This is a genomic window from Nitrosopumilus sp. S4 (assembly GCF_054515835.1).
Genome location: NZ_CM137258.1, coordinates 346,028 through 401,189, shown reverse-complemented (window position 1 = coordinate 401,189; position 55,162 = coordinate 346,028). Strand labels below are relative to the sequence as shown.

The 55,162-nt window shown below is 32.4% G+C and carries 77 protein-coding genes and 1 tRNA gene (2 of these 78 cut by a window edge); 40 read left to right on the top strand and 38 right to left on the bottom strand.

Translation table 11 applies throughout. The annotated features are described in order from the left end of the window. From ACX119_RS02170 to ACX119_RS02155, 4 genes are all read left to right on the top strand, one after another. Positions 1–2 carry a 2-nt sliver of an AAA family ATPase gene (locus tag ACX119_RS02170; protein ID WP_459351510.1) on the top strand. Its footprint begins 2,092 nt before the window's first position, so just 2 of its 2,094 coding nucleotides fall inside the window; its start codon lies off the left edge, out of view; only part of the stop codon is in view: it crosses the left edge, with 2 bases visible at positions 1–2. A gap of 97 nt (positions 3–99) precedes the next feature. Next, positions 100–2,241: a biofilm-associated protein gene (locus tag ACX119_RS02165; protein WP_459351509.1), complete on the top strand. Its 2,142-nt coding sequence runs from the start codon at positions 100–102 to the stop codon at positions 2,239–2,241. Between the two features lie 39 nt (positions 2,242–2,280). Next, positions 2,281–2,793, top strand: coding sequence for an adenine phosphoribosyltransferase (locus ACX119_RS02160; protein ID WP_459351508.1), 513 nt, complete (start codon positions 2,281–2,283; stop codon positions 2,791–2,793). After that, entirely contained in the window at positions 2,793–3,584 is a 792-nt protein-coding gene (locus ACX119_RS02155; protein ID WP_459351507.1) for an S-methyl-5'-thioadenosine phosphorylase, read from the top strand. Before ACX119_RS02160 ends, ACX119_RS02155 begins: the two co-directional genes overlap by 1 nt. Here the strand turns inward: ACX119_RS02155 and ACX119_RS02150 are convergent. From ACX119_RS02150 to ACX119_RS02130, 5 genes are all read right to left on the bottom strand, one after another. Continuing rightward, positions 3,581–3,865, bottom strand: coding sequence for a hypothetical protein (locus tag ACX119_RS02150; RefSeq protein WP_459351506.1), 285 nt, complete (start codon positions 3,863–3,865; stop codon positions 3,581–3,583). The two genes, ACX119_RS02155 and ACX119_RS02150, sit on opposite strands and share 4 nt — an antisense overlap. A gap of 8 nt (positions 3,866–3,873) precedes the next feature. Then, positions 3,874–4,272, bottom strand: coding sequence for a hypothetical protein (locus tag ACX119_RS02145; protein WP_459351505.1), 399 nt, complete (start codon positions 4,270–4,272; stop codon positions 3,874–3,876). Between the two features lie 22 nt (positions 4,273–4,294). After that, positions 4,295–4,648 (bottom strand): hypothetical protein, encoded by a 354-nt coding sequence (locus ACX119_RS02140; RefSeq protein WP_459351504.1) that lies wholly within the window; start codon positions 4,646–4,648, stop codon positions 4,295–4,297. 44 nt (positions 4,649–4,692) lie between these two features. Next, entirely contained in the window at positions 4,693–4,911 is a 219-nt protein-coding gene (locus ACX119_RS02135; protein ID WP_459351503.1) for a hypothetical protein, read from the bottom strand. Positions 4,912–5,159: 248 nt separating this feature from the next. Next, positions 5,160–6,059 carry a sensor histidine kinase gene (locus ACX119_RS02130; protein WP_459351502.1) on the bottom strand — a complete coding sequence of 300 codons (900 nt, stop codon included), beginning with the start codon at positions 6,057–6,059 and terminating at the stop codon, positions 5,160–5,162. A gap of 282 nt (positions 6,060–6,341) precedes the next feature. Here ACX119_RS02130 and ACX119_RS02125 point away from each other — a divergent pair, with 282 nt between their 5' ends. Genes ACX119_RS02125 through ACX119_RS02115 form a run of 3 tightly spaced genes read left to right on the top strand, consistent with a single transcriptional unit; the run spans position 6,342 to position 9,823 of the window. Further along, positions 6,342–8,369, top strand: coding sequence for a PAS domain-containing sensor histidine kinase (locus ACX119_RS02125; protein WP_459351501.1), 2,028 nt, complete (start codon positions 6,342–6,344; stop codon positions 8,367–8,369). Between the two features lie 49 nt (positions 8,370–8,418). Continuing rightward, positions 8,419–8,784 (top strand): response regulator, encoded by a 366-nt coding sequence (locus ACX119_RS02120; RefSeq protein WP_459351500.1) that lies wholly within the window; start codon positions 8,419–8,421, stop codon positions 8,782–8,784. A gap of 34 nt (positions 8,785–8,818) precedes the next feature. Beyond that, positions 8,819–9,823 carry a matrixin family metalloprotease gene (locus ACX119_RS02115; protein ID WP_459351499.1) on the top strand — a complete coding sequence of 335 codons (1,005 nt, stop codon included), beginning with the start codon at positions 8,819–8,821 and terminating at the stop codon, positions 9,821–9,823. Between the two features lie 63 nt (positions 9,824–9,886). On the opposite strand, the gene ACX119_RS02110 is transcribed toward ACX119_RS02115, so the two are convergent. The 3 genes from ACX119_RS02110 to ACX119_RS02100 all read right to left on the bottom strand — a co-directional run bounded on the left by ACX119_RS02110 (position 9,887) and on the right by ACX119_RS02100 (position 11,086). Beyond that, positions 9,887–10,060, bottom strand: a complete 174-nt coding sequence (locus ACX119_RS02110; protein WP_459351982.1) for a hypothetical protein — start codon at positions 10,058–10,060, stop codon at positions 9,887–9,889. A gap of 299 nt (positions 10,061–10,359) precedes the next feature. Next, positions 10,360–10,503 (bottom strand): hypothetical protein, encoded by a 144-nt coding sequence (locus ACX119_RS02105; RefSeq protein ID WP_459351498.1) that lies wholly within the window; start codon positions 10,501–10,503, stop codon positions 10,360–10,362. Positions 10,504–10,567: 64 nt separating this feature from the next. After that, positions 10,568–11,086 (bottom strand): hypothetical protein, encoded by a 519-nt coding sequence (locus ACX119_RS02100; RefSeq protein WP_459351497.1) that lies wholly within the window; start codon positions 11,084–11,086, stop codon positions 10,568–10,570. A 679-nt stretch (positions 11,087–11,765) separates the two neighbouring features. Here ACX119_RS02100 and ACX119_RS02095 point away from each other — a divergent pair. Further along, positions 11,766–12,068: a hypothetical protein gene (locus ACX119_RS02095; RefSeq protein ID WP_459351496.1), complete on the top strand. Its 303-nt coding sequence runs from the start codon at positions 11,766–11,768 to the stop codon at positions 12,066–12,068. Between the two features lie 13 nt (positions 12,069–12,081). Here the strand turns inward: ACX119_RS02095 and ACX119_RS02090 are convergent, their stop codons facing one another. Further along, a complete protein-coding gene (locus ACX119_RS02090; protein WP_459351495.1) occupies positions 12,082–12,240 on the bottom strand; it encodes a hypothetical protein in 159 nt (52 codons plus the stop codon). Positions 12,241–12,349: 109 nt separating this feature from the next. After that, the gene (locus tag ACX119_RS02085) at positions 12,350–12,694 is read right to left on the bottom strand and encodes a hypothetical protein (RefSeq protein WP_459351494.1); all 345 of its coding nucleotides are present in this window, start codon (positions 12,692–12,694) and stop codon (positions 12,350–12,352) included. Between the two features lie 187 nt (positions 12,695–12,881). Between ACX119_RS02085 and ACX119_RS02080 the strand changes: the two genes are divergently transcribed. Together ACX119_RS02080 and ACX119_RS02075 are read left to right on the top strand one after the other, a co-directional pair. Then, the gene (locus tag ACX119_RS02080; protein WP_459351493.1) at positions 12,882–13,859 is read left to right on the top strand and encodes a phosphate/phosphite/phosphonate ABC transporter substrate-binding protein; all 978 of its coding nucleotides are present in this window, start codon (positions 12,882–12,884) and stop codon (positions 13,857–13,859) included. A gap of 449 nt (positions 13,860–14,308) precedes the next feature. Continuing rightward, entirely contained in the window at positions 14,309–14,842 is a 534-nt protein-coding gene (locus tag ACX119_RS02075) for a hypothetical protein (protein ID WP_459351492.1), read from the top strand. On the opposite strand, the gene ACX119_RS02070 is transcribed toward ACX119_RS02075, so the two are convergent. The 3 genes from ACX119_RS02070 to ACX119_RS02060 all read right to left on the bottom strand — a co-directional run bounded on the left by ACX119_RS02070 (position 14,843) and on the right by ACX119_RS02060 (position 19,330). Continuing rightward, positions 14,843–16,192, bottom strand: coding sequence for a multicopper oxidase domain-containing protein (locus ACX119_RS02070; RefSeq protein WP_459351491.1), 1,350 nt, complete (start codon positions 16,190–16,192; stop codon positions 14,843–14,845). A gap of 359 nt (positions 16,193–16,551) precedes the next feature. Then, complete coding sequence (locus ACX119_RS02065; RefSeq protein ID WP_459351490.1) at positions 16,552–17,898, bottom strand: hypothetical protein; 1,347 nt, start codon at positions 17,896–17,898, stop codon at positions 16,552–16,554. Next, positions 17,888–19,330 carry a hypothetical protein gene (locus ACX119_RS02060; protein ID WP_459351489.1) on the bottom strand — a complete coding sequence of 481 codons (1,443 nt, stop codon included), beginning with the start codon at positions 19,328–19,330 and terminating at the stop codon, positions 17,888–17,890. The genes ACX119_RS02065 and ACX119_RS02060 overlap by 11 nt, the downstream gene beginning before the upstream one ends. A 597-nt stretch (positions 19,331–19,927) precedes the next feature. On the opposite strand from ACX119_RS02060, the gene ACX119_RS02055 reads away from it, so the two are divergent. Genes ACX119_RS02055 through ACX119_RS02035 form a run of 5 tightly spaced genes read left to right on the top strand, consistent with a single transcriptional unit; the run spans position 19,928 to position 22,050 of the window. Further along, positions 19,928–20,197 carry a hypothetical protein gene (locus ACX119_RS02055; protein WP_459351488.1) on the top strand — a complete coding sequence of 90 codons (270 nt, stop codon included), beginning with the start codon at positions 19,928–19,930 and terminating at the stop codon, positions 20,195–20,197. A 58-nt stretch (positions 20,198–20,255) separates the two neighbouring features. Then, positions 20,256–20,564 (top strand): hypothetical protein, encoded by a 309-nt coding sequence (locus ACX119_RS02050; protein WP_459351487.1) that lies wholly within the window; start codon positions 20,256–20,258, stop codon positions 20,562–20,564. Beyond that, positions 20,565–20,900 (top strand): hypothetical protein, encoded by a 336-nt coding sequence (locus ACX119_RS02045; RefSeq protein ID WP_459351486.1) that lies wholly within the window; start codon positions 20,565–20,567, stop codon positions 20,898–20,900. It abuts the gene before it with no gap. Positions 20,901–20,902: 2 nt separating this feature from the next. Then, the gene (locus ACX119_RS02040; protein WP_459351485.1) at positions 20,903–21,226 is read left to right on the top strand and encodes a hypothetical protein; all 324 of its coding nucleotides are present in this window, start codon (positions 20,903–20,905) and stop codon (positions 21,224–21,226) included. Positions 21,227–21,234: 8 nt separating this feature from the next. Continuing rightward, on the top strand, positions 21,235–22,050 hold the full coding sequence (locus tag ACX119_RS02035) for a hypothetical protein (RefSeq protein WP_459351484.1): 816 nt from the start codon (positions 21,235–21,237) through the stop codon (positions 22,048–22,050). A gap of 555 nt (positions 22,051–22,605) precedes the next feature. Here ACX119_RS02035 and ACX119_RS02030 read toward each other — a convergent pair. After that, entirely contained in the window at positions 22,606–23,997 is a 1,392-nt protein-coding gene (locus ACX119_RS02030) for an integrase (RefSeq protein WP_459351483.1), read from the bottom strand. 91 nt (positions 23,998–24,088) lie between these two features. Between ACX119_RS02030 and ACX119_RS02025 the strand changes: the two genes are divergently transcribed. Beyond that, positions 24,089–24,547: an Hsp20/alpha crystallin family protein gene (locus ACX119_RS02025; protein WP_459351482.1), complete on the top strand. Its 459-nt coding sequence runs from the start codon at positions 24,089–24,091 to the stop codon at positions 24,545–24,547. Here ACX119_RS02025 and ACX119_RS02020 read toward each other — a convergent pair whose 3' ends face one another. The 7 genes from ACX119_RS02020 to ACX119_RS01990 all read right to left on the bottom strand — a co-directional run bounded on the left by ACX119_RS02020 (position 24,548) and on the right by ACX119_RS01990 (position 29,867). After that, positions 24,548–25,654, bottom strand: coding sequence for a DNA topoisomerase IV subunit A (locus tag ACX119_RS02020; protein WP_459351481.1), 1,107 nt, complete (start codon positions 25,652–25,654; stop codon positions 24,548–24,550). Continuing rightward, positions 25,641–27,512 carry a DNA topoisomerase VI subunit B gene (locus ACX119_RS02015; protein ID WP_459351480.1) on the bottom strand — a complete coding sequence of 624 codons (1,872 nt, stop codon included), beginning with the start codon at positions 27,510–27,512 and terminating at the stop codon, positions 25,641–25,643. Before ACX119_RS02015 ends, ACX119_RS02020 begins: the two co-directional genes overlap by 14 nt. Further along, positions 27,499–28,071, bottom strand: coding sequence for a KH domain-containing protein (locus ACX119_RS02010; protein WP_459351479.1), 573 nt, complete (start codon positions 28,069–28,071; stop codon positions 27,499–27,501). Before ACX119_RS02010 ends, ACX119_RS02015 begins: the two co-directional genes overlap by 14 nt. Then, positions 28,068–28,847, bottom strand: coding sequence for a serine protein kinase RIO (locus ACX119_RS02005; RefSeq protein ID WP_459351478.1), 780 nt, complete (start codon positions 28,845–28,847; stop codon positions 28,068–28,070). Before ACX119_RS02005 ends, ACX119_RS02010 begins: the two co-directional genes overlap by 4 nt. 84 nt (positions 28,848–28,931) lie before the next feature. After that, entirely contained in the window at positions 28,932–29,228 is a 297-nt protein-coding gene (locus ACX119_RS02000) for a DUF424 domain-containing protein (RefSeq protein WP_459351477.1), read from the bottom strand. After that, positions 29,228–29,650 carry a translation initiation factor IF-2 gene (locus ACX119_RS01995; protein ID WP_459351476.1) on the bottom strand — a complete coding sequence of 141 codons (423 nt, stop codon included), beginning with the start codon at positions 29,648–29,650 and terminating at the stop codon, positions 29,228–29,230. Before ACX119_RS01995 ends, ACX119_RS02000 begins: the two co-directional genes overlap by 1 nt. A gap of 70 nt (positions 29,651–29,720) precedes the next feature. Further along, positions 29,721–29,867 (bottom strand): DUF5679 domain-containing protein, encoded by a 147-nt coding sequence (locus ACX119_RS01990; RefSeq protein ID WP_297593533.1) that lies wholly within the window; start codon positions 29,865–29,867, stop codon positions 29,721–29,723. Positions 29,868–30,117: 250 nt separating this feature from the next. Here ACX119_RS01990 and ACX119_RS01985 point away from each other — a divergent pair, with 250 nt between their 5' ends. The 4 genes from ACX119_RS01985 to ACX119_RS01970 all read left to right on the top strand — a co-directional run bounded on the left by ACX119_RS01985 (position 30,118) and on the right by ACX119_RS01970 (position 33,125). Beyond that, entirely contained in the window at positions 30,118–30,615 is a 498-nt protein-coding gene (locus ACX119_RS01985; protein WP_459351475.1) for a hypothetical protein, read from the top strand. Positions 30,616–30,686: 71 nt separating this feature from the next. Beyond that, positions 30,687–31,832: a DUF373 family protein gene (locus ACX119_RS01980; RefSeq protein WP_459351474.1), complete on the top strand. Its 1,146-nt coding sequence runs from the start codon at positions 30,687–30,689 to the stop codon at positions 31,830–31,832. 148 nt (positions 31,833–31,980) lie between these two features. Then, on the top strand, positions 31,981–32,709 hold the full coding sequence (gene uppS, locus ACX119_RS01975; protein ID WP_459351473.1) for a polyprenyl diphosphate synthase: 729 nt from the start codon (positions 31,981–31,983) through the stop codon (positions 32,707–32,709). Further along, on the top strand, positions 32,706–33,125 hold the full coding sequence (locus ACX119_RS01970) for a bis(5'-nucleosyl)-tetraphosphatase (protein ID WP_459351472.1): 420 nt from the start codon (positions 32,706–32,708) through the stop codon (positions 33,123–33,125). Before uppS ends, ACX119_RS01970 begins: the two co-directional genes overlap by 4 nt. Here ACX119_RS01970 and ACX119_RS01965 read toward each other — a convergent pair. Genes ACX119_RS01965 through ACX119_RS01955 form a run of 3 tightly spaced genes read right to left on the bottom strand, consistent with a single transcriptional unit; the run spans position 33,105 to position 35,563 of the window. Then, positions 33,105–33,845 carry an orotidine 5'-phosphate decarboxylase gene (locus ACX119_RS01965; protein ID WP_459351471.1) on the bottom strand — a complete coding sequence of 247 codons (741 nt, stop codon included), beginning with the start codon at positions 33,843–33,845 and terminating at the stop codon, positions 33,105–33,107. The genes ACX119_RS01970 and ACX119_RS01965 overlap by 21 nt on opposite strands. Beyond that, complete coding sequence (locus ACX119_RS01960) at positions 33,826–34,512, bottom strand: hypothetical protein (RefSeq protein ID WP_459351470.1); 687 nt, start codon at positions 34,510–34,512, stop codon at positions 33,826–33,828. The genes ACX119_RS01965 and ACX119_RS01960 overlap by 20 nt, the downstream gene beginning before the upstream one ends. 49 nt (positions 34,513–34,561) lie before the next feature. Continuing rightward, a complete protein-coding gene (locus tag ACX119_RS01955; protein ID WP_459351469.1) occupies positions 34,562–35,563 on the bottom strand; it encodes an adenylosuccinate synthetase in 1,002 nt (333 codons plus the stop codon). Positions 35,564–35,643: 80 nt separating this feature from the next. On the opposite strand from ACX119_RS01955, the gene ACX119_RS01950 reads away from it, so the two are divergent. After that, positions 35,644–36,105 (top strand): hypothetical protein, encoded by a 462-nt coding sequence (locus ACX119_RS01950; RefSeq protein WP_459351468.1) that lies wholly within the window; start codon positions 35,644–35,646, stop codon positions 36,103–36,105. Here the strand turns inward: ACX119_RS01950 and ACX119_RS01945 are convergent. Further along, on the bottom strand, positions 36,102–36,383 hold the full coding sequence (locus ACX119_RS01945; RefSeq protein WP_459351467.1) for a Fe(2+)-trafficking protein: 282 nt from the start codon (positions 36,381–36,383) through the stop codon (positions 36,102–36,104). The genes ACX119_RS01950 and ACX119_RS01945 overlap by 4 nt on opposite strands. 77 nt (positions 36,384–36,460) lie before the next feature. Between ACX119_RS01945 and ACX119_RS01940 the strand changes: the two genes are divergently transcribed. From ACX119_RS01940 to ACX119_RS01920, 5 genes are all read left to right on the top strand, one after another. Then, positions 36,461–36,670, top strand: coding sequence for a hypothetical protein (locus ACX119_RS01940; RefSeq protein WP_459351466.1), 210 nt, complete (start codon positions 36,461–36,463; stop codon positions 36,668–36,670). A 60-nt stretch (positions 36,671–36,730) separates the two neighbouring features. Further along, entirely contained in the window at positions 36,731–37,372 is a 642-nt protein-coding gene (locus tag ACX119_RS01935) for a hypothetical protein (protein WP_459351465.1), read from the top strand. A 121-nt stretch (positions 37,373–37,493) separates the two neighbouring features. Continuing rightward, positions 37,494–37,781 (top strand): winged helix-turn-helix domain-containing protein, encoded by a 288-nt coding sequence (locus ACX119_RS01930; RefSeq protein ID WP_459351464.1) that lies wholly within the window; start codon positions 37,494–37,496, stop codon positions 37,779–37,781. 126 nt (positions 37,782–37,907) lie between these two features. Beyond that, positions 37,908–38,537: an L-threonylcarbamoyladenylate synthase gene (locus tag ACX119_RS01925; protein WP_459351463.1), complete on the top strand. Its 630-nt coding sequence runs from the start codon at positions 37,908–37,910 to the stop codon at positions 38,535–38,537. Continuing rightward, positions 38,534–39,055 carry a THUMP domain-containing protein gene (locus ACX119_RS01920; RefSeq protein WP_459351462.1) on the top strand — a complete coding sequence of 174 codons (522 nt, stop codon included), beginning with the start codon at positions 38,534–38,536 and terminating at the stop codon, positions 39,053–39,055. The genes ACX119_RS01925 and ACX119_RS01920 overlap by 4 nt, the downstream gene beginning before the upstream one ends. Here ACX119_RS01920 and cgi121 read toward each other — a convergent pair. From cgi121 to ACX119_RS01905, 3 genes are read right to left on the bottom strand one after another with little or no spacing between them, the layout of a single operon-like run. Beyond that, positions 39,047–39,820 (bottom strand): KEOPS complex subunit Cgi121, encoded by a 774-nt coding sequence (gene cgi121, locus ACX119_RS01915; RefSeq protein ID WP_459351461.1) that lies wholly within the window; start codon positions 39,818–39,820, stop codon positions 39,047–39,049. The genes ACX119_RS01920 and cgi121 overlap by 9 nt on opposite strands. Before the next feature lie 41 nt (positions 39,821–39,861). Continuing rightward, positions 39,862–40,215: a hypothetical protein gene (locus ACX119_RS01910; RefSeq protein ID WP_459351460.1), complete on the bottom strand. Its 354-nt coding sequence runs from the start codon at positions 40,213–40,215 to the stop codon at positions 39,862–39,864. A gap of 30 nt (positions 40,216–40,245) precedes the next feature. After that, on the bottom strand, positions 40,246–41,001 hold the full coding sequence (locus ACX119_RS01905; RefSeq protein ID WP_459351981.1) for a TatD family hydrolase: 756 nt from the start codon (positions 40,999–41,001) through the stop codon (positions 40,246–40,248). A 96-nt stretch (positions 41,002–41,097) separates the two neighbouring features. Here ACX119_RS01905 and ACX119_RS01900 point away from each other — a divergent pair, with 96 nt between their 5' ends. After that, positions 41,098–41,319 carry a histone family protein gene (locus ACX119_RS01900; protein ID WP_459351459.1) on the top strand — a complete coding sequence of 74 codons (222 nt, stop codon included), beginning with the start codon at positions 41,098–41,100 and terminating at the stop codon, positions 41,317–41,319. A 110-nt stretch (positions 41,320–41,429) separates the two neighbouring features. Here ACX119_RS01900 and ACX119_RS01895 read toward each other — a convergent pair whose 3' ends face one another. Continuing rightward, a complete protein-coding gene (locus tag ACX119_RS01895; RefSeq protein ID WP_459351980.1) occupies positions 41,430–41,789 on the bottom strand; it encodes a cupredoxin domain-containing protein in 360 nt (119 codons plus the stop codon). A 123-nt stretch (positions 41,790–41,912) separates the two neighbouring features. On the opposite strand from ACX119_RS01895, the gene ACX119_RS01890 reads away from it, so the two are divergent. Continuing rightward, positions 41,913–43,664 (top strand): AIPR family protein, encoded by a 1,752-nt coding sequence (locus ACX119_RS01890; RefSeq protein WP_459351458.1) that lies wholly within the window; start codon positions 41,913–41,915, stop codon positions 43,662–43,664. Positions 43,665–43,827: 163 nt separating this feature from the next. Then, the gene (locus ACX119_RS01885; RefSeq protein WP_459351457.1) at positions 43,828–43,995 is read left to right on the top strand and encodes a hypothetical protein; all 168 of its coding nucleotides are present in this window, start codon (positions 43,828–43,830) and stop codon (positions 43,993–43,995) included. Between the two features lie 2 nt (positions 43,996–43,997). Here ACX119_RS01885 and ACX119_RS01880 read toward each other — a convergent pair whose 3' ends face one another. After that, positions 43,998–44,582, bottom strand: coding sequence for a hypothetical protein (locus ACX119_RS01880; RefSeq protein ID WP_459351456.1), 585 nt, complete (start codon positions 44,580–44,582; stop codon positions 43,998–44,000). A gap of 105 nt (positions 44,583–44,687) precedes the next feature. Between ACX119_RS01880 and ACX119_RS01875 the strand changes: the two genes are divergently transcribed. Further along, positions 44,688–44,948, top strand: a complete 261-nt coding sequence (locus ACX119_RS01875; RefSeq protein ID WP_367182870.1) for a winged helix-turn-helix domain-containing protein — start codon at positions 44,688–44,690, stop codon at positions 44,946–44,948. Between the two features lie 3 nt (positions 44,949–44,951). Here the strand turns inward: ACX119_RS01875 and ACX119_RS01870 are convergent, their stop codons facing one another. Continuing rightward, on the bottom strand, positions 44,952–45,164 hold the full coding sequence (locus ACX119_RS01870; RefSeq protein WP_459351455.1) for a hypothetical protein: 213 nt from the start codon (positions 45,162–45,164) through the stop codon (positions 44,952–44,954). A 62-nt stretch (positions 45,165–45,226) separates the two neighbouring features. Here ACX119_RS01870 and ACX119_RS01865 point away from each other — a divergent pair, with 62 nt between their 5' ends. Continuing rightward, positions 45,227–45,409 (top strand): hypothetical protein, encoded by a 183-nt coding sequence (locus tag ACX119_RS01865; protein WP_459351454.1) that lies wholly within the window; start codon positions 45,227–45,229, stop codon positions 45,407–45,409. A 212-nt stretch (positions 45,410–45,621) separates the two neighbouring features. Here ACX119_RS01865 and ACX119_RS01860 read toward each other — a convergent pair. Next, positions 45,622–45,695, bottom strand: a tRNA-Thr gene (locus ACX119_RS01860). 53 nt (positions 45,696–45,748) lie between these two features. Here ACX119_RS01860 and ACX119_RS01855 point away from each other — a divergent pair. Together ACX119_RS01855 and thiL are read left to right on the top strand one after the other, a co-directional pair. Further along, on the top strand, positions 45,749–47,047 hold the full coding sequence (locus ACX119_RS01855; protein ID WP_459351453.1) for a phosphomannomutase: 1,299 nt from the start codon (positions 45,749–45,751) through the stop codon (positions 47,045–47,047). Continuing rightward, on the top strand, positions 47,031–47,981 hold the full coding sequence (gene thiL / locus ACX119_RS01850; RefSeq protein WP_459351452.1) for a thiamine-phosphate kinase: 951 nt from the start codon (positions 47,031–47,033) through the stop codon (positions 47,979–47,981). Before ACX119_RS01855 ends, thiL begins: the two co-directional genes overlap by 17 nt. Here thiL and ACX119_RS01845 read toward each other — a convergent pair whose 3' ends face one another. After that, the gene (locus ACX119_RS01845; RefSeq protein ID WP_459351451.1) at positions 47,982–48,302 is read right to left on the bottom strand and encodes a hypothetical protein; all 321 of its coding nucleotides are present in this window, start codon (positions 48,300–48,302) and stop codon (positions 47,982–47,984) included. 116 nt (positions 48,303–48,418) lie between these two features. Here ACX119_RS01845 and ACX119_RS01840 point away from each other — a divergent pair, with 116 nt between their 5' ends. Next, entirely contained in the window at positions 48,419–48,919 is a 501-nt protein-coding gene (locus ACX119_RS01840; protein WP_459351450.1) for a 30S ribosomal protein S11, read from the top strand. On the opposite strand, the gene ACX119_RS01835 is transcribed toward ACX119_RS01840, so the two are convergent. The 3 genes from ACX119_RS01835 to ACX119_RS01825 are packed head-to-tail and all read right to left on the bottom strand — an operon-like array spanning position 48,916 to position 51,085. Then, the gene (locus ACX119_RS01835; RefSeq protein WP_459351449.1) at positions 48,916–49,227 is read right to left on the bottom strand and encodes a hypothetical protein; all 312 of its coding nucleotides are present in this window, start codon (positions 49,225–49,227) and stop codon (positions 48,916–48,918) included. The genes ACX119_RS01840 and ACX119_RS01835 overlap by 4 nt on opposite strands. A 2-nt stretch (positions 49,228–49,229) precedes the next feature. Continuing rightward, the gene (locus ACX119_RS01830) at positions 49,230–49,640 is read right to left on the bottom strand and encodes a DNA-binding protein (RefSeq protein WP_459351448.1); all 411 of its coding nucleotides are present in this window, start codon (positions 49,638–49,640) and stop codon (positions 49,230–49,232) included. Further along, entirely contained in the window at positions 49,637–51,085 is a 1,449-nt protein-coding gene (locus ACX119_RS01825; RefSeq protein ID WP_459351447.1) for an RtcB family protein, read from the bottom strand. Before ACX119_RS01825 ends, ACX119_RS01830 begins: the two co-directional genes overlap by 4 nt. A gap of 91 nt (positions 51,086–51,176) precedes the next feature. Here ACX119_RS01825 and ACX119_RS01820 point away from each other — a divergent pair, with 91 nt between their 5' ends. From ACX119_RS01820 to ACX119_RS01810, 3 genes are all read left to right on the top strand, one after another. Beyond that, entirely contained in the window at positions 51,177–51,332 is a 156-nt protein-coding gene (locus tag ACX119_RS01820; RefSeq protein WP_297593360.1) for a hypothetical protein, read from the top strand. A gap of 75 nt (positions 51,333–51,407) precedes the next feature. Beyond that, positions 51,408–51,530 carry a hypothetical protein gene (locus ACX119_RS01815; protein ID WP_297593362.1) on the top strand — a complete coding sequence of 41 codons (123 nt, stop codon included), beginning with the start codon at positions 51,408–51,410 and terminating at the stop codon, positions 51,528–51,530. A gap of 59 nt (positions 51,531–51,589) precedes the next feature. Then, positions 51,590–51,787, top strand: coding sequence for a hypothetical protein (locus ACX119_RS01810; RefSeq protein WP_459351446.1), 198 nt, complete (start codon positions 51,590–51,592; stop codon positions 51,785–51,787). Between the two features lie 8 nt (positions 51,788–51,795). Here ACX119_RS01810 and ACX119_RS01805 read toward each other — a convergent pair whose 3' ends face one another. Further along, complete coding sequence (locus ACX119_RS01805; RefSeq protein ID WP_459351445.1) at positions 51,796–52,221, bottom strand: universal stress protein; 426 nt, start codon at positions 52,219–52,221, stop codon at positions 51,796–51,798. 112 nt (positions 52,222–52,333) lie between these two features. Between ACX119_RS01805 and ACX119_RS01800 the strand changes: the two genes are divergently transcribed. From ACX119_RS01800 to purB, 3 genes are all read left to right on the top strand, one after another. Then, a complete protein-coding gene (locus ACX119_RS01800) occupies positions 52,334–52,795 on the top strand; it encodes a CBS domain-containing protein (protein ID WP_459351444.1) in 462 nt (153 codons plus the stop codon). 8 nt (positions 52,796–52,803) lie between these two features. Beyond that, positions 52,804–53,025: a hypothetical protein gene (locus tag ACX119_RS01795; RefSeq protein ID WP_459351443.1), complete on the top strand. Its 222-nt coding sequence runs from the start codon at positions 52,804–52,806 to the stop codon at positions 53,023–53,025. A 162-nt stretch (positions 53,026–53,187) separates the two neighbouring features. Further along, positions 53,188–54,549 (top strand): adenylosuccinate lyase, encoded by a 1,362-nt coding sequence (purB, locus tag ACX119_RS01790; RefSeq protein ID WP_459351442.1) that lies wholly within the window; start codon positions 53,188–53,190, stop codon positions 54,547–54,549. Here the strand turns inward: purB and ACX119_RS01785 are convergent. Then, positions 54,542–55,162, bottom strand: partial view of an asparagine synthase C-terminal domain-containing protein gene (locus ACX119_RS01785; RefSeq protein WP_459351441.1) — the 3' portion only. Its footprint extends 135 nt past the window's final position; the window shows 621 of its 756 coding nt (coding positions 136–756); its start codon lies off the right edge, out of view; the stop codon is at positions 54,542–54,544. The genes purB and ACX119_RS01785 overlap by 8 nt on opposite strands.

The following is a 55,162-nucleotide window of genomic DNA, read 5'->3' as shown; positions in this document are numbered from 1 at the left end:
AAGATTTAAGAAGTTTTCTCATGAAAGATACTGAAATAAAAAATGAAAAAGTAGGAAAGAAGCTTTAAGGTTAAATGAGAGATGCAGAATCTAACTTACATGAATAAATCCTCTACGAGAGGAATTTTCCTTTCAACAGCATTGTTACTTTCCATTATACTAATTACGAATTTACCAAATTCATTTGCCGAGGAAGTTAATGTAAAAAGCATTGCATTAGAAGAGACAACAATTATCGAGTTAACTAATGATTCAACTAAAGACATTAACACCTTTAGAATATGGTTAGGAAGTGATTTTAGCTTTAAATCTTTTAAAACTGAAAAGGGATGGGTGGGTGAGAAAACACCACAAGGAGTTATAATATTTACATCATCTGAAACAATCAAACCTGGTGAATCAGTGAAATTCGGAGTAAAGACAGACAAAGCCAAACCTGGAATTAATTGGAAGGCATTAGATAAAAACGACAAACAATTAGATACTGGAAAAGTGTTAGCTGGTGATTTACCAAAGGTAATAGAAAATACCCAGCCAAAACAAACTCAACCTACAGATAACATAACTGAGAGTATATCATTAGATTCTACATTTAGAATAATTCCCGAAAAACCCAATGTGGGTTCAACTATTAGAGTTACAGGAGAAAAATTCGGTGCATCTGAAGAATTTGATTTTTACATTAATTCAAAAAAGATTGGTAGTTTCCAAACAGACAGTAATGGGCATTTTATGACTACTATGAAAATTCCCGAGACTGAAAATGCAGATAGAGTAGATTTTAAAATACAAAATAAAGCAGGAGAAGAAAAAAAAATCAGTCTTAGAATTGGAGGAGTGGATAATAGAATCCCAGTTGATGACGTTAAACTTACAGTTCAAGGAGTTCCTAGTGTAATTAAGAGAGGAGATATCTTGGATATTTTTGGCACCGGTAAACCAGGAAGTGCAATTAAAGCAGATATTTATTCTCCAGAAGGAGTAGTGATCAATTCACGTACTGCAACAATTGACTCCAAGGGAAATTGGAAATTACCTGAGCCAATTATGGTACCATTAGATTCTTTGTTAGGAGAATACAAATCAACTATTTCAGATGGCAGACAAACCATTGAGATCAAATGGAAGGTAGAACCACGAAGAGTAATCATTATCAATCCGATTGATTTACAATTTGAACTTGGAGATATTATGAAATTTAACGGAACAGCAATTCCAAATGTACCAATGGAGTTAAGATTGGAAGATCCTATTGGAAAGGAAGTATTCTCAGATATTATTCAAGTTGATGAAACAGGTCTTGTAGAATTTGAATATCAAACTACTATGAATTCTCCAAAAGGGACATACACATTAATTGCTGCCCAAGAAAAAAATAAAGAATTAATTTTTGCAGGACTTGGACAATTAGCTGTAATTCCAGTTAATTTAGAATTTGATAAATTAAATTATAAAGCAACTGAGACAGCAATTATTACATTTTCTGGACAGCCATCAGATGTAGTAAGTCTTTTAATTGTGGATCCTGGTGACAAACCTAAAGAATCAGATATTACAATTCAGCTTTTACCTGATGGAAGGGGAAAATATTCTCTACCATTGAAAGGTTATGCATCTGGTGTTTACACTGCAGTAGTACAAAAGGGAAGTGCACAAAGTTCTGAAACATTCACAGTAGGTCTACAAGTAGGTTCTGGTGAAATTGATATCAACACTACAAAAGTAGATTACAATCCAGGAGACTCTGTTTTAGTTCTAGGCAATACTGGGCCCAACATAATTCTAACTTTATCATTAATTGATCCTGAAGGAAATGAAGTAAAAATTAGGGAAACATACTCAGATAAGACAGGAAAGATTTCTGAAGATTCTTTTAGAATTCCTTCTGATGCGGAACCAGGAGTTTGGACAATAAAGGCAAAAAGCGGGGCAAACTTTGACATTACAGAAATTAATGTTCTAGGAGTAGTCAAAGAAGGAATGGTAGTTGTGGTCACTGATGCTGGAAAATTAGACGGGATAAATGAATTTATTAATATACATATTTTTGGTGCAAAGCAAACAGTAAAAATTACAATTTTATCTGATAGTGGAGAGCAGGTAGAAAAATTGGAATTCCCATCATCAAAATCGGGTGAGATAAATCAACCATGGAAGATTCCAAAAGATGCAGTGCCAGGAACATACACACTGAAAGCATCTGATGCATTTAATGAAGTAGAAACAACTTTTGAGATTTAGTTTCAAACAATTTTATTTCAGATGATATTAAATTCTATCATGAATCTAAAAGACAAGATTACTGAATATCCAAATTTTCCAAAAAAAGGAATTTTATTTAGAGATTTTAGTCCCATATTGAAGGATCCTTCATCATTATCATATATTGCTGATGAGTTTGCAAAATATTTTCATCCAAAGAATATCGATGTTTTTGCTGGGATTGAATCAAGAGGATTCATTCTTGCAACAGTTTTAGCTTCAAGATATAACAAAGGAATGATTATGATTAGAAAAGCAGGTAAGTTACCTGGAAAAACTGTAAAGTTATCATACACTATAGAGTATGGCAAGGATACAATAGAGATTCAAAAAGGCATTATCAAAGAAGGCCAAAGAATTCTCATATGCGATGATCTGCTTGCAACTGGAGGTACTGCAAAGGCATCTGCAAAATTAATCGAGAAGGTTGGAGGAAAAATTGCAGGTTTTGCATTCATAATAGAATTGACAGAACTTGGTGGAATTAAGGGAATTAACAATTATGATTGTAAATCACTGGTGAAGTATTAATGGAAAAAGATATAGAAATTGGAATTTTTGGAGGAACTGGGATTTACGATTCCGGATTACTTGAAGATCCTCAAGAAATTGATATAGATACACCATATGGAAAACCATCAGATACTATTACGATAGGCATTTTTAAAGGCCGAAAAATTGCATTTCTTCCAAGACATGGAAAAAAACATTCGATTCCTCCACACATGATTAACTTTAAGGCAAATATTTGGGCGTTTAAGGAATTAGGAGTAACAAGAATTATTGCACCATCAGCAGTTGGTAGTCTCAAAGAAGAATTAGAGCCAGGACATTTTGTTTTACCATCACAGTTTATTGATTTTACAAAATCAAGAGATGGATCATTTTCCAAAGATGGAAGAGTAATTCATATTTCTGTTGCAGATCCATTTTGCCCTGAATTACAATCATCAATTCTTAAAGTTACAAACAATCTTGAATTAAAGATGCATAAAGATTGTACATATGTCTGCATTGAAGGACCAAGATTTTCAACTAAAGCAGAATCAAAATTCTATAGAACAACAGGAGCAGACATTATTGGAATGACTTTGGTTCCTGAATGCCAACTTGCAAGAGAAGCCCAAATATGCTATGCATCAATTTCTACAGTAACTGACTATGATGTATGGGCTGAAAAACCAGTTACAGCAAAAGAGGTACTGGAAACTCTTTCAAAAAATGTAGAAATGACAAAAAAAATCTTAACTGAATTAATTGATAAAATTCCAAAAACTAGAAGCTGTTCGTGTGCTAAGGCATTAGAAGAAGCAGAATTTTAGTCATCTACAAAGGATTCTTTCTTGAGTCCTTCAGGTAGAGTTAGATCCCCTTGGAGTAGATTTTTTTGAAGTAACATTATAACTTCATCAACATCATATCCCAATTTTTCCAATTCCTTTTCTGTAGATTTAGAAATTTTGGCACCAATATTTTGTCCGCCAATCCTACCAAATGCAATTGCAGTAAATCGAAATTCATTATCATCTATTGTAAAATTACCTGTTATCTTTGCAGCCATTTGGCTTCCATGAACATTATTTATGTGAACTTTAAGATCCATATTAAAAATTAAATTTCAACTGCTTTGTTAATATTATCATCAATTAAAAAGCTCCAATGCTTATCATCCTCAACTTTGAAATTACTAATTTTCAGAGGAACAATTTTTTCATCTAGGCATTCATGTTTAATCTCTCCATTTTCAGTTAGTCTTACTAGTTTCCATTTGTATTTGCCTTGTTGAAGTTTACATACAGTTACTCCCCATTTTGCATCTGCATCAATTTTTGGCATTCCTACTAAATCAGCAATCTCTTCAATTCCTAATTGTTTTTCCTCACAGAATCTTTTCTTACAAACACCGCATCTCCAGACATCAACAGAACCAATGGTTCTCTCATCTATGTTGATGTTTACTACGCCAAAGTAGATAGGCTGATGTTTACAAGTTTCAGTATCTATACTCAATGTTGTTCACCAATAATTAGTATTATTTAGTTCTTGCATCATCATAAAATCTTTCTAAAATTACCCCTATATTATCAACTATTTTATTTCGTTTGAATTCAATTTTTTCACGCTCACACATTCTTCTAAACATATTGACTGCAGTAAATCTAGGATGCATTGCTTCAAATTCTGAATCAGAAATATCTATGAATGCACCTAATTCCATTAGATCTTTAGCTGCCTTTTGTGCAGATTCAAAAGAAATCTTTAGTTTTTCTGAAATAGTTGCTGATGACATTTTTCCATAACAAGTTACTAGTAAATACACTTTAGCCTGAATAGGATCTAGTTTAATTTCAGAAATAAGATCATTTTCTAGTTTAGAAGAATCCATTATTTACCAAAATACAGCATTATACATAAAACATATTCTAAGAATTACTTTTTTACCAATATCTTTTTTGAAATTTTTAATGAAAAGCCCATTGCGATAAAATGCACTACTGCTCCAAGAATTGCCCCTATCATTAAATCATCAAAAACAATCCATGCTAGAAAAAACACTACCAATGATGGCACTGATACAATAATTGCAATTATACTTCCTTTTAGAATAATTTCTTTAGTTGATAGTTTAGAGGTCTTGCCATCAGACAATAGCAAAAATTTCAATAAATGGTAATAAAAACCAAAGATTAGTCAGAAAATATTGTCCTAATTTTTTATGTTAAATTCGATATATGTACAATTTATCATCAATGCTTATGATTTTTGATACAGCTATCACAAAATTCAGAGCCGCAATCATTACACAAAACTAATTGGCCAGGTTTGTATCCAGCAAAACAATTATTTTTCTTAATGAAAAAATTTCTCCTTTTACTCTTGCAGTCTAAAACAATAAATCAGGATATATGTTTTTGAGGTAAAATTACAGTAAATGTTGTAGGGTTGTTTGTTACTTCTATTTTACCACCATGCGCCTCTACAATTTGTTTACAACTAACTAAACCTAAACCAGTACCTGTTTGTTTAGTAGTAAACAAAGGATCAAATATTTTTGAGATTATTTTCTCAGGTATACTAGGTCCAGAATTTTCAAAAGAGATTAAAACATTATCCGTATCTCGAGTTATCTTGATATCTATTTTTCCAAAATTGTTCATTGCTTGTATCGCATTAAGGATAATATTTACAAAAAGAACACGTATTGATTCAAAATCACAATAAAGAGGAACATTATTTTGGGATTTATTCACAGATATTTTTTTAGGAATATGTATTCCTATAAACGAGGAATCCAAAATTTCAGATATATTGTTTAAATTAAAATTTAGCTTCTTGGAAGATACAAATCCCAACACATCATCTATTTGATGTTCAATTCTATTTATTGCAGATTTTATCATATCAAATTTTATAGTTTCTTTTTTAGACATATCAGGATATTTTGATTTTAAAACATCCACAGAGGTTTGTATGACGGTTAAAGGATTTCTGATATCGTGTGCTAATCGAGAAGAAAGTTCTCCAATTACTTTTAATTTCTCGTCTTTGGTAATTTTATCGGTCTTTATTTCGTCAATTGGAAAAATTTTATTGCATTTCGTGTTAAATTTCATATGATGTTTTTCTATAGAATCTATATCAGGGGCTGAACAAATACAATGCAAGATATCTTCCTTTTCATTAAACATCATTTGATGTACTGTGACACCAAATTCATCGGCTTCATCTTCTAATTCCATAATTAATTGCTCTTTGGTGTAATCCCCCAATTTGTGCATATCTAGAAAAACAGGCATTAATCATCAGAAGAAATTGGTATTAAAAAATGCATAGAGGTTTGAAAAGGTCAAACGGGAAACCGTTGTCTATACCCAAGCATTGTGTTGTTGGGGTATAGACAAACAAAAAGAAATGTCACAAATTTTGTCAAATCAAACTAGACCATAATACTATCATACTTCTTTTTTCAGAAGATGCGAAAAAATCAGCACAAGTGAGAGATATTTTAAATATTTCTTGCCCATGAAAAATAAATTTAGCCCTCAAACCATTATAAACCAAATTCACTCAGAATACAGATGGATCCCAACAAAATCTGGCTAAAATATTTGCTTTTCATAGCCATCGGTTCTGTGATTTTATTTGCCACAATTTTCAGTTATGTTCAATATGAGAATATTAAATTTCAACTCATTAAAACAGACAGAGAACACACTGTAGATTTAATCAACTCTGAATTAGATGAAAAGGAACAGATTCTCAATTTGATAGGAGCAAACGTCAAAAGTTTCTATGAGAGCTCTGAATTTGTTACTGCCGATGAATATGAGCAATTCATGAAAGGGGTTCTTGTACAGATTCCAGAAATTAAAAATATTTTTGTTCTTAATGGGAGTATGATAGTAGAATCATACCCTGACAAAAATTTTAAAAATTTTGATTTTAATGATATTTTTACAAGCATTCCTGTCATAATAGATGATCAAAAGGTAGGAACAATAGCGGTTCCAATTGATAAAGAATTGATAATGGTACTTGCAATACCATTTGAGTATCTAAATATTGAAGGAATCATACCACAGAATATCTTTAAACTAATTGTATATGCCCAAGATAGAACATTTACTCTCTTGGAGATAGAAAGCGATGGTACTAAAATCCAAACACAAAATATTGAATTTACAAAGGAACAATTAGACAATTCTGTTCATGTTCAAAGAAACACCACTCTGTTTTCTTTTAAAACCCAACAGCCAATTACTTTAGAGTATATTTTATGGTATGTCCCATCAGAAAATTCTTTCTTATATTTTGAAATTGGAACTCTTTTTATCGGCATCTTCCTTTCTATATTCATTCCATTTTTGCTTTTCAGGGCTGAAAAGTTTAACACTTTCTTGAAACGCCAAAGAATCAAATTACAAAAATCTAATGATGATATAAAAACATCAAATGAGTTTTTAACAAAAACCCAAAAGCTTCTCTTAAAATCAGAAGAAAAATTCAGGAACCTCTACAATCTTTCGCCCTATGCAATACTTGTGATTGATTTAAGTGGGAAAATAGAATCATATAATGAAAAATTTCAACATCTGTTCCAATACTCATCTGATGAACTAATTGGAAAACCATTTTCAGTTGTAGTTTCAGACAAAGGACAAGAAATCGCTCAGAAGTATTTTGAGGAATTACAAAAATCAGGCGAATTAAAAGATAGAAAGAACTGGTTAAAGAAGAAAGATGGTACCGAATTTCCTGTTCTATTTAGCAGTAGTAGCATTATGAACAGTTCTGCCAAAACTAATGGCTATATGAATATCATACTTGATCAATCAGAAGCATACCAAGTAAAAGAGTTGGAACACAAGTATAATGAGTTGTTGAAAGAGAAGTTAGACACACTAAAAACAATTGACAAACAAAAAGGTGAGTTTGCCTCAATGGTATCTCACGAGCTAAAAACTCCATTGTTTCCTATAAAATTTCATGCAAAAATGCTAAATGATCCTGAATTTGGAGAACTAAATCAGAAACAAAAAGAATCAGTAAATCAGATTTATCATAATGCTGTACAACTTGAGAGATTAATTGGTGATCTTTTAGATGCTCAAAGAATTGAGCTAGGCACCATGAAATTTAAATTCTCTGAAATCAGATTAGATAAAATGATGGAAGAGATTTATGATGAACACCAAATTTACATGCAAGAAAAAAATATTTCATTTACAAATACTACTAGTGATGAGCATACATTCAAAAGTGATCCTGACAGAATTAAACAAGTTTTTTCAAACTTAATTAAAAATGCAGTGGATTTTGTACATGATGGTGATGGAAAAATTGAGATCGGTGCTACTAGAGAAGATGACTCTGTATTATTTTATGTAAAAGATAACGGGATAGGAATAAGAAAAGAAAAACAGGAAGACTTGTTTAAGAAATTTTATCAAATAGATACATCTGCAACAAGAAGACATGGAGGCACTGGTCTTGGACTCTCAATTTGTAAAGGAATCGTAGTTGGATTGGGAGGCAAGATTTGGGTAGAGAGTATGCCTCAGAAAGGTACTACTTTTTTCTTTAGTACACCAAATAGTGTTAAATAAAATATTACACATACATACTTAAAAATACTAAAATTTCATACATTATGAATTGAACATACTTGTGATTGATGACAACCAAAGCATTACAGATATGATTTGCTCATACATGAATGCAAAAGGTCACAATGCAACAAGTATAGGAGATGGGAGAAACGGATTACAAATGATAAAGCAAAAGAATTTTGACACAATATTGCTTGATCTGGCAATGCCTGAATATTCTGGTCATAACATTATTGATGATATGGTAAAAAACGACCTCATGAATAAAAACAAAATAGCAATTCTTACTGCATCATCAGTATCAAACGAGGACGAAGAGAATCTTATTGCAAAGGGAGTAAAGATATTTTTGAGAAAACCAATTGATCCAGACGAATTACTTGCTCACTTGGAGAGATTAAACTCTTCTTGATTTCTCAAAATAACATATGAGGCGTGGGATTACAATGCCAAAAGATGATTATACAGATTCTCACATTATGCGAGAATTGGAGCAGGAAAAAGCACTGCTCAAAAAAATTAACATAGATCTTAAACAAAAATCAAAAATCACACAGAGAAAAAAAGAACAGTTGCAACAAGAATTGGAAAAATTCAAACACGATACAAAGGAACTCCAGATGGCAAAGAAATTTCTTGAAAATACAGTTACGACAGAAAAGGAACTAAACAAGAAACTTTCAAAAAAAATTCTGTTGGTATTAGTCTGTGCATCATTAGTTGTGACTTTATCTTCAGTGAGTTATTCTTTATTGGTAATTGATTTAATAGGTCAAGAATACAAAATGGCTAACATAGGAGATATTAAATCTAGTTATGTGATTCAAAATCTTAGAGGAGACACCATCGATACATGGCTCTCATGGAGACTTGTAGAAGATGCTGTTATTTACGTAAATGTTCCAGATGCTCAAAAATATCCTGACAAACTAGAGATTATAAAAAATGTGGTCCTGTCTGATAAAGTAATAGAGGTTGATAATTCCTTAACACATAAGGGTCCTAAGGGAACTACTTCATTGTACTATATTGGGTGGGCAGGTGCACTCTCAAAAGCATCTGAAGTTTCAACTGAATTATACATTCCAAAAAAATTTGATGTAATAGAATCGCAAAGAGGAGAAGGGGACATTACTATAAAATTAACCACGCAGAAAAGTGGTGATGGATATTCTGGGTATACAAAATCAATTGCAGATGAAACACAAAATCAAATACTAAAATCAGAAATTACAATTTTTGAGGTAGACAAATTATCTAAAGCAGGATTTGAAACTATTCTTAGACATGAATTAGGACATGCACTAGGACTTGCACACTCTTCTGCTCCAGAAGATCTGATGCATCCTACTATAAAGACTGAATTTCCATACATATCTGAATGTAACATTGATGCCATAATCTCTCTTTATGATGGAGGAAAAAAAAGTGAAGTGATTTGTGAGAATTAGTACAGTTTTAACGTGTGGGTATTTCATCAGATTTGACGGGTTCCAAATTGGTTCACACCAACATCATATAGATTCGGATAGTTTTTTGATATGACTGGTACTGTTTTGCACTGCTTTATTTAGTGCTTTTTGGATGTCATCTTGATATTTAGCAACATTCTTTTCATCTTTTGTCATCACTTCACATTCTTCAACCATTGGCAACTGCTGAAAATTTTTAAACTGCTCATATGTCATTATGCATGAAAAATATTTTGTCTCGTCTCTGAATCTGTATTTAATTTTAAATGCCAACATATGAATTTCATAAAAATGCTATTTAACTTGATAGGAGAACCGATCAAAAATAATAAAATTCAATTTTAAGAAAAATTGTTCTTGAAAAGATTTTTGATCAACATATTGATAAATGGAATTGTGGATGTCATTGGATCGCTGTATGGTATCATTCTCCCATTATTTCAACCCCATTTAGATACGAATTGGTCTTGAAATTGGTCATAGAAAATAATCGTCAGAACTTTAGTAAATAAAAACTACTTCAGAGTCTTTTGTAGTTGTTGATTTATTATTTTTGAAAAACTTACGGATTGTGCAGAATCTCTAATCTGTTTTGCTTGAATAGTTCTAAGTTTTTTCATCACATCGTCATCAAGCATTATAGTTATTCTTGATCCCATAGTCAAGTAATAAAATTAAATTTAAAAATATAATCTAATGGTATACATTTGAACACAATAAAAATTATTTGAGAATTGTAAAAGAATAAGAATCATCAGACACATGCAAGTCTGTTATTTCATATCCCAATTCAGAGACAAATTCTTTTGAAATCTTGACTGCAAACATTGACCAATTTTTACCCAGAATGTGATTTACAAGGAATTTATGGGAATTTGAGTCTTCATTGTATCTGAATGGAATGTTCGTAGAGTTTAACCAAGTTTGTATGAATTCAGAAGTGTGTTGTAAGCTGGTATCTCCATAGATAAATTTTATCCCATTAATGATATCATGTTTTGTTGATTTTGCAAGTTCGGACATTTGTTGTTCGTTTAAAAATTCAAAGAGAGATTTAACAACTGCTGGATTAAACTGCAGCCAGCCCATTTTTGTAAGATGCTCATCCCATTGAGAGTTTTTTGTGAGTATCTGATTAATCAGTAGGTTCAAACTCATTTGATTTTTTTGGCACATGTTTTCTAAATTCCTTTTAAGAGATACAGGTACACGAATAGTGATTGTATCAGTAGGTTCAGACACAATTTAATTAGAAATTTGTTTTATTTATACCAAGAATATTTTAAGTCACAGTAAAAAAAGAGTATTCCAAATCAAGGTTTGTCAAAGATGTTTTGCATAAAATCAGCTGTGCCATAAAGTAGTATCACTCCAACAAATGAAAAGATTACAGTATACATGATTAAGGAAAATAGTCTATGGGTTCTTCTACGCCTGTAATATCTCATTAATCATCATATCACAAAATATCATTAAACATGAATTGTTTTCATTTCTATCAGAACAATAGTTATAAGTCAAAAGTAAAATAATGAATGCTTGATTCTTGAAAATGTTTTTTAAAAATATGAGAGGTCTGTTTTATCCAAACTATAATATCATTAATTTAAAAATCATTGAAAAAATTGAATGCTGACCCAAAGATGCCAATAGTAATAATCCGTGGTCGGTTAGGATGAATAACTATTATAGATCCAATTTTTCCAATGACTTGATCTTGTATGCCTTGTAAAGGAAATGATAGACCAACATACAAGTTCATTGTAAGTTTATTTTTCTAAATATTATAGGTGTCTGCAATTTTACAATATTATTCTATAACAACAAATCATATTTTATTTTTAAGATCCTGTTTCATGTAATTGTAATAACATGGTAAATCATTCAACATGTTTAATATTAAATTTCTAAGAACTATTTTATGAGTCAACAAGAAACAAAACCTTGGGTGCTTGTAAGTAATCTTAGAGAAGATACTAATTCTTTAGATTTGCAGATGATTGCCCCACAAGTAGCCGCGCTAGTGGATGAATGGCAATCACAAGGAAAAATCATGTGGTCTGGTTCATTTGAAAATGAACAATCCTCAATGGCAATTTTTGAGTCAACAGAAGATGAGGCAAAAGAATTTTTCAAAAAATATGACAATGTCTGTTCAGGTGTTTTGAATTATTATCTACACCAATGGGATGCAATGCCAATTCTATCGGTTCTATCAAAATAATATTCAGGTTGAATCATTTACTTTTTCTTTTTACACGTAGCTGAGTTCTGCAACATGGACACTGACCTCCTTCAAATTCAAGATAGGCATCGCAAGAAGTACATCTTTTGATTCCAGGACCATATCTCTTGTTCTCAGAGCGGTATCTTTCACATATTCCTCTACACGTCAATGCTCATGACACCATGACTCTGCATTTTGGGCATTGATCTTTGGGAGGTTTCATTGGATGAGTACTGTAGACATTTCCACACCTAACGCATATTTTCAATGATGTTAGTTTACCCATCGTTTACTTTCCTGTTTTTGGTAAATGAGATTATGGGCTCATATTTTGTAAGATTGATTTTCACATCTTTAATTTTACTTTGATACCATATTACAATATGGCCTTTTTTTGAAAAATCTGATTTCTCTAAAATTAATGAGCAGTCATTAAGACTATGAATTTTTTTATATACTGAACTGATAGGAATTTTTAACTCTCTAGAAATATCTTCAACTGTTTTTACCTTATCAATTATAGAAAACAGAATATGTCTTGATTCCAAATTTGCAAGTTCATTGAATATCTTATTTGAAATATCGTATTTTTCTACAAGTAAAGGATTAAGTTTTTTTGCCAAACAAAAAATATTAAATTTTAATGAATTTAAAAAAACTAATTGTTCTAAAAACATAGAATAACTTTAAAGAATTTAGTTGAAAAAATCAATCTTGTAAAAATATAGTTCATTTCATATTTTAAAAAACTAAAACAAGATTATGAAATTTGGAATTAGTTAATAACAAAGTCAAGTATACAAATTATTTGTGAGTAATTCAGCAAAACCAATTCTAGTAATTTCTGTAATTATTGCAGCGGTTGCAGGTTTAGCAGTTGGATTTTCAATTAATGGATTATCTGATAACAATTCAGATTTTGTCACCAACAGTCAGGTAAATACTCCAGATAAGATTAAGAAAATTACAATAGCAGTTATGCCAAATGAGGATCCAATGGTGTTTGAATTACAATCTAATATGTTAGAAGAATATTTTACAGACAAACTTGGTGTTGAAACAGAAGTTTTCTTTCCAACAGATGCAACTACAACTGTTGAATCGATTGTAACAGGTGATACACAAATTGCTTTTATGAGTGCACGACCTGCAGAATTTGCCTACGAAAGAAGTAATCAAAAGACAATGCTGTTTATGGCCGAAGTTCGTCCCTTTACAAGTGCATCTGGTGAAAAATTAGACACATTTTATTGGAGTGAATTTTGGGTAAAGAAAGATAGCGGAATTAACAAACTAGAAGATGCAAAAGGTAAGAATGTTGCATTTTCAGGTCCCACATCAACTAGCGGATATTTGTTTCCTATGGCAAAGCTTGTAGATAAGGGATTGATAAAATCAGGAGATGAAGCTAATACATTTTTCAACAATGTTTTGTTTAGCGGTGGATACCAACAATCACTTAATGCATTGATTGAAGGCCAAGTAGATATTGCAGCAGGTGGAGATCATGCCAAATATCGCTACCTTACTCCAGAAGAACAAAGTCAGATCAAAGTAATAGAGAAACAAGGCCCAGTACCAACTCATGGAATTACATACAGAACAGATATGATAAGTCCTGAGATTATTACAAAATTTGAAAAAGCCGTACTAGATATGAAATCTGAAAGACCAGATCTATTGGAAAAAGCATTGTTTGGTGCTACAGACTTTACTCCAGTGAATCATCATGCACACTTGGCAGCATTAGAGAATGCTCTTGCAAGTACACAGATACCTCCTATCTAATATTTTGAAAAATATTCAATTAATGAATATCTGACCAAGTTATCTTTGCAGTATTACCATGTAGGGTATCAAGGATGTCCTGATTATACTTGAAATTTAGATACTAATCTTTGAGATTATTCTTCATCAATTATGGTCCATGACAATCCGTATAGTTGCTCCCAAGATTCAGATTTATTTTCATTTGACATGTTTAGTATTTGCAAGATTTGCTTAAAACACTAATGAACAAATGATCCACGTTATGGAAAATTCCTCCGTCCAATCTTCCATTTTTCTAGTCTTTGCCATTCATCCATGTCATTATCAAATTTTTTTCTTTTTTCTTTACACATGATTGATCTATTGGAATTATTTCAAATAAACAGGAGGTAACAAACTGTTTGCAAATAATTGCAATCAAGATGATCAAAAGACATTATTAATGAACATCATGCTTAACAGAATACTTGACTGAAGAACAAAAAAAGAAGACAGAAACCATGTCATTCAGACTAGAAAGTCATATTTTAGACAAAATGAGGAAAGAATCAGAATCCCAAGGGGTTAGTTTGAACATATTGGCAAACAAGATTTTTTCAAGATATGTAGACTGGGATATGTTTGTACCTAAGGTAGGGATGGTTCCAATAGCAAAACCCATTGTCAGTGCATTGTTTCAAAAGCTTTCAGAACAAGAGACAGTAGATTTGGCAAAACAGATAGGACAAGACATTGTTTCAGATATTGCTACGTTCATGAAAGGTTCCATGGATGTTGATTCTTTTGTATCATGGTTTGTCACAAGAATGAAGATATCGGATTTTGAAATGAATCATACAGTAAATAATTCAACCAACAATTACATCATAAAACATGATTTAGGATATAATTGGTCATTATATCACAAAACAGTGTTGGAATTAATATTCAATGATGTGTTTGAGAAGAAAATTGATGTCATCATCAAAGACAGAATGATGGAAATATCATTTGAAAAATAGTTATTTTATTTTCACAGCTCCAGTCATCCAAGGATGAAGCATGCAGTAATATTCATACACGCCTGGATCATCGAATTTTTGTTCAAATGTATCACCTGGCATCATCATTCCAGAGTCAAACAGATCATCATTGCTAGTAATGGTATGTACAGAAATGTCTTTGTTAGTCCATGTCACAATATCACCAGCATTTGCCTGGTTGAATTTTGGATAGTATGATTTGTTTGATGATGGAACTGCAGAACCAGTTTCCACATCACAAAGATTTGTTTCAACTATCTGAGATTCATCAATTTCAGCAGATGTAGAAATATCGTGTTGGGAATGTCCAGACGAACTGGTAGATGTTTTTGTAATCTTGCCATTTGCATCTGGTTGTTGTAAATCAAGTGTAATCTGTTTTTGCCATTCCCACATGTCAATAGACTTTGTTTTTGCAATATCTACTCCGTCTACTGCATCAGAGGAAGCATCCCTCACATCAAAGTAAGCCATGGTTCCTTTCTCTTCAGGAGTACCATGCAAGTGGAAAAGATATCTTCCTGGTTCTTTCCATGTCGCCTCAAATATAGCTGCATTTCCTGGACTTACTTCCCATGTTTGTGTTTTGATTGGTTTATTTTCCCATATTCCAGATATTATTGTATCAAATATCGTTCCATGAATGTGAAATCCAAATGCTGCAATTGCACCCATGTCAACATAATACAATCTTACTTTTTCTCCAGTCTTTACAGGTAATGGGTTATTCCAGTATTGATCAGCATATCCATTAAAGAAAACATAATCTGGAGTCCAAGTCTCTTGGTCTTCTAAATCATATTCTCCTTTGACTAGAACATATTCTCTGGCAGGTTCTAATCCTTCCTTTGGATCTACAATGAATGCACCATACAATCCATTTCGAATATGTTCAGATACGGGCATTACATGACAATGGTACATGAATAATCCTGCAGGTTCTGCAATGAAATCATAGGTATAGGATTCACCTGGAAGAACTTCTTGGAACACTCCATCATTTTTTTCATTATGATCACCATGAAAATGCATAGTATGTGGAAGTTTTCCATTATTGATAAAATTAATAATTACTCGATCACCTTCTGTTGCCCTCAATGTTGGACCAGGTATGGTTCCATTGTAAGTCCAAGCTTCAACTCTAGTCCCAGGTGCAATCTCAAGTGTTGTGTCCTCAGCAATTACAGTATAGGTACGTGTTGTGGGGGATTTGTGGACAGAGTTGTTTTCTGCAAATGATTGTAAAGGTAATTCGGCATCTAAAAAGAAAATACCAAGTGCAGCTCCAAGAGAGATAACTCCTATTAGCATGACAATAGTTCTGTCCACGAAAAGAATGAAACAATTTTACTATTAACTAGGGAGTTTATTTTGCAATCATTTGCAAACACTACAATACATCTTTCTTATGTAGGGTGATTTTCTTTAGTTCATCTTGGCACCAAGATGTAAAGGATATTGTGTTTGTTTTAAGGTAAAAAGGTTTGATGGGGGAGTAAAATATCAAAATGGGTTAAAGTGGTGTTCTATATGCACTCGATTTATTCAAACAGATTTGATTCGTTGTTCTTGTTGTAATACAAAATTACGAGTAAGGGCTAAAAATCGAATTTATCAAAAAGTAAGTCATAGATTTTAAGAATGTATTCTACAAATACTTGAGAAGGTTTGTGTCATTTTTTTAATTTTCAAAAGAAGGATTCGGCAATTTTGATTATTTCTTCTTCATCCAAACTACTCTTTATTCGAATTTGCTCTTCATCAAGAAAAATCTCCAATCTGTTAAATGATTGTTGTTTTCCATCTTTCCAAAAATACTCCTTAATCATAACTGCAGGTTGATCTGAAATGGTAAGTGTTTTTGATTGTGGATGCTCTGAATTTTCTTGTGCTTTTTCAAACTTGTCATAGTTTGGATCTTCAATCCAACCATTCCATGCCTCATCATAATAGTCAATTACCAAACCATCATCGGAGAAAAATTCTCTATCAAATACAGAATTATGAGTGTCAGGAAACTTTGAGCGTTGCTCATCAGTGAAATAAACAAGATGCACAGACGCATTTGTATTGTGCACTCCGCATTCAAAAGAGTATCCCTCTGGCAGATACTTTGGAAACTTTGGATAGACTTTCACGGTTCCATAAAGGGAGGTCACATCATTTTCTGTCATGCATCGAGGATATGGTTTTACAGTAACACTTCCTTGAAGATCAAACGGTTTTACAACATATGAGATTGGTTCGTTATTCTTGTCATCATATGGAGAGAAATAATACGAGAAAAACTTGCCTGGAGGAATTACTGTTTCAAATTCATTTAGTGTTTTTGCAAATCTATTTTCATGAACATCTCCATCATCTGCATCAATAAAATTCACTACAGGATCATTTGAATAAAGAATCACGTCTTCATCCAAGTTATTGTGAAACAGAACTGTGCTGTTAAATCCACCATAAAATACTGTAATGTGTTGATTCTCTATGTGTGGAAATCCAAAATTTTGGGTGAAATTTACATTAACAAAATTCCCATCAGATATTTGATTTTGAAATGATATCCTCAACATGTATTGCTTGTCTTCATATTCAAAAAAACAATCAAATTGGTACTGTGCATCAGGCATTGAAGCAATATTGTCTGAAAAGACAGTTTTTGTCTCATTAAAGTTGTATTTTGTTAAAAGGTCCAATGCCACTTCTTTTTTTACAGTCATCCCATATCCAGTATACACGCCTGGAGGGTAGATTTGCGGAGAATCATGAAATTCCTCCTCAGAAGCACTTTTCAAATCGTCTAGAAAATCATCTGGGAATTTTTCTACTTCTGGTGAAGAAAGTTGAAAGCAATCTTGGTTTGGATGATTCTCTACTGTTTTGTATACTGACATACCCACACTTCTTACAAGTAGATCATCATAATCTACCAAATATTGGAATGTTTGTTTTTGAGTATCAGTAGAGTTCCATATGCCATAGACTGTAAATAAGGCAATTCCAATAATTGTAAAAGATAGTAAAAGTCTAGTTTTCATTTTCCAACCATAATGCAGTAACTCTGTCCGGCTCAGTCATCAAAACATCTGTCTTCCATATTTTGTGGCATCCTTCAGGCTGTGTTTTGTCAATGTATGTTCCAGTTATCTCAAATGGTTTCAGATCAAATGTTGAAGATATAAAAAATTCAGTTCCGTTAGGTGCAACAAGTGGAGAACAAACCTTGTCATGCTCTAAAAATCCATCTGAATTATTCCAATATGTCTGGTCTTTTGGAGCAAAGTCTATGTTCTTCTGATGTAAAATTTTGTTCCACAGATACGGAATTACAGTTTCAATGTGTTTCTCAATTGGTTCATCATATACTACATAGTCAACACTGACGTCTTTTCCTACAATATGCTGGATTTCTTGTTTGACTATTTGAAATGAATCAGAGTCTGTGTATTTTGATGCAATATCCACAATCAGAGTGTCATCATATGTTCCAAATCCAACAACCACATCTTTCATGTAGTATGGTCCTAGATTCACGTGATTTTGATATGCATCTTGAAGTGATTTTCTTGCATCATATAGTTGCATTTCTGCATCAGATGTTCTTTCTGGCTCTGGATATTCCATTGCTACCATATTCCATCTTGATTTTGTAAATTCTGTTTCAAGAGCACATCGCTCAAAATCTTCGTGGTTAATTCCAGAAGGCAATATTACATCTTCCATTACAAACTCTTCATCAGGTGAGGCTATGTTGGAGTGTGTCAATAAAATTATCTTCATTTCATCAGTACAGATATCAGCAAATGGCAGATGTTTTACGTCCCCATCATAATCAATAGCATATCCGTCTATCTCCTCAGTGGTCATCCAATTTCGTTTTATGAGATCTATGACGCTGTTAGGCTTTACACATGCAGGAGAGCCACTGTGTTTTTGGAGTAAAACAAAATTTTCTTTGCATTGGATTTCATCTGTTGAAACTCCTGACTTGAATTGCTTTAGTGGGGATAGGGATTGTATGTCAACACTTAGCAGAAAATTAAAAGTGCCATCTGCATTACGCCTAACTCCTGCCTGTTTGTCTTGATGCTCTCTGAATTCAACAAATGGGAAAGGTGCGCCGACTTTAGAAATGCTGTATTTTGTTCCATCCTCAAATGCTATTGTAACAGATACGGGCCCTCCAGGGACTGGGGGATTTGGATATGAAGGATATGTAAAAGTCACATCATGCAAACGAATTCTGTCATCAGACTCTTTTTGCAATGAAAAAGGCCCTATGGAATAAAACAATTGTCTGTCAATACTTTCAATTTTAGCTTCATGTGGTTTAATGATTAATGTTGTAGGATTGTCATAGCATGGAGCACGTGTGTTGTTAGGATCAGGGGCACATTGAGCATAGATCATATTTGTCGCAATAATGCCCAGTCCAATCATTCCAATAATTATCAAAAGTTGAATTTTCAATAAATCAAGCTAATGGTATGACATTCATAAGTACTTCGAATAATTTGCAGACATTGTAAAATCTAAAATTCTAGTCGGGCCAAAAGCTGACCCGACTCTGAAGCACTATGGTCTGGTAAACACTGATGAAACGACTCCTCATCGGTATTATACTAGTTAGAACAATTTTACTTATAATGATCACTGAGAAATTATTCATACAAATTCTCAGCATTCTCTAAATACTAATTTCATTAATTTTAGTATAGAAACTGTCGCCAGACAACTAATCGTTGTTGGTCTCAAGTTTCAATTGTATTATTTTAGAACAAGTTTTGGAAGCAAGATTGATTATTCTTGATGAAATAGATGGACCTAAACAAATAGTTCAAATCCCTGTAGTTTGAATCGGTAGAGTTACCTGGAATGAAATTTATAAAATTAGTTTAACATTCTAATGAATATGAGTATCTCTAATACTTTAGAAGATAATGTCGTATCTTTGTACTTTAATTTCCCTAAAGGAAGAGCGTTGTTGGATTGAAGTTTCTTGAATCCAATCTATTAAGATTCGATTTTTGAGATTTGATTATAATCTAGAACGATCTAGTCTAATCTATGCCTACAATTTCCGCAAATGTGACAAAAAAAGAACTAGATGCTATTAGGGAATATGCAAATGCATGTGGCGAAACCACATCTAATATGATTAGAAAATGTCTAATTTCGGAAGCTACATTTAGAAATTTTTATGGTGACGCAAGTGATTATACTTTCGAAATCGAAACATCTCATTGTCTAACTGGTGAGGAAGAAAACCAATTTGTGCTGAATACTTACAATAGAATTAGACAAATTCTAGGTTTAAAGCAACAAGATTCAATTTGATTTCATTCATCATTTACATAAAAGCCAATTTTTTATATTCCGTTTTACAATTTCTTTCATGTCTGAAATTAATGAACTTAAGAAAATATTAAAAAATCATGAAAAACGTATTCTTTCTTTAGAAAAATCCAATTCAAAAAAATCTATTCCTATTAATACTGATGACGAATCTATTATTTTGTCTTTGATAAAGAATGGATTTTTTGACAAACCTAAAAAACTTAATGAGATAAAAAAAGAATTAAAAACTAAAGCAAAATTAAATCCTCAAACCAAATATGCTGACATCTTGGTAAATCTAACTAGTAATGGCAAGTTACAACGAAAACAAATTTCTCATCAATGGGCTTACTCTAAAGGTGGTTAAATGAAAATTCATGTAAAAATTACTGATGATAAAAATCAAATATATGAAGGAACTATGGAATTACAAAAAGCAAAATTCTCAAAAACTACAAAGACTCCAAAAGTTATTCAAACCTCATCAAAACCTTCTACTCCAACCGCATTCGTTAATGGATTGTATTTGGAGAAATTCTTTGAAAATAAAAAAACATTACATGATGTCGAGTCTAAAATCAAATCCAAAAAATATAATTTTGATTTGCCCTTGATTGCAATGGCATTAAATCGTTCAAAATTTTTAAAACGTGAAGGGAAACGTGGAAGCTATTCTTATATCCAAAAAATTCCTCCTAAGTAGATATGTCTTCTGATGCAAAAAAAATCAAAGAATTGGAATCAAGGATTTCAAAATTAGAAAAAGCTGTATTTCCCTCTAATGTTTCTAAAAAAACTAATTCAAAAACATACAAAGGCTTGACTGGTGGGCTTTCCTTGTTACTCGATAATAATTTCTTTAAGAAACCCAAACTTGTCACTGAAGTTCAAGATGAATTAAAAAAAGAGGGATATTACTATTCGTTACAATCTACCGATACTCTATTGCGTCGTGATATGGTTAATCGCAAAAAAATTCTGACCCGTTTAAAATCGGGCGGTGTTTGGCAATACGTTATTAGAAAATAGATTTCAAAATGTCTGACTACAAATGCTTTGTAATAATGCCTTTCTCTACAACTAAGTCAACTTCTGCAAAAAATTGGACACATATTTATGAAAAAATTATACGACCAGCTGTAGAAGATTCTGGATTTGGTTTTCAGTGTAAGCGAGCAAAAGCAACTCGTGGAAATATTATCAAAGACATTGTTACAGATTTGAATGAAAGTGATATTGTAATTGCGGATATGACTGATCATAATGCAAATGTATGTTATGAATTAGGAATACGTCATGGCTTGAATGTTGGAACAATACTATTGGCGCAAAACAGGAAATTTCTAAGTATATTTGATTTAAGTAACTATGGCTCTCACGTTTATAATTGGAAAACCAAGAATGGCAAAAAAACTATGATTGAAAAAATTCGAGAATTATTGAAAGACTATCTTGAAGATCCTTTACGTCCTGACAATCCTGCACAAGATTTCTTGAGCCACAAGCCCTCATTTTCTTCTCCATCAACTGCTGAAATTAAGGATATTATTGAATATGATTCCTCAAACAATCCTCAAATTGTTTTACCTAAGAAGCAATTAAACGGAAAACTTGCGGTAGGATTAGCTTTACTTTCAAATAGTAAGACTGGACTAACTATGAATGAATTAGTACAATTTGTTTCAAAAAATTGGAAAAAAGTAAAATCTACGGATATGTCTCCAATACTTTCTCAACAAATGAGTGGTTTAGTCCTCAAAGAAGGCTCATCTGGAAGTTATGTCTATCGGCTTTCTAAAAAAGGAAGAATTGAGATATTGAATATGATTGGAATTCTTAAAGGTAAAAAATAGGAATCTAATTTCTAGACTGTTATAAGCACTCAGACGGTCGGATTAGTTTTGATACAGTTTTAATCCATGTATGTTACAATCCCCAATGAAGAATTCCAGAATTGCTTAAGGTTTCATATGATTTTGGAACCTTACTAAGTTTTTGTAAGGTTTGGGTAAGATCTTATCAAAACCTTAGAAAAACCTTAGAAACCTTTCGGAAAAACATTGGGATTAGCCTCGATCCAGCAGCTAAGCTAAATTTAGCAAAACCTTACAAGATCTTACTAAGAATTTTGTAAGAATCGTCCAAGGTTTGATAAGGTTTGGTAAGGATAATGAATTTGTGCGTGATAAGGTTTCAAACCTTAGAAAAACTTGGGGTAAGAATTTGTTATAAATAAAAATAATTTATAAATTATTTAGAATTTTTTTATAAATTAATTTCTGTGAATAGATTTTGTTCATAAAGATTTTTTACAAAAATATTTTCACGAGTAATTTTTTATAAATTATTTTGAATTATTTATAAATTAAATAATTTATAAATTATTTAGAATTTCAAGATACAAAAGATCATTTCAAGGAATCAAGCTTGTCTTGTTTGTCTTTTAGATTCTGAATTTTTTCTTGTAATTCATCATTTGATCTTGTCTGAGATGATGCACGTAAGGACTTTACCTCAAATTGTAATTCCAAGATATTATCCCATAGTTTGTCAATAGTTTCAGAATCTGCCTTGTTTGAATCCCTCTCCTTTTGGAGCCTGGAATTCTCTGCTCTGAGCCTAAATTCGTCTGAAATCGTCAAATTTGGGACGGCATTTAGATATTCTTCAATTAATTCACTAACGTGGGCCTTGAAGTAATTTTTATCTAGTTTGATCAGTCCGGCATGGCCCATCATTGTTTCTTTGAGAATTAAAGAGGCCAAGACAGAATTTTTTGATAATGATTTCTTGTTTGCCTTGTTGAAGAATCTTCTAAAGCCATTAAAGGTTGGAACATCATAGCGTCGTCTTCCTTGGGGAAGAGGTGTTCGGATTCCAGATTCCTTTAGAACTCTCTCTAGTCTTTTTCTTATTCCCATCTCAGATAGTTCTCGTGGGAATGGTCCACTTCTCTTAAAGAAAGGATCGTCTGGTTTTGGCTCCTTGTTTGTTTCCTGAATCCACAGATTTCTATAAGATTCAATTGTGTTCCAACACTCTGGTGTGATAAATGCGACATACTCTGAATTGGAATTGGCATAGATTCGAATCATTGCAGCAACTACCTGTCCTTCTTTTTGCACAGACTCTGTAACGTCTTGATCATCCCAAAGATAATTCTCATTGTATTGGTAAATTGGAACTAGATGCTTCCACTTTATTGAAAATGCTCCTGCCCTAATTCCTGAAGATGCAGCAAGCAGTATCAAAACCCTGTCAATTAGTTTTGAATGGTGTAGCATTTTTTGAATTTCTGAGTATGTGTATTCGCGTGTATCATCTTGGTTGTCTGATTCTGGTAGTGTACAACGAATTCTCTTCCAAGAAATAGTTACACGATTCATCTCTAGCAATTTTTGAATTGGAACAAAGTAATTTTTCAAAGATACGGGATTGATGTAGTTAGGATCAGTCTTTGGAAGCTCTGAGCGTTGTCGAAACTTTTCACCGAGTTTTAGCATCAAGTCTTCTGCCCAATCAGGATTCTCTGCTGCTCGCTGTACGAATTCTGTAGCTCTTGCTTCAAAATCAGCATCAGAGAAGGCTCTTTTTACGCCTCTGGACTTTACTTTGTACCTAGATTTGTCTTCTTGTACTAATTTCGGATCGCCTTTCAATATGGGACCAAAAAATTCACAAAGTACTTTTTTGAGTTTTCGCTCGTAATCTTTTCTTGTAGCTTCTGCTCTAATTGATGAATAGAATAATTCTAATGGTTTACTCTTTGTTTGGGTAATTTCGTCAGGACGAATCTCCATTGGTATAGTATGGAATTAAAGTATAGATAAAGGACATTATGTTCTCAAAACCAAAGATACTTTATATTTGGTGAATTAAGATTTTTACTGTTTGGCAAGTTACAAGGGAACATATTCAAATGAGCAATCACTTAATTTTGTAATTCCAATCATAGTAATTTTGTTTTTAGGGATCATCTACATAATGACTCAAAGAGCAGATTCTGGATTTGTCAGTTTTATCTTAATTGGAGCAGCGGCAATTACAATGTTTTATTGGGTCAGAGTTTTAAAGAAAATGACAAAAGATCAAAAACCATCATACACTCAATCAAGAGAACAAGAAACAAAAAACTGGGTCTATGATTTGATTAAAGGAGAAGGAGAATTTGTATTTGTGGCTGAAGTTCCAGGACCTGAGGATAAAATTTCTGTAAGATTAATTGACGGCATGTTATACATTCGTGGTACCTCAGGATTTTCAAAAGAGGTTCCAATTGAGGGTGCAAACAATATGCAAATTTTCGATTTCAAATATAGAAACGGTGTATTGACACTACGAATAAAATAATCAGAGGCTTTTTGCTAGTTCTAATTTTTGTGGCAAATATTTTTCTGTAATATTTGTCAATCCATATTTTGAAAAGGCTTCCAGTTCTGCTTTTCTTTTTAATCTCAAAAACACATCTAGTTCTTTTTTCCAAATTCCATCTTCATATCTTGGATCTTTTTGCAGATCATAACATCTCTTAATGTCCGATTCAGTCATTGGAATTGTTGGTAGTTTGTATTTTTCAATATCAGTAGCCCAAACACCAACCCATTTTGCATCAGGAACAGTAAGCTCTCTTAAATGCGCAGCATTGGCAGAACCAGATTTTATTACCATTGCAATATGTTCTCCATACACATCCCCGTCTGTTAATACAATTACAGGCAATCCCATTTCTTCATGTAATCTTTTCAATAATGTTCTAGTTGAACGAGGAGCTTGACCACCAGTATTGATAATAATAGATTTGAATTTTTTATCAACTTGTTCTTCAACAAATCTAGTAAATAATCCACCTTTTTCAATAGCAATTACTATTTCAGCACTAGTATCGACTAATTCTGCAGTAGTCAAACTTGGACCAATAGAATAACCATCAGGGTGATTGGAAAGATTCATTGTTTTGCCTTCATACCCAGGAATAGTATATTCTATATTCAAATCACCAAAAATGGAGCTTCTCTCTTCAGGAAAAATATGAAAATCTTCTCGTGGTTTTGAAGTAACAGCCTCTAAATCTACTATAATATTATCAGATTCAGATTGATCCTCAAATTCAATTGCAAATGCCTGAGATGAATAATAAACATCTCTTAGAGTAGAGGATTTTTTTTCTTGTGTTAATCTATTTGCAAAAAATGCTAACCACATTAATTGAGTAAAGGAACGTAGTTGGGATGAGTTTCTTGAGCTACGTAAAGCAGAATTGGTTCCCAAAATGTATTGTCTGAGTTTTTTATCATAAACAATATTACTTACAGACCTGCTTGGAATTGAAAACTTGGGGAATTGACCATTATCTAAATCATCATAAATTTTTGCTCCGTGACTTTTAAGCATCTCTAGAATATTTTTTTGTTTTTCGTCTGCTTTCTTACTTCGTTCTTTGATTTTATTTGTTTTCAACTTTAGTCTCCTCTACATTTTTTGAAGTTTCAACAGGCATTTCTTCATCTATTAGTTTCTTGTAATTAGGTTCTTTCTTTTTTCCTGCAAGTTCAGTACAAAATTGTGCAATTAATGGAATATATTTTGCATACAAATTGGCTCGTTTCTTTGCCATTTCAGCTTGTCCTCTTTTTGACATATATGCTGCTAATTTTCTTGACAAAAATTGTAATGCTAATCTTAGCTCTCTTTCAATTTCAGGTCTGTCAGCAACATTCTCTTTTCCTGCAGTTTTGTATGGAATTCTAGTTGAACAAATATGGGATACAATTATGAACGGTGGTTCCCCTTTTACCTTGTAGCGACCCCAATCTGTATCATGTACAACTTTTAGAACAACATCACTACCCTCATCATATAGAAGTGGAATTCTGTTTGCATAACGATAAACATGAGGGCCTCCGGTTTTGATGTCTCCACCATAAGCAATTCCCATTTCAACAATAAATGGAAATCCAGAATATGCCGAAGCAGGACGTTGTACTACTGCAGTAAAATCAGGATTAAAGAATTTTTTAATGCCTTTTTCTAGTGGTGCCTCCCCGAGTGGAGCAAGACAACTAGGATCAGGTGCTAGAAAGTCTTCAAATTTTTGCAATGAATCACTAAGTTGAACTAATTCCTGATTAGTCATAGTCCCCATTCTTTTTTCTGGCTTAAATCCTGAAAACTCTGCAAATTTATTTGCAGTTGTAGGTCCTATTCGTTGAAATCTTTTTGTTAAGAAAGTAGTCAATGGTTCGCCCTGAACAGTATTTGTTAATTGTTTATAGTATTGACTTTCAGGATCCATATCAATAGATTTTGATTGGGATTCACCAAAATCCCAGTAATGTAATTTTTTGTTTGGAATATCCAAGTCCTCAATTGCAATTTTACTTAATTTCTCAAAATCCATTTTAAGAAAGGACATCAAAGCGATAACAACACGGACTTGACGTGGTAAAGTTTTCCATTTTTTTCTTGCTTTTTCCATGATTGCAGTAAAACTAAGATTCTTTTTTGAGAGTCCCAAGTCTTTTCTAACTTTTTCAATCATAGCATCATCAATCGTGGGAATTTCAAATTGCGATTCAACAATCATTCTTCGGATTCTTTCAACATCAATTCCATGTGGGTGTGGTCTAATGATCGTAGGAGCTGGAGGAATATCTTTAACAAATCTTGGATGATGAAACTTTTCTCCTTTAGGATCATCAAATGTAATTGATGCATAAGGAGTGATTAACGAAGTTTCATAAACATAATCACGAATTTTGTTTCCAGCTTTAGAATAATCTCCTTCTAAACAAATACTTACTGAAAGACCATGTTTTGAAGTTTCTTTAGTAGTATGTTTTACTATTATTGGTTTATTTTTTTGAATATCTAGTAATAATTCAAATTCATCTTGGAGTTTTCCATCAACTGAACTTTTAACAATAACAGGTTTGTTTGTTGTGATTTGACCATACAATATTGCCATAGTTGCTCCAAGTCCAAACATTCCTCTTGCTTGCTTTAAGCCAAATTTTGAACCATAAAGAACGGTACCAAATGCAAGTGGAATATGCTTTGAGTCAACACCAGGTCCGTTATCTTTTACAGTCAAGATATAGGGTTTAGGATCAGATTTTTCAGGCTCAACTGCCTTGATTGTCAAATGAACATCAGGCAGAATTCCCTTTTGATCACATGCATCTAATGCATTTTCAACAAATTCTCTTACAGCAGTATAAAGTGAGCGGGTAGGATTACTAAATCCAGCTAAATCACGATTGCTATAGAAAAACTCACTAGGAGATATTTGATTAAATTTTTCTTTAATCAAAGACATCTTGATCTTCCCATAATTTCATTTTTTCTTGTTTAGCTTTTCTATTTGCAGTTTCTAATTTATCATAAACGGCACCATGCATACTTCCACTTGATATTGAAGATATTGCATCAACTGCTAAACGTAATTTACTAGCATCACCAATAATTGAAACAGTTTTTCCATAAACTGAGATATGAGTACCACTTAGATTTTCCATATTTCTTCTTGCTCTCCCACCTTCTCCAATAATTCTCCCTTTTATCCTTTCAACATTTGCATTAGATTTTCCAGCAAACTCTCTAAGATCTATTACATGCAATGCATTTTCACCTTTCAACAAAGTCAAAGCATTTTCAGGTGAAAATCCTCTACCAATTGCTGTAACTATTTCCATAGCTTTGAATGGTTGAATCTTTTCAACATCGCCTTGGGATTTAATAAAGACTTCACCTGTTTCGCCATCAACATCTAAGGATACATGACATAATTTTTCAATGTTAGATTTTACTATACCAGATTTTCCAATCAAAACAGCTATTCTATCATTTGGAATACGAATTAGTTTTTCAAAGCTCATTTAGTTATCTCCTCAAATAATTTATCTGGATCTTCAACAGATATTCCTCTTTTATTGAAGAATTTTGTAATGTTATTAATATCTCTTTTAAGAAATTCTTTGGAATTTGGATGTCTAAGATCAACTGCCGAACCCATATCAAAAACTATCAATCCTTTTTCGGTTTTGAAAATGTTATACTCAGAGTAATCACCATGGACAAGTCGTGCTTTATGATATAGATCTTTGATTATAGTGATTGCCTGCTCATAGTCATTTTCATCAACTTCAGAATTAAGCAATTGTTTTGCAGGAGAACCACCATTTCCAACAAATTCCATTGCAAGCACATTTTTGGTAAGATAAAGGGGTTTTGGAACAGGAATTCCCAAATCATAGCATTGAATTAAGTTTCGAAATTCTTTTTTTGCCCATAAATAAACAAGGTTTTTTGTTCCTTTTTTTAAATTAGAAAATCTAGGATCACCAAGAATGTAGGGCTCACGTTTTTTAAAATTAGATGTGCTAACTAGATAAATTTTCAATGCAACATTGTTATCATTTTCATCAACTGCCCAAAAGAGTACAGATTCTTTTCCAGCACTGACTGAACCATTAACATATGCAATAATATGATCAGTGATCATTTTGTATAGTGTCATAACAGTTGGTTTATCTAAAACTTCATTGATGACTTTGCCTTTTTTGAAACCATCTTCCAAATGCTTTCTCTTTGATTTTGAAATTAATTTATCATCTAGTCGGGATTCAAGTTTTTTACTTAAACTATCAGTCATTAGCTAATCATACATCCACTAGATAAAAGAGGTTTCTTTATGAAGAAAATTACAATTGGAAAAAAGATAGATTTAATCAAAATATTACATTTTAAAAACAATTAGAAATGGAACACCTGAAATTGTCTTCACTCCAGCTTCAGAACCAATTCCAAGTTGCAAACATAACGAAATTGTTTCTTTCCCTACCATATTAATAATTGAAGAATTCTTTAACAAAGATTTAGCTTCATCTTTTTCGACAAATTTTTCTCCATAATAGCTTTCACTGATATGCATATTCAATTCATCTTGAACAATATTTTTTCCTAAAAGATTGGCATCACAAATATTGAGCATTACATTTTTTTGATAATCAGTTACTCTTACTGAAAATTGCATTACGCATATTTACCTTTGAGAGTAGACTTTGCACCGCATGCTTCACAAATCAAGAAGGATATTCGATTTTCTTTTAGAATTTTAGTATCAGGACTTTTACATGTAGAGCATTCAAGATAGTCTTTGACATAAATTTGAAATAATCTAGTAAAATCATCAGGGGCACGTCTTCCAATAAACATAGCCTTATCCCCAAGTCTTTCAGCTGGTACAGCAAATTCTTTTGAGAGATATTGAAGTACTTTATCAGGATCTCTACGTAAAACCTTTGGGAATTCTGAAAAATTTCTCAAGAAAGTTTTTTGTCCTTCCCACATTACATCTACTACAGGTAACTCAAATCTAGCAGAGGTTTCCTTTTCAGTACCTCCTAATTTATCCTCAATACGTTTAAGCAGATTTTCATACTCTGTTTTGGTCAATGAAAAACAGTACATACTAGACCCTATATGGGTTTTGAAAAAGAGAAATCGTGTGGACTTTTGTTCTTAACTATTCCATCTTGCCAATACGGAAGACATTAGTTCCACATGTAGGACATGTACCTTTTACGGCTGGACGTCCATTCTTTAGTTTAGTTTCTTTGGGATCTTTGATGTCCCTTTTTGCTCTGCATTTTACGCAATATGCTTGAACCATTCTAGAATTTGTCAAACTTTGTGGTATTTAGGAAGAGGCTGTGAAAATTATTTAACTATAGACTAGATGAACGTAAATTTTTTTAGGCTTCAAAAAGTAAAAATTCTCAATAATTTCAATGAATTCCTCGATTTTACTAAATAATTATATTTTAAATTCTTTAAAGGGAGATTTTTTCTATTATTTGGGAAACAACAGGTAATAATTATCGAAATTATCAATTATAAACTCCTTTTTTGTAATGTTCAAAATGGCATCAAAAAAAGGAATCATAATTACTGCCATAATTTTAGCTGGGATTACAGGGGCAAGTTTTCTATTATGGATTGTTCCTCAAGATTACGAAACTACGTTTGTAGTAACTGATTATGAAGACTATCTTGATGGCGTAAAAAATATTCATGAAGTTCTACAAGAATCAATAGATATTGAATTAGAGAATTTGAAGAATGGCGATATATCACCAGAAGAATACATAGCAATTACTGAAGTAACTTCTTCACAAGTGACTGCTCAAATTAGTGAATTCATTACTTCAAAACCACCTGAGCAATGGCAATCAAGTTACATTAACTATATGGAAGGAATGAAGAAATTCAATTCATATATTGGGGAAACCAAGGTTTTAGCTAAAATTATCGAAAATGGTGGCTCTGAAGAAGAAATTTCCAAAGTAATGGAAAAAATGGAATCACTAAAAAATGAATCACTTGAATTTGTAAAAAATTCTAATGAGTTAAGACCATAGCCTCAAGACCGAATTATACTAATTTCAATAGTTGGAAATCGTTAAAAGGTAATTCCACAATAGAGAGTTGAATGTCTCAGCATGCAGATAAGGTAGAAAAGGATGTTAGTGTATCTGCCTCAAATAGATTGCTTGTAATTTGTATTGATAGAGATAATGATGTTGGGGAAAAAGCCGGAATATTAACCCCTGTCATAGGTAGAGATGCATGTATTGAGGCAGCACAAAGATTAGCACTTGAAGATCCAGAAGATGCAGATTCAAATTCAATTTTTTCAGCAATTAAAACATATGAAGATTTAATCAGTAAAGGATACCAAGTCGAAGTTGTAACTATTGCAGGAGTTAAAAGTAAAGGTGTGCAAGCAGATGAAAAAATATTATCAGAAACAAGAAAAGTTCTAGAGAAATTCTCTGCAAATGGTGCTGTAATTGTTTCTGATGGAGAAGATGATGAAAGTGTTATTCCAGTAATTCAAAATGTACTTCCTGTTGTATCAGTGCAAAGGGTGGTAATGAAAGTAAGCAGAAGTGTAGAATATTCCTACGCAGTTTTTGGAAAATATCTTAAAATGATTGCTTATGATTCAAAATATTCTAAATTCTTTTTGGGAGTTCCAGGTATTTTATTGTTGATTGGTGGAGTTGCAACAATATTTGGATATTCAGCAGAAATTTTTGCTGTTCTTGTAAGTATACTAGGAGGTGCATTTTTGATTAGAGCCTTTGATATTGACAAAGCATTATCAAATTGGTCAAAACCAACACCGATGGGTTTTATCAGGATTTTTACAATGGTAACAGGAGTATTGTTAATACTTTCTTCATTTCCATCCGGATGGAGTGCAGTTGATGTTAATTTACTGGAATCAGAAGTAGAAATTCTTGGAAAAATTACCGACAAGATAATTATCGGACAATTTGTTGCAGGAGCACTACCAATTCTATGGATTGGTTTAGGAGCAATTTTTGCAGGAACATTACTAAGTAATTGGATTGGAGGCATCCCAAGACAAATTAGCGATATACTAAGAATAATTGTATTAATTGCCCTCTATCCTACGGTAGCACAATTTACTAATATCATGATTTTTGATGAGAGTTCTTTTACTTTGATTCCACCTCTACTTGGAGGTTTAGCAGCAACACTGGTATCAGCTACAATTCTCTTTAAGAAATATAGAAAACATAAAGAACAAGAGATGATTTCTGACTAGAATCAACACCTAGAGGAATTAAACAACAAATTTTTTAAAAAACACTGATATCTTCTATTTGATGTAATATCAGAGGTGATAAAGCATTAGTAGAATAAAAGATGTAATTTTTCAGATATCTGGCCTATACAAAATCTATGGAAAAAGATTGGAAAGTGAGATCAGGAATGGAGATATTCCAAATCACGTTGCTTTAATTTTAGATGGTAATAGGAGATGGGCAAAAAGACATTTGACAATTCCAAAAACAGGTCATTGGAAAGGAGCAGATGCAGTTGAAAATCTTCTAGACTGGTGTGAAGAATTCGATATTAAAATTATCACATTATATGCATTATCAGCTGAGAATTTAGATAGAAATGATGAAGAGTTAGATTATCTTTATGATTTAATTCATCAAAGATTAGAGAAACTATACAACGATCCAAGAATCCATAGAAACAAAATGAGAGTTAAAGCAATTGGAAGAATCGAATTACTTCCAGATCACATTAAAGAAATTCTAAGTAAATTAGATGATGCAACAAAGAATTATGACAATCATTTTCTAAATATTGCATTAGCTTATGGGGGACAATACGAATTAGTTGACGCTGTAAAGAAAATTGGTGAGAAAATTAAAGATGGTTCTCTTGATGTAAAGGATATTAATAAAAAAGAAATTGAATCAAACCTCTATACTTCTCACTTACCGCAATCATCACCGGATATGATTTTACGAACTTCTGGAGAAAAAAGATTAAGTGGATTTTTAATGTGGCAGAGTGTATATAGTGAATTAGTTTTTATGGATATTTTCTGGCCAGAGTTTAGAAAAATTGATTTAATGAGAGCAATTAGAACATTTCAAGAAAGAAAAAGAAGATTAGGAAAATGATAGAAGAAACTTCTGCAGGAATTGTATTATTTAGAAAAGAGGAAAATAGAAATTTATTTTTACTTTTACATTATCCTTCGGGACATTGGGATTTTGTTAAAGGGAAAATGGAAAAAGGGGAATCAACTCATGAAACTGCAATTAGAGAAACCAAAGAAGAAACAGGCATAACAGATATAGAATTTGTAGATAATTTTGAAGAATGGATTGAATATAATTTCCAATATCAAGGTGAATTAGTTCAGAAAAAAGTAGTCTTTTTCTTGGCACAAACAAAGACTAAGGAAATTAAAATTTCACACGAACATCTTGATTATACATGGATGGATTATAATACATCAATGGAAAAAACAACTTTTGATAACGCAAAAACTGTATTAACCAAAGCACAGATGCTACTTACCAAAACTTTGTAATTGAAGTTCCTTTGCAACGTTAATTGGTTTTGTAGAATTAAGAATGCTTCTACCAACAATCAAGAAATCCGTACCAGATGCCATGACATTTTTTGCATCTCCACCTTGAGTTCCAACTCCAGGAGAATAAATGTTCAATTTTTTACCAGCTTTTTTATTGCAATATTTGATAATTTTTGGGAAAGTTGCCCCAACTACAATTCCATCAACTTTAGCAGTTAACGCCCAATCCAAAAATAATTCATAGAGTTTCTGCTTTTTTTGTTGTTTTACCTCCATATCATAGGACAATCTAGCCTCGGGGGCACTCATATGACATAATGTAATTACTCCTTTCTCTTTTTTGTGAGCAGATTTTACCAAGTTTTTCAAACTTTCCAATCCCATTATAGGATTAGCAATAACAGCATCAAATCCCAAATTCCATAGATTCTCCAATGCAACATGGTTTGTATTTCCGATATCATTAAGTTTGATATCTGCAATCGTTTGTAAGCCAAATTTATGAGCTAAAGTATTGATCTTGAGAATTTCTTTTCCACTTAATGGAAGTAATAGATGAAAATTTAATTTAATACCACACAAAAAAGGATGTAGATCTTTGATATTTTTGAGAGTTTTAGCTTGTAAATTTTTTACTGAAGAATCATAATCATTAGCAAGTATTACTTTCCCATTTGATTTTGAGATCTGAGAAAGTCTAGTTTTGAAGGTAGTCATAAGCAACTAATGGATGAGTGTCTTTTAATTTTATTATTTTGATGTAAGAATATCCATGTTCTGATGGATTTTCCACAAATGTTGGTTCAGGACCATTAATTGTTGAAAATTTCATGAATGGTTTTTGTGGATCAGAGTCTAAAACCACATGACAGAAATATGATGTTCCTTCTTCATTAAAATTCATAAAAACCCCAAGTAACCATTTATCATTACGAGGGAAAAGAAATAACGGAAATGGTGTTTCTTCAAAACCCCATGTAAGTTTTGCAAGACTGGACATATCTTCTAATTCAATTGGTTGGTATCTATCTAAAGTTCCATTACCAGGTTTCAAAGTTTTTGGTAGGGATTTAATTCGTACAATTGGAGAATATAGTTTACTTGCATCTGAAGTAGAATCAACAATTTCAGATTCCTCTTTACCACCTTTTAACCCATAACAAAGATAATGTCCGTTGTGTTCTAATGGAGTATAATATACAATTGGTTTTTCTTTTAGAACATCCATTTGCACTGATAATATTTTTTGTCCATTATGATCATGTAAAAATGAAACACGTGGTGCACGCTCAAGTGCACATACGAGCCTAGAAAATTCAAGAGTAGAATTTACTTGAATGTAACGTGGTAATTTATCATTAGTTGTACTAGTTACTGTATCCACAGAGATTTTCTACAGAATATCAAATTAAACTTATCCAAATGTTTGGAGCCTAGCTTCTTCTATCAATGACATCATTGATGGATGGACCAGTTCCAATAATTGTTACAGGCGTGTTTAATTCATTTTCAATGTTTTTGATAAATGATTTTGCATCATTGGATAATTCATCATAGTATGTTTTACCTGCACAGTCTGTAAAGAGGACATCCAGTTTTGTAATTGCAATTTGTGTTGCTCCATTAAGCATGATTGCACGCCTAGCCAAATCAAAATCAAAATCAGCAGCACGCCTCTGTCTACCTGTAACAGTTCCAAATTCAGACCAACCTTTCTTTTCTGCTTCTTCTAAAGAGAGCTCATTGTCAAGAGGGCCTGTTCCAACACGTGTAACATAAGATTTGAAAACTACTATAACTTCATCAACTTTAGTTGGACCAAGCCCAACATCAGCACATATTCCTGATGCAGTAACATCTTTTGAGGTTACAAATGGATAAGTCCCATGCCATAATGATAGAAAAGTTCCTTGAGTACCTTCAATAAGCACATTTTGATTAGCTTCAAGCGCAGAGTCAATCTCTTGTGGAACATCAACAATTAGAGAAGAAAGAGAATCAAAATCTTTAGCAAGTTTCAAAACTCGCATGGCTCTATCAGAATTTGCTGGACCTGTTCCAGAGCCAGTGCTTCCAATCTTTTCTTTGAGTTCACCTTTAGAATCTCGTTCTAGATGAGTTTTTTCAATAATTCCACAATTTTTATCAATAAATGAACGTCCTGACGTTTTAAAATCTAGAATTTCTTTTTGTAATACTTCTGGATTAATCACAACTCCTGGACCAATCATAACTTTTGAATTTGGATTTAGAAATCCACTTGGGAGCATTCTAACCTTGTAAACTTTATCACCATCTTTAATTGTGTGTCCTGCATTTGGTCCAGCTCCTCCTCTAACTATTATTGCTGGATTATCTTTAATTGCCAAATATGAAATAATTTTTCCTTTACCCTCATCTCCAAAAAATCCCCCAACAACTACAGTGGATGTCATAATGTTGAGATTGAATTTCGTTTATTTAAGCTAAAGTGTTTGCACATGATTTTATATTCAACAAAAAATCTTTTAGATCGATGGTTGGTGAAAATTTTGCTGGAAATATCATAGTAAATTTGGCTAATCTACCAGACTTTCTGAGAAACCCAATATTAAAAAAAAGAATGATAGAATTTTTTGGTCTTTCAGAACCAGAAAAAAAAGAGATCATCAATAATGCATTAGAGGCAGGACCAACGATTCCGTTTCCAAATTTTTCAAAGCTTTTCAAAACATGGTTGAAAATTTTAACAACTCTTCCTGAAGAACAAAGAGAAGGATTGTTTTCTGCATATATCTTAGAAATTGCAAAAAATCCACAAAAATTAATCACTTTTAATTTAGATGGGATATTGGAATTGTTTTTATCTTTAGAAGAAAACGAAAAAGAAATTCTTTCCAATACAATTAAAAAAATTATTAACAGTTTGGGTTCAGAAGAAAGGAGAAAAATCTTGATAGTTATACCAGATAATGCTAAAAAACACTTAAAATTTTAATTCTGTGGGGGTTCGTCTGGTTTTCTATTATCCTCATTGGTATAATCAATGATTTCGCCTTCAGGAGATAAAACACCTACAAAGATTTTTTCATGTTTTTTCAATAGTTTTCTATGATCTGGCATGGACATATCCAATTTCATTTCATTCATTACCATTATTTGATATTCTTTCCATTCCGCCCAACATTTGTTACAAGTTGGGTATTTCTCAGCTACAACACCTAATTGCTCTGTATCTGGAATAGAATTCTTACATTTGGTACAGATACGACTCATAGAAATCAGCAGATTAGAACTCCTTTTATCTTTTTTTGAATGTAAAGTAATAATAATTATCACGAACCCATTTGTTCATGAAGATCAAATGTCCAAAATGTAAGGAAGATGCAGAATTAGCAATGGACTTCTCGTTAGTAAAATGTGGATCTTGTGATTTAGAGATGAGTTATGGAGAATATGTCAAATTTGTAGCCCATAATGAAAGTAGATATTCAGATATTCTAGGGGATTATACTGGTAGTACTGAAGGTCAGACAGCGGGTTCATTAGATGAATGGGATTAACTAGATGGTTAAAAGATTCATCAGATTAAAATAATTAGAATCAAACGTTTCTAAACATCATTGGAATTTTTGTTAGAAAATATACTTAATCTAATTGGATTTTTAGTAGGACTAGCAATCGGAATAATGTCATGGATTGGTTTTAGAAATACTGGCAGTCCAACATTGTTTAGATTAACAATAGCGTTTTTTTCAATTAGTTTAGGATTTTTTGTCATTTGGACAGGATACATGGCAGAAGATTTCATAATAAAATCTGGAAGCATAGAAAGATGGATACAAACATTAGGAATTGGAATTCAAACTGTCGGATACTTTTTCATTGCATTTTCACATAGCATTAAATCATTTTTTCCAAAATCAAGATATTTCAGATCAGTTGGAGTATTACCTCTATTCCTAGTTTCATCTGTTCAGTTGGAACACATCTTTAGATCTGTTTCATTTATTTTGTTAGCATATGGTGCAATTGAAACAATGTTATCATATTTTGAAAATAAAAACAAAGGTGCAATCTCTGTTTCAGTTGGATTAGGATTATTGGCATTAGGGGAATTTTTGGGATGGTATTCTTTTGTTTTCCCAGAATCAATCCTATACTCAGCATCAATGACAATTAAAATTGGAGGATTGATAGCGTTGTTCATTCCAGTAAGTAAAGTTCCTCTAACTAAGATAAAATTTGATAATGACTTTGAATAAATCTTGTTAGGCTCAACATTTTGAGAAATCACTGATTTGTCAAATTCTTTTGTCTTTTTGGTATATTGGAAAATATCAATGTCCTCTCATAGAAATTAGAAACATAATCTATTGAGGATTAATGGTTGAATATAGAACTCATATGAAAATCATTGGAGATATTCTGGCTACAACCCGAGATGATCTTCAAGATGAAGATGGAGCGACAGTCACATATCTAATTCGAAAAGCCAACATTTCTCATTCAAGAATTTCAAGAATATTGAAAACACTTGTTTCACAAGGATTGTTAGAACAAGTTGATTCTCAAGGTTCAAACAAATACAGAATTAGTCAAACAGGCAGAGAATTTCTTCAAGCATATTATACATTTACAAACTTTGCAGACAATTTTGGATTAAGTATCTAATCTTCTGAATCAAATTCATCTAGATCATCGTCAAAATCATCTTCAAAATCAGTATTCCCATAATCTGTGGAAGATTCAGACATGTAATGTTTTAAAAATTTAGTATTAAAAATCTATCAAATGTAAATGGTAATTAAACTAAAAAAGAGAAGAAGAACATTGAGAGTTTCATGCGATAAAGAAGGAATAGAAAAGGCTTCAAAAATTATCAGTGAAGGAGGAATTGTAGTATTTCCCACAGATACAGTTTATGGTATTGGTTGTGATCCATACAATATAGAATCAGTGAAAAAAATTTATGAAATAAAATCTAGAGATTTTTCAAAACCATTACCAGTTTTAGTTTATTCAAAAGAGATTGCTGAAAAAATTGCCATCTTTGATGAAGTTACAAAAAAAATTATAGATAAGTTTTGGCCAGGACAGTTAACGGTAGTTGTAACAATAAAAGATTCGGAATTAAAAAAATCATTGAATCTTTCCAACAAAATTGCATTAAGAGTTCCCGATCATCAGTGCACTTTGAAGTTATTAAAAAAATGTAATTTTTTAGTTGGAACTAGTGCAAATATTTCTGGAGATAAATCATTTACAAATCCTGAAGATTGTTTGAATAATCTTAGCAACTATGACATATTTGTGGATGGGGGTATAATTTCAAGTAAATCAGAATCTACAATAATAGAGATTGTGAAGGATGAGATCAAAATTATACGGAAAGGTTCTTTGAGTTATGAGGAATTAACAAAAATATGAATTTGATAATTACATGTGCCAGGCATTTGGAACCTGAAACAGTTGAGGAGATAAGCAGTATTTTAGAAGAAATGGGGGATTTAGAACCCAAGATCACCATTACAAAAATGTCAGGAATTGTTACTGCTGAAACAAAACTAGAACCAATAGAAGTTGTGAGAAAAATTAGAGAAATGCTTCTTGATGAACCCTGGAGTCTCAGATATAGTCTGAGAATCATTCCAATTCAGAGAGTAGTTGAAACTAAAATTGAAAGCATAGAAGCAGCTATTGAAGAGATGTCAAAGGAGATTACAGAAAACGAGACTTATAGAATATCAATAGAAAAAAGAAATTCGTATATTTCAAGTCAAGAACTAATTACAAAAATTGCCAGAAATCTAAAAAATAAAGTATCATTAGAATTTCCCGATAAGATAATTCTTCTTGAGATTTTAGGAAACACATGTGGAATTTCCATATTAGAAAAATTAGATATTCTGAGTACTGAAAAAACAAAAAGAAGTATTTCAGAGTAGAATAGTTGCTTTTTCTATTAAGATATCCTCTAAAGGATGTTTAGAATGAATTGATTCAATTTGTTTTTTTGAGATTTTAAAAAATTTTTTAATAAAATTAGAATGATTATTTGAAAATAAACTGGTCGAGATAGGCAATAATTCTTTAGAAATGGTATCAAGTGATTTTTTATTTCCGATCATTATCATTATAAAATTATTTTTTGGTTTGATTCCGGCTATTTTAATTGCATCTGAAATTTGCTTACTTAATGCAAAACGCATTAAAATATCTGTTTCAATTTTTTTTGAGAGTAATAAATTATTTTTTTTATATTCAAATGATAGACTGAGAATTTTTTTTAAATGATATTTATTTAAAACAAAATTACTTGAAACTGCTTGAAATGTAATTTTTGGGTATTGTTTTCGTAAATTTAAAAGAAAAGTTTCATCAAATGATTTTTTTCCTTTAATTTCTATAATTTGAAGTTGTTTTTTTGATATTTCTAGAGACATGGATTTTGTAGAACCTCCATGAATTACAGGAATAATACTGACAATATCATTATTTTTTATGATAGTTGATTTTCCTGCCATTGCAGATGAATCAGCACCATTAATTGCAATTAAAATATTTTCAGTGTCAAGTTTTGGAGTATTTTCTGGTTTTTCTATTAACAATAAGTCAATTAATTCTTGAATAGAAATATCAGATTTGTCAATTTCTAATTTATCAGATAAAAAAAGCTTTTTTGCTCCGCCTACAAGTTTTACAGTGATCATAATTATCTAAATGAAAAAATGGAAATCTAGGTATTAATTTTCTACTCGGACTTGTTTTCTAGAGTTTCTGATGGTTCTTCAGTTGATGATGCTTCGATTACGGTTTCAGATGTAACATCTTCAGAGGTTTCTGCAATTTCAGGAGTTTCAGATTCAACTTCTTCAACTATTTCTTCTTCATTTTTTGATGCTAGAATTTGTGATTGTTTTACTTTTTCTTCACGAATCTCTTTTTTGATAAATTTAGTAATATATCCTGCAATCTCGTTTTTAAGACCTTTAGAACGTATGATAGAAATTTGATCTAAGATTTTTTTGTTGTCTGCAAAATCTTCACCAAATTTTGATTTGTGTGAATCAAGTACTTCGTATGAAAGACGTTTAATTCTGTCCACAATTTTTCATTGAAATAGGGTATTTTATACCTATATTCCCAGATATGAGTTTGAGTTTCTTTCTAGCATCAAAGCCGTTTCATCAAAGGATTTTGAAAGAATTTTTGACGCACAAAATATTACGCTTGGAATAAAGCTGGTTTGTCCAGATTTCATCTCAAAGCATCTAGAAAATCTAACAGGTCCATCAGTTTCTACCAAAATTTTAGATTCATCGGATTTTGAAAGTAATGTTTGTTTATCATTTGCATAAACCATTACGGGTCCAAATGAAACAAAAAATCCCATATCCATTGCCTTTTGTAGTTGTTTTTTGTTTCCATCAAACCAATGTAAAAGAGCATGTTTAGTACTAAAAGAAGTCATTATTTGTAGAATGTCATCCAAACTTTTTCTAGAATGAATTGAAACAGGCTTTTCAAATTTTTCTGCAGAATTTAAGAGGGATTCAAAAATATGTATCTGACGTTTTGAGTCTTCATCAGTTTTTGTATAAGTAGGATCTAGTCCTATTTCGCCTATACCAGATATGATTTCATGATTTTCTTCAATTAATTCAGTTACAGATTCAAGATTGTCATCTGCACGTTCAGGATGTATACCTACAAAGGGTAAAACTAGTTCACTTTTTTTTGCTAGTTGTAATGTTTGGAGAGAATTTTCATGATCCATTGAAACGCAGCAGGCTTTAATTTTTAAAATTTCCATTTCATTTAAAATAAATTGCATGTATGGCAAATATTCGGGATCTGATAAATGAATATGAGAATCAAAATACCATGTCATTTCTTTAACAATTCTTAAAATAGTCTGTATAAATCGATTCCTTAGTGATATTTTTTCACTCATTATCTTTTTTCGGAAAAAAATAAAATCAAGTTTATGAAATCTTCTGAGCTTGGATTATCTGCCATGTATAGGATATTGAAAAAAGCAGGTGCAGAGAGAGTGAGTGATGAATCAGCTGATGAGTTAAGAAGAGTAATAGAAGATATCGGAAATGCTATTGCAAAAAGCGCAGTAGATATGGCTAATCATGCAGGTAGAAAAACAGTCAAAGGGGAAGATGTGAAGTTGGCTTCAAAGCCATTTAACAAATTCTAATCTAAAGAGTTTAATTGTTCATTTTGTGTTTTTTAAAACGGTACTCTGGCAGAACGGTTATGCGTGAGCCTGCAAAGCTTATACAAGGGGGTTCGACTCCCTCGGGTACCTTATTTTACAATCACTTGTCCTTTCATCCAAGGATGTAAAGTACAAAAATAATCATACGTACCAATCTCATCAAAAACTAAAGTGTATGATTCAAAGGGATCAAGATATCCACTATCAAATAATTCACTTGGAGATTCATAAAATCCAGATGTAACACTGTGAAAAGCAGAATCTTCATTTATCCATGTTACTTGTTTTCCTTTTTCAATTTCTATAACCGATGGGATATAACATCTATCAATTTCCTCACATCCAGGCCTTGAAACTTTTGTAGGCATAATTACATCACCTTTGATCATCAATTCAGAGTCATCTGAAATTTCTTTTATCGAAGTATACGAAAGGGAGATTCCAATTATCAAAATAATTCCAATGCCAAGAATTCCCAATCCAATTATTTTTTTAATCAAATCAATTCACATCCAGAGAGAGTTATAACATAATTACCTAATTGTCTAAATATATAGCATATTAGAAAAATAGTGTCTCAAAATAAAAACGGATTGCTAGAATATATTCCAGGTTCTCACACCCTATTAATTCAAAAAAATTCTAGCACACCATTAGAAGGATTTGCAGAAAATATCAGGGGCAGTATTCACGAATATGCTGAAAATTCAAAGAATGAAGTTGAGAAAGGCAATAATTTTCTACAGTGGGTATTGACTAGAGTTTTTGAAGCAACTGAAGATGATGCAGCTGATGCAATTGTTGATGGTGCTAATGATCTTGGAATTGATGCATATCTTCCAGTAGATTTTTCTGATAATACAATCAGACTATTTCAATCAAAATACGGTACATCACATTCACTAGATGCAATTGCAAAATTCAAAGAAGATGCCAAGAGATTACTATCCAAAGATGTAACTAAAATGAGACCCGAGCTTGCACAACTTGTAACAAAAATTAAAGAAAAAAATCTAAAAATCAAGTGTTGTTACGTTACTGATCAAAAAGTTGATTTCAAAGATGACATGGTTGAAGTGATTGATGAAGAAAAAATAATTCAAAAATTATGGGATAGGATAAAAAAACCAGCTGCAGGAAAGAAATCATCAATAAAACTTGAACGAATGCTAAGACATGAAAATACAATATTAGGTATTTTGAAATTAAGAGAGCTAACCGACTTTGTTAGTAAGAATAGGGATTATGTTTTTGAATCAAATATTCGTCAGTGGATGCAGTTTAAAACCACAGTCAACAAAGGCTTACGTGAAACATTACAAGGAAATCCTGGAAAATTTTTCTATTACAACAATGGAATAACAATTGTAGTTAGTGATTTTGCAGAATTAGGAGAAAATTTGATTGAGCTTCATGCACCACAAATTGTTAATGGTGCACAAACATCAAATTCAATTCTTGATCACTCAAAGCGAACTAAAAACATGGAAGGTTCCATGACTGTAACAATAATCAAAGCAGATGATGAACAAGAACAAAACAACATTACAAAGTATAGAAATTCACAAAATTCGGTAAGAGGAAAAGATCTTGTGTCCTTAATGGATTTTCATAAATCAATAAAGTCACAATTAAAAAATTGTGGATATTTTTATGAAATTCAAGCAGGTTCCTTTGATACAAAATCTAAATCAAAACAATCTGAGTACGAAGGAGATTCAGCATACAATAATTATCTTCCAGAGAATCATAAGAAAGTGATTGTTGCTAAAGATGCAATTCAATCTCTTGTTGCAGGAATTGAGCAAAGACCAACTGAAGCATACAGTTCACCTGCCCAGTTTCTACCAAGAGGAAGCAAGTATGATGATATTTTTAATGATAATCTAAAGGACGATTACAGAATTTTGCTTTATCCTTATCTTGTAAAAGAATTTGCAAAAAAATCTTTAAAGTATGGAAAACAAGGTGGTCACAAAACCAAAAGATATGCTACGTTGTTTTTTGTAGCAGTGTATTTTAGAATTCTTCATAAGAAAATTCTTGAATCAAAGGGAGATTTTAAGACAGACGTGAGGAAATTAGAGCCTATTTTTCGTAGTTTCAAACTAAATTCAAGAATTTTAAAGATAACAGATGTCATAGTGACTAAATTTCTCGAGGATACAGTAGTTGATGATGAAATAGAGTTGGCAAACACAAAACACAACTTCTTCTCCCAACATGTTTGGAATGATTCAATGTTGCGAGTAATAGATAAGAAAATCAGGCAGGAAGAAGAAGAAATTCTTGCACTAAAAAAATTAGCAAATAGTTTATTTTAATTTCAAGGGTAGAAGTCCAACCAAGTAAAAATCTTGCAGGAGGTTTACATTGGTCAGACTATCTACCTAAAAGTGATATAATTGGGTGATATTTAACATGATTTTTTTAAGCACAAGATAATCTAGAATGTTTTTTATATCGATTAAAAAGAGCTAAACTACATTGGGAATAAAAGAAAAATGTGCAATTTGTAGTGAAAAAATTAACTTGAGATATAACCCAATGGAGGAATGGGGAATTGATGGTTCTCTATGTGGCAAATGTTATTCAAAAAAAATCAATGAACATTATCCAGGGGAACATGTTAGAGTAAACAAACATTTGGATTAGATTTATTCAGATTTTGAAAATTTATTTGCAGTAAGACAATTCCAAGCAAGAACATCATCTTTTACATCTTTTTCATCTAAAAATACTATATCAGTTATGGTTTTTTTTCTCTTTAGAAGATTGATTTGAAAACTTGAAAATTCTTTACAGTTACAACTGTTGTAAAGACAAACATCATTGTCACCTTCATCATGATCTTCAGCTTCGTGACCACAATTACAAACAGAGTCTTTTTTTACATCAGCTAGAGATTTTTTTGCATATACCCCTAATCTAAGATAGGCTTCTCCTCCGTGTCCTTTTTTAAAGCGTTCATAGTTTTCAGATTTTGGCAAAATTTTGTAAAATGATAGGTTGGAATCAGGTTTTTGAGAATCAGCACCCATGATAAACCAGTAATTATCTCCTGTTTCTACAAATCTAATTTTAATAGAATGATCTAGCCAGAAATGAATTGTATCATGCCACAAAGATGCCGAGTGCTTTCTATCTGTCAGCAGTGGAACTACATTCATTCTAAGATCATAGTATCGGTATGCAACTCCTACAAAGTCATCAAACCAGGGAATTGAAGAGGATGATGACATTGCTGAAAAATCAGCCCAGAGCTTATTTATCTGATCTGAATTAATGGTAATACCCTTATATCTGAGTTTGAGAATAACCTATACATGGTTTCCTATAGGACTAGTATGCAAATAGTTGCAGATCTGTTAACTGCTACACAACAGTCGGGTCAAGAAGGCATCAAGACTACATCTCTTCTTACAAAGGCAAACCTATCACATTCAAGATTATCCAAATTCCTAGAGAATTTGACAGGGGCAGGACTAATCAACAAAATTGAATTTGATGGAAAGAATACTTTTGTAATTACTGCAAAAGGCAGACAATATTTGGATTCTTATGTAAATTTCTCCAGTATTGCTGAATCATTTGGATTAGAACTCTAAAATCTATTTTCTTGCTCTTCTCTTAGCATTTGCTTTTTGTCGTTCTTTTTTATCCTTGTAAGCAGTATAAATGAAAATAATTATTATTCCTGCAATTGCAGCGTAAAATAGTGGGATAATTGGTGGATCTCTAATTTCTCCTGAAGAGGGCTCAACAAAAGCTATTGGAATAGTTACAACCATAAAAATCAAAATCACAATAAGATATTTGTCCATAAATGGATTAATTTACAAAACCATATATCTTTTTGATTTAACAATTTGATACTAGAAAAAATATGGCAAAAATGTTGGAAATGGTAGGATTAATCCTAGTTGCAATTATGACATTAGGTTTTGTTGGAGTATTTCAACCAACTATTGATGCAGGATTGTCTCCACTATTTTGGGGATGTGCAGGAGGGACTCTAGTAATTATCATGTATCGTAAGATGAAACGAAAACAAGAAGAGAAGGATTAGATCGTTTCATAATATGTAATGAAGTGATCAACTACTTATCAACCGACAGATCTATAAAGGAGAATTCAACGTATTTTATGAGGGGAGCATGGCAGAACAAAATAAACAATGGTGGGAAGGTTTAGGAAAAGAGTTAGAAGTCGATATTGAATCCCTAGACGAATCACATTCTTAGAAATATTATAATCATTTTCAAATATTTTACAAAACAAAGCCCTGGATGGGGTACGAACCCACGACCTAACGCTTACGAGGCGTTCGCTCTACCAGGCTGAGCTACCAAGGCACTTTTGGATAAATCCATCAGAGTTAATAAAAAGCCTTTCCGAGTTGGAACAATTGAAGAAAACTATTTCTGGAATTAGAGGAATTTTTGGAGAGGATCTCAATCTTAAAGACACATTGCAATTTTGTAATAATTTTTCATCTCTAATTAAATCAAAAAAATGTGTTATTGGTATGGATACCAGACCAACAGGTGCTATGATAAAAGATGCTGCAAGTGCAGCGTTGATGAAAAATGGAATTGACGTATTTAGTTTAGGATTAGCTCCAACTCCAGTAGTTTTTAGAGAATCAAGATATTATCAAGCAGGAATTGTGATTTCATCATCGCACAACCCAATAGAGTGGAATGGGATGAAATTCATAATCAATGGACGTGGAATAAATGAAAAAGAATTACCACAGATTTTAGAAAATCAAGAGATTAGCATTTCAGAATTTGGAGTCGAAAAAAATATTTCAACATCTTACATTGAAGATGCAAAAAAGATAGTCGGAGAAATTGAAAATAAACCTAAAATTGCAGTAGATATCGGAGGAGGAGCGGCAAAGGATTTTGCTCCAAAACTACTAACTGAGATAGGATGTCAAGTACAAATTATTAATGAAAATCTAGTTAATTCCTCAAGAGGTCCAGATCCAACCACAGATGGATTATCAGACTTGATTTCAGCGTCAACTAAAAATGAAATTGGATTTGCATTTGACTTGGATGGAGATCGTTTAGTAGTAGTTAGAAATGGCAAAAAACAGATACCAGATGTGACATTAGGATTAGGTATTGTAAAATCTCTTGAATTAGGTTACAAGAATTTTGTTCTAAGTATTGATACGAGTGTATCCATTGAAAAATTCATCAAAGAAAGTGGAGGTACTGTAAAGAGATCTAAAGTTGGTGAGGCAAATGTGATAGATATGATGTTGCAGAATAAAGCTCAAGCAGGCGGAGAAGGAAGTAGTGGCGGTTTTATTTTACCAGAATTTAATTTTTGTAGAGATGGAATACTAACAAGTGGTCTAATCTCCTCAATGTTAGGAAATTCCAATTTTAATGAAATTTTAGACTTTATGGAAAGATATCAGCAAATAAGAGATAAAACAGAAGTTGATTCAAAGTTTCATGATAAAGTTATTGAAAATATTAGTGAGAAATTTTCAAAAGAGTATTCAGATGTTGATACATTAGATGGAATTAAAGGAATTATTGACGAGAATAGTTGGGTGTTAATTAGAAAATCAAATACCGAAGACATTATCAGAGTTTCAGCAGAATCAAATGATAAGCTAAAGTGTGAAAAGATAGTCAAAGATACATTAGAACTGGTGAAACAAAGTTATGAAAAAATTAGATGAAGAATCAATAATTAAAATAATTCAAGGGAAATTAGGAAATAAAAAATTTGTTTCTGAAGATGTAGAGATTTTCAATTTAGGGAAGACCAAAATTGTTTCAAAAATAGATACTCTAGTAGAAAGTTCAGATATTCCCCCTAAAATGGAACTAAGAGATGCTGCAAGAAAGAGCATTGTTGCATGTGTAAGTGATTTTGCTGCAAAAGGAGTTAGTCCTCAATTTGGAATTATATCAATAAATTTGCCAAACTCAATTACACGCTCAAAAATTGAGCAAATTTCTAAAGGTTTCAAATCTGCATGTGACGAATATGGGATAAAGATTCTTGGAGGAGACATTAACTCTGGAAAGGAATTTGTGTTTAATGTTTGCATTTTTGGAAAAACTGATTCCATAGTAAGGAGAAATGGTTCAAAAAGAGGAGATTTGGTATTTGTCACTGGTCCATTTGGGTATACATACACTGGATTGAGCATACTTTTAGGTAAAGAAAAGATTCGTGGAAAATTTGCTAAAAAAGCAATTGATTCAGTTCTTTACCCCAAAGCCATGCTAAAGTTTGGATTAAAGAATAAAAAATATTTTTCATCATCTATGGATTCTAGTGATGGGTTGTCTACTTCATTAAATGAATTATCAAAGCAGAGTAAAACTAAATTCATCATAAATCACATCCCTGCAAACAAAGATGTCAAGGAATATGCAAAATCGCAAAAAATGGATTTAAAAAAATTAGTTTTTCATGGAGGAGAAGAATATGATTTTGTATTTACAATAAATCCCAAATATCGAAATATTATCATGAAAAATTCCAAATTACTTCGAACACAGATTATTGAAATAGGTTATGTAACTAGTGGTAGAGGCGTATACATTGAGGAGGGTAAAAAATTGATAAAACTAAAAGATCTGGGTTGGAAACATTTTAGATAATCATTCACCATAAGAAAATTCTCGTTCTACATTATTTACAATACTAAATACTGAATCTGCAGGAAGAACTGAAACACATTCTTTAATCCATTTATCATCAAGATACATTAATCGATTAAATTCTTTTTCTGGCAGTTCATCAGGATTTGAATCAGGATACATGGAATGAATTTTGTATCCTTCATTTGCAATTAATTGGCATTTTTGTTCTAGTGGGGATAAACCAGATTCATCAGTTGGAGTCAGAAAGGAAAATGCCACTGAACCTAGCAATACAGATGCAATTGCTATTCCAATTGCCATAAAAATTATTGATGCCATTAATTCAAACCAAGCAATCACGTATATGAATAATCATCAATGTTTTCTCCAAGTGCCTGAATAACGAAGGCGGAAAAAATCAATGTTTTTTAAACCCTTCAAGGCCTGAGTAGACATTGTCAGAAACTGAAGCAAAAGTTGAGGAAGTTCCAGTCGAGGAAGAGATAGTTGAGGAAGTAAAATCTGAGGCTGAAGTCGAATCAAATGCTCAACCAGAGACCAAAAAAGAAGGTCCTGACAAATGGGGAATTGCCCATATTTACAGTAGTTACAATAATACAATTATTCACATGACCGATCTTACAGGTGCAGAAACTGTTGCCATTAGTTCTGGCGGAATTCATGTTAATGCAGATAGATACGAATCATCACCATTTGCAGCAATGAAAGCAGCAAATGCAGTTGTGGAATCTGCAAGAACAAAAGGATTTACTGGATTCCACATTAGAGTTCGTGCTGTTGGTGGAGTTGGTTCTAGAGTTCCAGGACCTGGTGCACAAGCAGCAATTAGAGCACTGGCCAGAGGCGGATTTAAAATTGGAAGAATTGATGATGTTACACCTATTCCTCATGATACCACCCGAAAGAAAGGTGGAAAAAGAGGAAGAAGAGTCTAGTTAGATATTTTTATTTTCAAGTCACAGCCTTTAGATCTAAAATAATCTCCAATAAAGTTTGCAAATTTATGAGGATGATCATTTTCGTTGTATTTTGAGATCATATCAGAAAACTTTTCTTCAATTCCTTGTTGTAAATTTGGTTTAAACGCTAGTTTGAAAAATGTCCATCCAAACTTTGATGTTGGTTCACTTAGAACATATCCATTGTATCCACCAACTAAACTTTCCATATGAGATAGTGCTTTTTTTACAGACAGTAAATCATCAACATAATTTTTACTTCCAATTTCTAAAACTATATTCATTTTTAGTCACTTTCTTCAGTAGAATGGGCACTTAGTTTGTCACTTAATGAAACGAATTTTCCGTCTTGCTCAACGTTGATTTTAGTTTGCATTCTAACATTGAGACCAATTGATCTAAACAGAGTCAATAACTTTCCACCATCAATTACTTCGTTTATTTCACCAGATTTTATTAATTCAGATAATTTGACTATAATCATTTTTGTCTCATTAGGAAATTGTGATTCGGCATTTTCTAAAACCTCCAATCCTCTAAATCCCAATTTACTTACTAGAAAATCTCTGGGGTTGCCTTGTTGTTTTTTTTGGTCTTCTTTAGGTGGTTCGACCTCCTTTCTTGAGGAGATATTTTTTTGCATCTCTGCTAATCTTTTTGCTTTTAGTCTTTCAAGTTCTGAATCTTCTTCGCTCAACCTTTAATCACACCTATTGGAACCAATTTAGCAACTTTGGTAGCAATTCCTAGATTATGAGAGACATTTACAACGGCATCAACGTCTTTGTATGCCTGAGGAGTCTCTTCGACAACACCGTCACGAGTCAATGCTTTGATAAATATGCCCTTATCATTTAGGGATTTTTTAACGTCATTTTCAGTATAATTTCGTCTTGCTTTGGAGCGTGACATGGTTCTTCCTGCTCCATGAGCAGTTGAGCCAAAACTCAAATCCATGGAATTTGGCTGTCCAAGTAAAATCCAGCTTGCAGTACCCATTGAGCCTGGAACCAAAACTGGCTGTCCCAAATCACGATATCGTGATGGAATTTCATCACGATTAGCAGGAAATGCCCTTGTTGCTCCTTTTCTGTGAACTACAAGTTTCCTCTCAGTGCCATTTACTTTGTGTTTTTCAACTTTGGCAATATTATGTGCAACATCATAAACTAAATTCATTTCAAGATCAGATTCTGATTGATTAAAGACTCGCTCAAAGGATTTTCTTGTCCAATGAGTAATCATTTGTCTATTACTCCATGCAAAATTTAGAGCAGAAAACATTGCTTTTCGATATGATTCTCCTTCTTCTGAAGTATTTGGAACACATGCAAGTTCTCTATCAGGTAAGTTAATGTTGTATTTTTCCATTGACTGCTCTGATACTCTAAGATAATCACTACACACTTGATGTCCAAATCCTCTAGAACCGCAGTGAATCAAAACTGTAATTGTTCCTTCTTTGATTCCCATTCTTTTAGCTGCAACTTCGTCATGAATTTCTGCAACTTTTTGCACTTCTAGGAAATGGTTTCCAGAACCTAGACTGCCAAGTTGTGGCGCTCCTCTTTTTCTTGCTTTATCAGAGACTTTGTTAGGATCAGCATTTGCAATTTTACCATTCTCTTCACAGACATCTGAATCATCAGTTGAGCCATATCCATGATCAATTGCCCAGTTAACTCCTCTAACTAATACTTCATCAAGCTCTGAATGACTAAGCTTGACTGCACCCTTAGAGCCAACACCAGAAGGAATTGAGCTAAAAAGATCAGTAACTAGTTCTTTTAGTTTTAAGCGAACTGCATCCTCTGTTAAATTTGAGCGAAGCAATCGAACTCCACAATTAATGTCATATCCAACACCACCTGGACTTATCATTCCTTCTTCAGCATCCATTGCAGCTACTCCACCTACAGGAAATCCATAACCTTCATGGCCATCAGGCAAAACTACACTATGTCCAACTATACCAGGAATTGATGAGACATTTCGTGCCTGCATGATAGTTCTATCAGTAAGCATTTTCTGCAATAATGGCTCATCAGCATAAATCCGAACAGGAACTTTCATACCCAAATTAGAATCAGCTTCAATTTGGTATTGGTTTTCTCCAATTTTCTTTGGAGTAATATTTGACATAAGTATCGGTAAAATTTACTTTCAATCCAATTTAAATCATCAGAAGAGTAAAGAGAATAATTTTAAATTAATTGAAAAATTATCAGTAAACATGTTAGATGAAGCAACAATTACACAAAAAGCAAATCAGTTACTTGCAGAATTAAGAGCCAAACCTGATTGGGAAATTGATGAAAAAAATTTCAAGCAAGGTTATTTCAAAGCTCTAGAGTGGGTTTTACAAGATACTGGAATCAAACAAAAATAAAATAATAATTATTGTTGTATTTTGATTTTTGATAATCAGAGACAATTTTAAGTTCAATGAAAACTGTGTATTGTTATGAGTAGTGATCCGTTTTGCCATTGTGGTTCTTGTGGTCATGAAAAAGTTGATGAATGCTACACAAAACAATGTGGTTGTTGTCTGACAGATCATCAAGGCTCATTTGCTAAAAATAGATAATTAGAACCAGAATTGAGATCAGTGATCTAATTTATCTATCATAAAATTATTCATTATACATGGCAAGAGGTAAATTAACTCAAAAAGAAATTGATGAGCAAAATGAGCAGCAAAAAATCAGAGCAAGTGCATCAAGAGCCGCACGAAGGAGTGGAAAGCCTTTGAAAAAAGAAGGCAAGGTAAGTAAAGCAAGAGCAAAAACAAAGGAACCAAGATCCCAAAAGAAAGTGGCTACTGTAAGAAAATCACGTTATTAATTAGTAGATTATTTTACTATCAGAACTGGCTTTTTAGATTTGTGTAGTACATATTTTGAGGTGCTGCCAAGAAAGATTTCTTTTGCAGATCCCATCCCTCTAGAGCCAATAACAATTAGATCAAAATTCTTTTTCTCAGCAATTTCAACAATTCTTTTTTCATCATCGCCATAAGACACACTATCGTAAAACAAAATTCCTTTTTTTGCTGCAATTAACTTTGATTTTTTCATAATTTTTTGGGCATACTCTAAAAGTACTTTTTCAAGTGGAGAAATTGGATCATTTGGATTGGGTTTAGTAATTCCTAACACATACAATCCAGTAATACTTGCTTGGCATTGCCTTGCCATGTGTATTGCAACATCAAGACCACGATAGGAATTTGAAGAACCATCCAAAGGAACAAGTATTTTTTTAATTTTTACTGCCACAAAGTAATTTGAATAATTTTTCTTTTAAAGTAAATTGAGATTATCTGGGATGATTTTCAACTTTGATATTCTAGAAGACTATCAAATATCAAATCAAACATTATAAAATAAAATGAAAGATGCAAAAAGTATTACAATTGGCGATATTATGACAAAATCAGTAATTTCAGTAGATTCCTCAATTACAGTAAATGAAGCAGCAAAAATGATGGAGGATGCTAAAGTAGGAGCTGTAATTGTAGTGGAAAATAATAAACCAGTAGGGATAGTTACTGACAGGGATTTTTCAGTTAAAGTTGCAGCACACGCATATCAAATCACAGCACCAATAAAACAAATAATGTCATCACCAGTTCTCACAATTAATTCTGATGAAACAATTAGAACTGCAGCAGATCTTATGCATGAAGAACGGGTTAGAAAATTACCTGTCATGCAAAATGGAAATGTGGTTGGAATAATTACTGCAACAGACATTGTAAATCTGCTAGCTGTGAGTTCTGAGGAAGATATTCGAAATATGTATTTTCATTCGGTAGCAAAAATATACACAGATTACAGCCCGTATAATTAGGAAATATTATGGTAATACCAATAATTGTATTGTTAGGAATTCCAATTTTACTTGGAATTGTATACATACCACCTTTTGAGATAACCGAAGAGATCCAAGAAGAGGTGATTTCAGAAGAGCCGAATCTAAGTTTTCTATATTATATTTTATTGGGAATTTGGACATTATATTTAATCAAAATTCTTTTTCAATTAAAAAAAGGAACTTTCAAGATAACTCAGAGGTATTAGCATGAACACTGCACCATATTGGAGAAAAAATATTTGTTCGGATTGCAAGCGGATGAAATGCCAAAAAGGTTGCAATTGTGATTGTTATCAATTAAGAGACAGAATTGATTAAGTTCTGATAACAGGAGTAGATTTATTTTCGATGTATTATGACTAAAGGTATTGGCAATTTTACCTATTGATAATGGGCGTTATGGCACTAAAGAAATGATGGCAATCTTTAGCGAACAAAAGAAAATTGATTATCAATTAGAGATTGAAGGTGCTGCTGCAATCTCTCAAAGCGAAATAGGAATGATTTCAAAAAGCATAGGCAAAGAGATCAACAGAGCAGCAACATCTGGAAAAATTACAGCTAAAAGAATCAAAGAGTTAGAGGCAAAAAGTGATCACGACACTGCAGCACTTGTTGAATCACTTAGTGAGAAATGCTCAAAAAATGCCAGGCCTTGGATTCACTATGGACTTACAAGCAATGACTTGGTAGATACTAGTAATTCAATGCAGATGCGAGACGCACTGCAAATTATAGAACCAAAAGTTGCAAAGATGGCATCAATTCTTGCAAAAAAAGCTGCAAAGTATTCAAAGATCCCAGCAGTTGGTAGAACACACGGTCAGCATGCAAGCATCATATCATTTGGATTAAAGTTTGCAAATTGGGCAGCAGAGATGGCAAAACATGTCGAGAGAATTGAAGAAATTAAGAAAAGAATTTTGATTTGTAAAACATTAGGAGTTGTTGGTACTGGCTCCCTAATGGGTGCAAAGTCACTTGAAGTTCAAAGAAGGGCAGCTAAACGACTAAAATTATACCCGGCAGAGGTTACAACTCAGATTGTTCCAAGGGAGAGATATGCAGAGTATGTATTTGAGTTGGCATTAATTGGCGCAACTCTGGAGAAAATTGCAGTAGAGATTAGGAATTTGCAGAGAACTGAGATTGGAGAAGTTGCCGAGCAATTCAAGAAAGGACAGATGGGAAGCAGTGCAGTTCCAGTAAAGAGAAATCCTATCAAAAGTGAGCGAGTATCATCATTATCCAAACTAGTTAGAAGTCAAGTGGCAGTGGCATTTGAGAACATACCATTATGGCATGAGCGAGATTTGTCAAATTCTGCAAATGAGAGATTTGTACTTCCAACAGTTTCCATTCTAGTCGACGAGATGCTTGAAACTATGACTAGAATTGTTTCAAACTTGATGGTCAATGAGAAAAGAATTGTAGATAATCTATACATCACAAAGGGGCAAATCTTTGCCGAATTTGTGCTTGAAGCACTGATCAAAAAAGGAGTACCAAGATTTGTTGCATACAAAGATGTTCAACGAGTTGCATTTGAGGCAAACGACAAAGGAATGCAATACATAGATGCAATCAAAAACGACAAGGCATTTACTTCAAAATTAACTGATAAAGAGATTGATGCCATATTTTCTCCAGAGAAACACCTAGGTGCATCACCTGCAATAATTAGCAATGTAGAGAAATCAGTTAAAAAAACAGTTAGTAAATTTATCTAGTTTTTAGCAATGCTTTGTGAATTTTAGAGCCATACTGTAAGGCCTTTTTTCGTTTAGTGCAAGAAATTTCTGGTACTTTGATTTCACTTGCTAATTTTCTAATAATGTGTTTACGATACAGATCCTCAGAGTCATGAATTTTCTCTGAAATTGGAATAGTTTTTGCATAATCTATAAAATTTGGCGACAACAAGGGCTGTAGTATCTTTACTCCAAATTCAGATGCAATTAGATTTACAGCCTTCATCATTTTTAGTTCATTATCCAATTTGGCATTCATTACATCAATTATTTGAGATTCCCCACCAGAGAATGCCTCTCTATATGCATTATATCCACAAAATAATTCATCTATTCCATTTGCTGTAACTACGGTATCAAGATTCAAACTGTTTGCTAGTTTGGAGACATAATAAAATGCAATACAATTTTCATTCCAGGAAAGATTCTCAGTCTTTATTGTTTCATGAATTTTTTTAGTAATGTTTGGAAAAGTTTCAGGATCAATTTCTAAAACATGGTGAGGGTATTTCAGAAAGGAGTTAACCTCTTTTGCAAATAAAATATCATGGGAGTCAGCAAAGCCAACAGTCAACAAAGTAATATCAAAATT

Coding starts and splice junctions, on each gene's coding strand:
- ACX119_RS01900 (WP_459351459.1), top strand. CDS start 41,098: ATGAAATCTTCTGAGCTTGGATTATCTGCCATGTATAGGATATTGAAA.
- ACX119_RS02130 (WP_459351502.1), bottom strand. CDS start 6,059: ATGCCTGTTTTTCTAGATATGCACAAATTGGGGGATTACACCAAAGAG.
- ACX119_RS01945 (WP_459351467.1), bottom strand. CDS start 36,383: ATGAGTCGTATCTGTACCAAATGTAAGAATTCTATTCCAGATACAGAG.
- ACX119_RS02040 (WP_459351485.1), top strand. CDS start 20,903: ATGTCTTCTGATGCAAAAAAAATCAAAGAATTGGAATCAAGGATTTCA.
- cgi121 (WP_459351461.1), bottom strand. CDS start 39,820: ATGATCACTGTAAAACTTGTAGGCGGAGCAAAAAAGCTTTTTTTATCT.
- ACX119_RS02105 (WP_459351498.1), bottom strand. CDS start 10,503: ATGGGATCAAGAATAACTATAATGCTTGATGACGATGTGATGAAAAAA.
- ACX119_RS01920 (WP_459351462.1), top strand. CDS start 38,534: ATGAATTTGATAATTACATGTGCCAGGCATTTGGAACCTGAAACAGTT.
- ACX119_RS02095 (WP_459351496.1), top strand. CDS start 11,766: ATGAGTCAACAAGAAACAAAACCTTGGGTGCTTGTAAGTAATCTTAGA.
- ACX119_RS01810 (WP_459351446.1), top strand. CDS start 51,590: ATGGCAAGAGGTAAATTAACTCAAAAAGAAATTGATGAGCAAAATGAG.
- ACX119_RS02165 (WP_459351509.1), top strand. CDS start 100: ATGAATAAATCCTCTACGAGAGGAATTTTCCTTTCAACAGCATTGTTA.
- ACX119_RS01825 (WP_459351447.1), bottom strand. CDS start 51,085: ATGTCAAATATTACTCCAAAGAAAATTGGAGAAAACCAATACCAAATT.
- ACX119_RS01950 (WP_459351468.1), top strand. CDS start 35,644: ATGGTTGGTGAAAATTTTGCTGGAAATATCATAGTAAATTTGGCTAAT.
- ACX119_RS02000 (WP_459351477.1), bottom strand. CDS start 29,228: ATGCAATTTTCAGTAAGAGTAACTGATTATCAAAAAAATGTAATGCTC.
- ACX119_RS02010 (WP_459351479.1), bottom strand. CDS start 28,071: ATGAGCTTTGAAAAACTAATTCGTATTCCAAATGATAGAATAGCTGTT.
- ACX119_RS01820 (WP_297593360.1), top strand. CDS start 51,177: ATGTTAGATGAAGCAACAATTACACAAAAAGCAAATCAGTTACTTGCA.
- ACX119_RS02050 (WP_459351487.1), top strand. CDS start 20,256: ATGTCTGAAATTAATGAACTTAAGAAAATATTAAAAAATCATGAAAAA.
- ACX119_RS01870 (WP_459351455.1), bottom strand. CDS start 45,164: ATGGACAAATATCTTATTGTGATTTTGATTTTTATGGTTGTAACTATT.
- ACX119_RS02125 (WP_459351501.1), top strand. CDS start 6,342: ATGGATCCCAACAAAATCTGGCTAAAATATTTGCTTTTCATAGCCATC.
- ACX119_RS01940 (WP_459351466.1), top strand. CDS start 36,461: ATGAAGATCAAATGTCCAAAATGTAAGGAAGATGCAGAATTAGCAATG.
- ACX119_RS01835 (WP_459351449.1), bottom strand. CDS start 49,227: ATGAATATAGTTTTAGAAATTGGAAGTAAAAATTATGTTGATGATTTA.
- ACX119_RS01815 (WP_297593362.1), top strand. CDS start 51,408: ATGAGTAGTGATCCGTTTTGCCATTGTGGTTCTTGTGGTCATGAAAAA.
- ACX119_RS02110 (WP_459351982.1), bottom strand. CDS start 10,060: ATGACATATGAGCAGTTTAAAAATTTTCAGCAGTTGCCAATGGTTGAA.
- ACX119_RS01980 (WP_459351474.1), top strand. CDS start 30,687: ATGTCTCAGCATGCAGATAAGGTAGAAAAGGATGTTAGTGTATCTGCC.
- ACX119_RS01990 (WP_297593533.1), bottom strand. CDS start 29,867: ATGGTTCAAGCATATTGCGTAAAATGCAGAGCAAAAAGGGACATCAAA.
- ACX119_RS02055 (WP_459351488.1), top strand. CDS start 19,928: ATGCCTACAATTTCCGCAAATGTGACAAAAAAAGAACTAGATGCTATT.
- thiL (WP_459351452.1), top strand. CDS start 47,031: ATGAAAAAATTAGATGAAGAATCAATAATTAAAATAATTCAAGGGAAA.
- ACX119_RS02140 (WP_459351504.1), bottom strand. CDS start 4,648: ATGGATTCTTCTAAACTAGAAAATGATCTTATTTCTGAAATTAAACTA.
- ACX119_RS02065 (WP_459351490.1), bottom strand. CDS start 17,898: ATGAAAACTAGACTTTTACTATCTTTTACAATTATTGGAATTGCCTTA.
- ACX119_RS02015 (WP_459351480.1), bottom strand. CDS start 27,512: ATGTCTTTGATTAAAGAAAAATTTAATCAAATATCTCCTAGTGAGTTT.
- ACX119_RS02150 (WP_459351506.1), bottom strand. CDS start 3,865: ATGGATCTTAAAGTTCACATAAATAATGTTCATGGAAGCCAAATGGCT.
- ACX119_RS01795 (WP_459351443.1), top strand. CDS start 52,804: ATGGTAATACCAATAATTGTATTGTTAGGAATTCCAATTTTACTTGGA.
- ACX119_RS01985 (WP_459351475.1), top strand. CDS start 30,118: ATGGCATCAAAAAAAGGAATCATAATTACTGCCATAATTTTAGCTGGG.
- ACX119_RS02005 (WP_459351478.1), bottom strand. CDS start 28,847: ATGACTGATAGTTTAAGTAAAAAACTTGAATCCCGACTAGATGATAAA.
- ACX119_RS02045 (WP_459351486.1), top strand. CDS start 20,565: ATGAAAATTCATGTAAAAATTACTGATGATAAAAATCAAATATATGAA.
- ACX119_RS01930 (WP_459351464.1), top strand. CDS start 37,494: ATGGTTGAATATAGAACTCATATGAAAATCATTGGAGATATTCTGGCT.
- ACX119_RS01875 (WP_367182870.1), top strand. CDS start 44,688: ATGCAAATAGTTGCAGATCTGTTAACTGCTACACAACAGTCGGGTCAA.
- ACX119_RS01925 (WP_459351463.1), top strand. CDS start 37,908: ATGGTAATTAAACTAAAAAAGAGAAGAAGAACATTGAGAGTTTCATGC.
- ACX119_RS02160 (WP_459351508.1), top strand. CDS start 2,281: ATGAATCTAAAAGACAAGATTACTGAATATCCAAATTTTCCAAAAAAA.
- ACX119_RS02035 (WP_459351484.1), top strand. CDS start 21,235: ATGTCTGACTACAAATGCTTTGTAATAATGCCTTTCTCTACAACTAAG.
- ACX119_RS01955 (WP_459351469.1), bottom strand. CDS start 35,563: ATGACATCCACTGTAGTTGTTGGGGGATTTTTTGGAGATGAGGGTAAA.
- ACX119_RS02155 (WP_459351507.1), top strand. CDS start 2,793: ATGGAAAAAGATATAGAAATTGGAATTTTTGGAGGAACTGGGATTTAC.
- ACX119_RS02115 (WP_459351499.1), top strand. CDS start 8,819: ATGCCAAAAGATGATTATACAGATTCTCACATTATGCGAGAATTGGAG.
- ACX119_RS01845 (WP_459351451.1), bottom strand. CDS start 48,302: ATGGCATCAATAATTTTTATGGCAATTGGAATAGCAATTGCATCTGTA.
- ACX119_RS02030 (WP_459351483.1), bottom strand. CDS start 23,997: ATGGAGATTCGTCCTGACGAAATTACCCAAACAAAGAGTAAACCATTA.
- ACX119_RS01965 (WP_459351471.1), bottom strand. CDS start 33,845: ATGACTACCTTCAAAACTAGACTTTCTCAGATCTCAAAATCAAATGGG.
- ACX119_RS01970 (WP_459351472.1), top strand. CDS start 32,706: ATGATAGAAGAAACTTCTGCAGGAATTGTATTATTTAGAAAAGAGGAA.
- ACX119_RS01800 (WP_459351444.1), top strand. CDS start 52,334: ATGAAAGATGCAAAAAGTATTACAATTGGCGATATTATGACAAAATCA.
- ACX119_RS01905 (WP_459351981.1), bottom strand. CDS start 41,001: ATGACATGGTATTTTGATTCTCATATTCATTTATCAGATCCCGAATAT.
- ACX119_RS01865 (WP_459351454.1), top strand. CDS start 45,227: ATGGCAAAAATGTTGGAAATGGTAGGATTAATCCTAGTTGCAATTATG.
- ACX119_RS01880 (WP_459351456.1), bottom strand. CDS start 44,582: ATGTCATCATCCTCTTCAATTCCCTGGTTTGATGACTTTGTAGGAGTT.